This is a genomic window from Corynebacterium comes (genome assembly GCF_009734405.1).
GTDB classification, from domain to species: domain Bacteria; phylum Actinomycetota; class Actinomycetes; order Mycobacteriales; family Mycobacteriaceae; genus Corynebacterium; species Corynebacterium comes.
In genome coordinates this window covers 624,569-681,907 of sequence record NZ_CP046453.1, presented here as the reverse complement: position 1 = coordinate 681,907, position 57,339 = coordinate 624,569, and the positions used below count along the sequence as shown (strand labels likewise).

Sequence of the window (57,339 nt, the reverse complement as noted above, 5' to 3'; positions counted from 1 at the left end):
TGCTCTCGCCGACGGCCACCTCGGTGACGAGATCCTCCGGTGTGGTTTCGCGCAACGTGGTGTTCGGCACGTGCGCCACGATTGCCGCGTCCACCGCGTCAGTGACAGCCGCATCCACGCCCTGGGTGTGCACGCCGATGGTGGCCAGCTGGCCGCGGACCTGGTTGAGTACGTCAGCGGAGGAGACCTCCACCTGACCGGCGGGTTGCTCGACCGGAAGCTCCGCGGAGGATGCGTCCATCACCGGCACCGCGGGTACTGCCGGAGTCTCGGCTCCAGCGAAAGTGGGAACTGCCAGCATCACCGCACCCGTCACCATCGTCGCCGTCATGAATCTTCTAACGCGGGTATGCCTTCGCATGTGAGGTGGGGTCCCCTTCTGGTGATGCTCAATGAATTCCCCAATATCATGCCACGACACCCCCGGTGCGGCAGGTGCACCGGAGCGTCGTGTCCGAACGGTTACCGCTCTCCCAGGTTCGGGGTTCCCGGTGCCGACGGATGCGGGTTGCATCCCCCGGATTCAAGCGACCCCGGAAACGACGAAGCCCCCTGGATCCAGGGATCCAGGGGGCTGTCGGAATTGGTAGCGGGGGCAGGATTCGAACCTACGACCTCTGGGTTATGAGCCCAGCGAGCTACCGAGCTGCTCCACCCCGCGTCGGGTGACATTCACTTCACCACGTCAACACAAGATTGTTAACCTCGCCTTGACGACATGTGAAACTATAACCCAACCCAGCCGGGTAACCCAAATTTGCTGGTCAACGCATCAACGTCGGCAGTACCACCGCCCGGACGTGCCAATTCCCCGCCTGCCGCCAGTTGTCTACCTAGACTCGAGCCATGACCAAGCTCACACACGATCAGTCCGAAAGCACAGTGGACATCAAGCCCCGTTCCCGGGACGTCACAGACGGCCTCGAGAGCACCGCTGCCCGCGGCATGCTCCGGGCGGTGGGCATGGGCGACGAAGACTGGAACAAACCGCAGATCGGCGTCGCCTCCTCCTGGAACGAGATCACCCCCTGCAACCTCACACTGAAGAAACTCGCGGGCTTCGCCAAGGAGGGTGTGCATGCCGCCGGCGGCTACCCGCTGGAGTTCGGCACCATCTCGGTGTCCGACGGTATCTCCATGGGCCACGAGGGCATGCACTACTCCCTGGTTTCCCGCGAGGTCATCACCGACTCCGTGGAGACCGTCATGAGCGCCGAGCGCCTCGACGGCTCCGTCCTGCTGGCCGGCTGCGACAAATCCATCCCCGGCATGCTGATGGCCGCCGCCCGTCTGAATCTCTCGAGCGTGTTCCTCTACAACGGCTCCACGATGCCGGGCACCGCGCGTTTCGCCGACGGACGCGAGCAGGAGGTGACCCTCATCGACGCCTTCGAAGCCGTCGGCGCCTGCCGCGCGGGGAAGCTCTCGCAGGAGGAGGTCGACGTGATCGAACGCGCCATCTGCCCCGGCGAAGGCGCCTGCGGCGGCATGTACACGGCCAACACGATGGCGTCCGCCGCCGAGGCGATGGGCATGTCCCTGCCGGGGTCAGCCGCTCCCCCGGCGGTCCACCGCGACCGCACCATCCACGCCCGCCGGTCCGGCGAGGCTGTGGTCGAACTGCTGCGGCGCGGCATCCGTGCCTGTGACATCATCACCCGCGATTCGCTGCTCAACGCCGTCGCCGTGGTGATGGCGCTGGGCGGTTCCACCAACTCCGTCCTCCACCTGCTGGCCATCGCCCACGAGGCCGGGGTCGAGCTGGATCTCGACGACTTCAACAACGTCGCCGACAAGGTCCCGCACCTGGGCGATCTCAAGCCCTTCGGCAGGTATGTCATGGCCGATGTCTTCCGCATCGGCGGCATCCCCGTCGTCATGAAGGCGCTTCTCGACGCCGGCCTCATCAACGGCGACTGCCTGACCGTCACCGGCCGCACCGTCGCCGAGAACCTGGCGGAGGTGCGCACCCCCGACCCCGACGGAAAGATCCTGCGCGCGCTGGACAACCCCCTCCACGCCACCGGCGGGCTGAGCATTCTCCACGGCTCCCTCGCACCGGAGGGGGCGGTGGTCAAGACCGCCGGTTTCGACGCCGAGATCTTCGAGGGCACCGCCCGCGTCTTCAACCAGGAGAAGCCCGCGATGGACGCCGTCCTGGGCGGTGAGCTCAAGAAGGGGGACGTGGTGGTCATCCGCTACGAAGGACCCAAGGGCGGGCCGGGCATGCGGGAGATGCTGGCCATCACCGGGGCCATCAAGGGTGCCGGCATCGGCAAGGACGTCCTGCTGATCACCGACGGCCGCTTCTCCGGCGGCTCCACCGGACTGTGTATCGGGCACGTCGCCCCGGAGGCCGTCGACGGCGGACCGATCGCCTTCGTGCAGGACGGTGATCCGATCAGGGTGAACATCCCCGAGCGCACCATCGACGTCGACATTCCCGAAGACGAGCTGGCCCGCCGGAAGGCGGAGTGGCAGATCCCGGACAACCCGAGGCTGCACGGCGTGCTGGGCAAGTACGCCAAGCTCGTGCAGTCCGCTTCCCGCGGCGCCGTCACGTTCTGACCGCCAACGACGAAACCCCCCGGACCTCAAGGTCCGGGGGGTTTCGTGTGAATTGGTAGCGGGGGCAGGATTCGAACCTACGACCTCTGGGTTATGAGCCCAGCGAGCTACCGAGCTGCTCCACCCCGCGACGGGTGCCATTCACTTACACCTTGCAACATCCTCTGCTGCAGGTTTTGAACTATACCCAGAGCCGGGGGATTTCCGCAAATCCCCCGGCCAGGACGGTTATCTCTAGTTGCCCGAGGTGAGCGACTGGTAGTCCTGGACCGCGCGGTCCAGATCGTCGAGAGCCTTGCCGTACTCCTCGAAGGAGCCCTCGCGGGCTGTCTCGATGTTGCGCAGGGCCTCGTTGATGCGCTCGATGGCCTCACCCTCGGTGCCCGCAGCGGTGGCCGGCTGCCCCGGAGCATCCTGCCCCGTTGCCTCTTCCACGGTCTCGGGTTCCGCCGGGGCCTCCATCGGGACGCTGCCGGCGATGTCCTGGGCTGCCCGCGGGTCGATGCCGACCTGCGAGAGCGCCTCAGAAATCGTCGGCGCGTAGCCCACCCGACCCTTGTAGGACACCAGCACACGCAGGAGCTTCGGGAACGCCGACTCCTGGTTCTTGCGCTGCGAGTAGATCGGTTCGGCATAGAGGATCTCGCCGCCGCCCACCGGCAGGGTGAGCAGGTTGCCGTTGCGCAGCTCGTTGCTCCCCTCCCACAGGGTGCGGTCACGTGCCACCTGGTCGGAGGACATCAGGGCGTCCTGTGCCTGCTTCGGGCCCTGGGTCTGGGTGTTCGTGGGCAGGACACGGACAGTGATCTTGCCGTAGGTCTCCGGGTCAGAGCTCGCAGCCATGTGGGCGGAAAGGAACTGACGGTTCAGACCACGGTAAGGGGTGATCAGCTGGAAGCTGGACTCCTTGGTGTCCGGGTCGGCCGCCACGACGTAGTAAGGCGGCTGGTTGAGGGCGTCCCGGCCTTCAGCGGCGGTCGGGTCTTCGGAGACGGACCAGAAGGCGTCGTTGGTGAAGAACACGCCCGGGTCGGAGACGTGGTAGCGGGCGAGGAGCTCGCGCTGGACCTTGAACATGTCCTCCGGGTAGCGCAGGTGCTCGCGCAGCTCGTCGGAGATCTCACTCTCCGGATTGACGGTGTCGGGGAAGATCCCCTGCCACACCTTGAGCACCGGGTCTTCGGTGTCGAACTCGTAGAGCTCGACGGTGCCGTCATAGGCGTCGACGGTGGCCTTGACCGAGTTGCGGATGTAACCGACGTTGTCGGTGATCAGTCGCTGGCTGGTGCCGTCGGGGTTGAGGGCGTCAACGGTGGTTTCCGTGAGGGAGGTCTGCTCGGTGTAGGGCAGAGCGCTCAGGGTGGTGTAGCCGTCGACGATCCACTTGACACGGCCGTCGATGACCGCGGGGTAGGTCTTGGAGTCGGTGGTCAGCCAGGGGGCGACCTTCTCCACGCGGGAACGCGGGTCCCGCTCGAAGATGATCTTCGAATCACCGTGGACACGGTCGGAGAGGATGAGATTCATCTCCTGGTAACGCATGGCGAAGGCGGCCCGGTTGAGCATGTTGCCGACGTCGACGCCGCCGGAGCCGTCATAGGTGAAGAAGGAGTTGTCGGTGTCGTACTCGACGGGATCCGAGCCGTTGTCGCCGACGATGGCGTAGTCCGCACCGTCGGTGGCGCTGGCGATGACCGGGCCGTAGTAGATGCGCGGCTGGTCAACCTTGATGCCGAGTTCCTCGGCTTCCTCGGCGGCCTCGCGGGCGGCGTTGTTCTGCAGATCGGAGACCGTGAAGACCGGGAAGCCACCGCGGGTGGAACCGGCGTCACGGGCCGCTTCGTCGACGGTGTTGGCCTGTGCGGCGATGAAGCCGTTGCCGTGGGTGTACACGGTGTGGCGGTTGATCCAGTCGCGCTGGTTCTCACGCAGCGCGTTGGGGTCGAGCTCGCGGGCGGAGACGACGAAGTCACGCATCTGGCCATCCACCTGATAGCGGTCGACGGCGAGTGTCTCGGGGAATCCGTAGAAGTTGCGCAGCTGCTGCATCTGGGTGAACGTCGGGGCCAGGATCTCGGGGTCCAGCAGTCGGATGTTGGAGATGGTGGCCTCGTCGGCGGCGACGTCATCGTCGGAGGCTCCGCCGGCGCCCCAGTCTTCCAGATAGGTGACCTGATCGTCCGTCAGGCCGTAGGCGTGACGGGTGGCCTCGATGTTGCGGGAGATGTACTCCGATTCCTTCGCCACACGGTTCGGCTGGACGGAGAAACGCTCCATGAGCAGCGGCCAGGCCACGCCGATGACGAATGAGGACAGCAGCATGAGCACAACGGCCAGAGCCGGGATGCGCAGGTCCTTGAGCACGATGGCGGAGAAGAATGCCACCGCGACGAAGACCGCGATGATCATGAGGATCATCTTCGCCGGCAGTACCGCGTTGATGTCGGTGTAGCTGGCGCCGGTGAAGGTGTCCTGACTGGAGTACAGGAGGGTGTAGCGGTCGAGGAAGTAGGAGGCGACCTGGAGCAGCATCCACAGACCACCGGTGATGGCGAGCTGGACGCGGGCGCCCCGGGCGATGTGCCCCTTGACTCCCATCGCCTGGTTGCCGATGCGGATACTGCCCAGCAGGTAGTGGCCGATCAGCGCGATGATGAAGGCGATGACCAGCAGCATGGAGAATGAGTCCACGAGCAGGCGCAGCATCGGCAGGGTGAAGGCGTAGAAGCCGAGATCGTTACCGAACTGTGCGTCGGTCCGGCCGAAGGATTCGGCGTTGAGGAACATCATCACCGTGCGCCAGGTGCCCTGGCCGAGGAATCCGGCGAAGATGCCGATGATGACGGGAATGCCGATCAGAATACCGCGGACGGATTTGTCCAGCGCCTGACGGTACTGGTGTACCGGCGAGTTGAGGTCCATGTGTTCGAGGCTGTCCGGGCGATTTCGCCAGGTGAAGAAGCCTGCAAGCCATACGACGAAGCCCGCGACGAGCGCGAAGACGAAGAAGAGGGCGATACGGACGAACAGCACCTTGGTGAACACACCACGGAAGTCGACTTCACCGAACCAGAGCCAGTCGGTGTAGAAACCGACGGCGAGGGGCGTCAGGATGAACAGCGCGGCGATGAGGCCGATGATCCAGGTCAACAACCGAGGCGGCCGGTTGACGGATGGGGAGGGTTGCGAGAGGCCGGTGGCCAAGTCCTTCTCCTAAAGTATTTATGTGTAGTTTTGTGCCGGTGTACTGTCTTTAGCCTAGAGAAGATCACCCCCGCGTGACCAACGAAGGATTGATAGTGTCGCATTCCGAATCCAATACCCCCGCGCTCAACAAGGCCATGCTCGAGGCCGTTGAGTTCGTCCATTCCGAAGGATGGGATGCCCCTCCCACGCTCTTCGCGCTGGTACCGACACAGTTGGTCATCGATCAGCTCGCCGATCCTGACGAGGCCGCGCCCCTGACGCTGGTGGTCCAGGACCTTCCCAAGCACATCCTGCCGGGTTCGGATGAACTGGGCGACTACCTTTCCCGGCTGGCGTGGCCTGAAGAGATCGCGGGCGTCATTCTCGCCCAGGAGATCAATTTCCGGGAGTCCTCGCTCAACGACGCGCCCGCCCGCCCTGCCCGCCTGTTCTCCGGCGTCCTGCGAACCGAGGGCGTGGAACAGACGCTTCTGCAGCTGCGCCCGACAGATGAGGAGCTCGCGGAGGGCGGCCCGTTCGCGGAGGACAAGATCCAGCTGCGCGGCGGCCCGGAGGTGGCCCCCGGAGTGCTCCAGGCGCTGCGTTACGGACTCGAGCAGGACCCGGAAGACCTCGACTAGACTGACCGGAACCGTCACCTCCAAGGAGCCTGTACCCAAGTGCGACTTCCACGCCCTGCCCGCCTGACCGCCGCGTCGGCGGTGTTGCTCAGCGTCGGCCTGTCGGCGTGTTCCGCCGAGGATCAACCGGAGCCGACCGCGCCCCCGGAATCCACCCAGGCGACCTCCCCCACCGCGGCACCGACCTCCTCGGCCACGGTGACCACCGGCACCACGACGCCACGGACGTCGGCGACGAGCACGGTGACGTCGCCAAGCAGTGGGGGGCTGCCGGAGGACGTCGCCGAGGTCCGGGAGATCTTCAAATCCGTGGCGCCGATGTCGCTGTTCGAGGAGTTCGACACCTGCAATGCCAGCGGCCTCAACAATGCCTGGGAATGTTCCGGCCGGAAGGTCGGACAGTTCCAGTTCTTCGAGTCGATGTCGAAGGCCGCCTCGACGACCCAGTTGATCACCGAACTACGTAGCTCGCGGGTGGTGGAGGACACCGGCCGCAAGGTCGTGGGCTGGTCGACGCTGGGCACGACCGCAGTGATCACCGTCGTGGACAACGACAAGGGCCTGGTCATGCAGCAGATGGTCTCCTCGGACCGCGTCGATCCCGAGGAGCGGATCCACGAGCTGGGGCTGGCCGAACGTCCCGCCTCCGAAGAGCCGGAGGAGTCCGAGGAACCGACGGAGTCCGGGACCGCGGAAAACTAGGAGCAGGTCGCGACGTCGCGGCCGGCGCCGAAGTCCGCCATCGCGGTGATGGCCTCATCCAGGGTGTTCACCCTGGCGATGACCATGTCGCTGTCATCGTTGCCGCTGACCGCCTGGTCACAGTTCGCGGCCGGCGCCAGGAAGAGCTCCACGCCGTCGGCCGCGGCGGCCCGCACCTTGTGCCCGATACCGCCGATCGGCCCGACGGTCCCGTCCTCGGCGATGGTGCCGGTACCGGCGACCTTCCTGCCCGCGTTGAGCTCACCGTCGGAGAGCTTGTCGATCACCGCCAGGGAGAAGATCATGCCCGCGCTCGGACCGCCGATGTCCTGCAGATTGAAGTTCACGTCCACCCCGTCGGTGGGCTGCGACCCCATGAGGACACCCAGCATCGGGATCTTCTCGTCCTGGGGGTTGGCGCCCAGCTCGATGACCTCGCTCACCCGCTCGCCGCCCCGCCGCAGCTCGAGGGTGATCTGATCGCCCGGCTGCTTGGCGCGCACGAGCTCCTGAACCTGCCCGGGCTTGTCGACGTCGCTCCCGTCCACGCCCACGATCACATCCTCGGGTTCGATACGCCCGGTGGCCGCGGAATCCGGCAGGACGTCGACCACCGCGATCTCCACAGGTCGGCCGAGGTGGTTCATCGCGGCCACCGTCGCCGCCGCCTCCGAGGAGGTGAAGGCCTGTCGGTTGAGCTGCTCGATCTCCTCCGGGTTGAGGTTCGGCGGGAAGACCTGCTCGACGGGCACGAGCGTGTCATCGGTGGTCAGCCACCTCCCCAACGCCTGCGCGAGCGTCATGTTGGAGCGCACCGACACGGTGGTCATCCGCAACTCGCCGGCGGTGTCGTCGACGGAGGCGCCGTCGATCTCCACGACGGGGGTGCCTTCGACCTCGCCCAGGGTGTCGAACATCGGACCAGGCCCCTCCGCCGCATAAGGCACGGTCAGGGCGATGTCAGTGCCCGGAACATGGTCCATGGACACCAGGGCGGTGAGCGCCAGTACCGGCACGGCACCCCACGCGAGGGTCCGGGTTCGGCGGCTGGCACGGGTCGACGATGCATTCACGGAGATTCAGGGTACCTGTGTTCGCTGTCAGCGTTGGCCACGTCATGGCCTGAGGCGTGGCTCGCCGGTAGATTGGGACGCATGAATACAGGCGGATTCGGCTTCAATTTCGGACCAGGCGACGATGATGACGACGACAAGTCGCGTCGCGAACAGAATCCGTTCGGCCCGTTCGGCTTCGGCGGGGCGGACGGATCCGGCGGACTGGGCGACATGCTCAACCAGTTCGGCCAGATGCTCTCCGGGATGGGTTCCTCGATGAACACCCCCGAGGGCCAGGGTCCCGTCAACTACGCACTGGCAGAACGCATTGCCGGGCAGCAGATCGGACAGGTCTCCCCCGTCAGCGCCCAGGAGACCTCAGCGGTCCAGGAGGCGGTGCGACTGGCGGAACTGTGGCTGGATGAGAGCACCGAGCTGCCCACCGCCGGTGGCCGCGTCGTGGCCTGGAACCCGGAAGACTGGCTGGCCCAGACCCTGCCCATGTGGAAGCGACTGGTCACACCGGTCGCGGAGCACATGAACGAGGCACAGCTGGCCTCCCTCCCGGAGGAGGCCCGGGAGATGGTCGGGCCGATGCTGCAGATGATGAACCAGATGTCAGGCATGAACTTCGGCATGCAGCTGGGCAACGCCCTCGGCGACCTGGCGAAGCAGGCCCTGACCGGCTCCGATTTCGGACTGCCCGTCGCCCCGACCGACATCACCGCCCTGCTTCCCTCGAACATCACGGCCGCCGGCGGTGAACTGGAGGTCCCCGCCCAGGAGCTCATGGTCTACATCGCGGCCCGCGAGTCGGCCCGCCAGCGCCTCTACCATCATGTGCCGTGGCTGGTGGAGCGTCTGGTCTCCTCCGTCGAGGAGTATGCCGCGGGCCTGGTCATCGACACCTCCCACATCGAGGAGGCGACCCGCGAACTCAACCTCGAGTCCGGCGATCCGGCCGCCATCCAGGACGCGATGCAGCGCCTGCAGGGCATGGACCTCTCCCCACGCATCAGCTCCCGCAACGCACAGGCGGTGGCGCGCCTGGAGACCCTTCTGGCCCTCGTCGAGGGCTGGGTGGAGTACGTGGTCACCACGTCGATGTCTGAGCGCATCCCTTCGACCGGTGCGATGACCGAGGCGTGGCGGCGCCGCCGTGCCACCGGTGGTTCCGCCGAGCAGGCCTTCGCCAAGATCGTGGGCATCGAACTCGCCGCCCCGAAGGTCACCGAAGCCGTGGAGTTGTGGCGTCGCGTGGATGTCGCCGTCGGTCAGAAGCGCCGCGACGGCGTCTGGGAGCACCCCGACCTCCTGCCCTCCGCTGAGCATCTGGACAACTCCGCCGACTTCATCGACGGTCTTCTCGATGACGGCGAATCGGACGAGTTCGACCGCGAGTTCGCCAAGCTCGAGGAGATGCTGCGCGAGCAGGACGATGAGAAGGACACCGGCAACTAGCCGAAGCGCTGGTACGCCTCCAGGTAACCCTTGGCCCGCTCGGCCCGGGGCGCCCGGTCGGCGTACCCCCAGAAGTCCTGCCCGTGTCCGGGGATGAAGGTGTGGACCAGCTCGTGGAGGATCACGGCGTCGAGCACGTAGTCGGGGACGTGCCGGAGCCGGTCGGTGATACGGATGTCGCCGGTCGCGACAGAGCAGGAGCCCCAACGGGTGGTCTGGTTGCTCACCCAGCGGATGGAACCGATCACGGCGCGGGCGTCGAGAAGCTCCCTGTTCAGCTGCCCTGCCCGGGCCAGAAGCTGTTCGTCGGAGGTGCGCGTCGACGTGGTCTTCCGCCGGAGCTTCGCCACGATCTCGGCGACGGCCTTCTCCTCCTCCGCCACGGTCATCCGGGCGGGAATCCGCACCACGACCTTCTCACCCACGACGCGGGCCTGCACCGTGCGGTGACGACGGGGGGAACGGATGACCTCAATCTCGGACGGCATGACACGGCATTGTATCTGTGCTGAACTGACTGCAGGGGGGATGGCATCATGTTCGAGCTCGCGGCCGGTGCGCACGTGTTCCTGCGCGGCAGGGATGCCCTGCAGTTCGGTCTGGACGCCACACGCGCCGGCATCATCGAGACCACCCACGCAGCCATGCTCATGGCCACGCTCCTGTCGGCGCGTCGGCCCCGCGGGCGGCCGGAACTGCTCGCGGGCCTGGTTGCGGCGGGTCTCAGCCCCACGGCAGCAGCCAGCCTGCTCGATGACCTGATCGCCTACCGGATCCTCGTCCCCTGCGTCGACCGCTCGGTGATTCTGCTGGGCCGCGGGCAGCTGGCGCAGTCCATCACCGATATCCTGTCCGCCAAGGGCGTCACGGTCCGCTCCCCCATCCGCGGTGAATCCGAGTTCGCGTACCTCGCCGCCACCGAGGTCGACGTGCCGATCGTGGTGGTGGATCGTCTGGCGCATTCCCGGGCGATGGCGCCGATGCTCACCCGCTTCGCGAGGACGTGGGTGAGCTGTTCGGTCATCGATCACCGCGGGGTCATCGGCCCGCTGCGTATCGACGCACACGGCCCCTGCCCCCTCTGCGCCGACCTGCACCGCACCGATTCGGACGACTTCTGGCACCGCGTGGTCACGCAGCTGCCCGGCGGGCCCGCCCGCCCTGACGCTGCGGTGCTGGCCGCCACCGCAGCTCAGGCGTCGGTGGTCGTCGCGGAACTGGTGGGGTGCCCTCCCCCGCCGGGGTACGCGCCGCCGGGCTTCGGTCCCGGCGCGATCATCTCCGTGGACCCCTGGTCAGGGGTGCACCGGGAGACCATGACGGTTCACCCGCGGTGCCCGGTGTGCTTCACCTTCAACGGAACGTCGACAGCACCGCGAGCAGCTGAGCCCCATAACGCTCGACCTTGACGGGGCCGACGCCGGTGATGTCGAGCAGCTGCGTCCGGCTCTCAGGCAGTGCCTCTGCCAGCGCCATGAGGGTGGCGTCGGAGAAGACGATGTAGGCGGGTACGCCGGCCTCACGGGCCGCTTCGGCACGCCAGGAACGCAGGGTGTCGAAAACCTCTTCGTCCGCACCCGAGGGGCAGTCCTCGTGCCTGCCGATGACCTTCTCCGCGGGCGTGAGCAGTTCCCCGCCGCAGACCCGGCAGCGCTTCGGCCGGACGCTACGGGCAGGCACCTTCTCAACCTCCAGCTCGGGCACGATCCCGTCGAGGAAACGCGAACGGGTCCGCGACCTGCGGCCGCCCTCCTGCCGGGACAGGGCCCAGGAGAGGTGGAGGTGTTCGCGGGCGCGGGTGATGCCGACATAGAAGAGGCGCCGCTCCTCCTCGATCTGGTGGTTGCCCGCCTTGATGGCGTGCGAGATCGGCAGGGTGTTCTCCACGAGTCCGACGAGGAAGACCGCGTCCCATTCCAGGCCCTTGGCCGCGTGCAGGCTGGCCAGCGTCACGCCCTCCATGGTGGGCGGATGCTTCGAATCCGCACGCTGGCGCAGGGCCTGGAGCACTCCGGTGAGATCCAGGTCCGGGGTGGCACGCATGAGCTCCTCGACCAGGTCGACCAGCGCGACCAGGGACTGCCAGCGTTCACGCGCCTGCGCACCCTCCGGTTCCGTGGGGGTCAGACCGAAGGGAGCCAGCGCCGCGCGGGTGACCGCGACCGGGTCGTCGGGCAGGTCGGTGCGCTGGGCCACCCGGACCAGTTCGCTGATGGCCTGGCGGATCTCCGGGCGGGTGAAGAATCCCGCCCCACCGCGGACCTGGTAGATGATCCCCGCGTCGGCGAGCGCCTGTTCAAACGCCTGCGACTGCGCGTTGATGCGGTAGAGGACAGCGATCTCACTGGCGGGCACCCCACGGTTCAGCAGGGTGAGGATCTGCCCGGCGACCTCCCGTGCCTCCGTCGGTTCGTCATCGTAGGCGTTGAAGGTGGGCTGCGGCCCGGCCGGCCGCATGCCCTGCAGCTCCAGGCGGGTGCCGGCGACACGCCCGGTGGCCTGGCCGATGACGGTGTTGGCCAGGTCGGTGACCTGCGGGGTGGAGCGGTAGTCACGCTGCAGCTTCACCATGGTTGCGTTGTCGTAGGTCCGCGGGAAGTCGAGCAGGAAGTTCGGGGTCGCGCCGGTGAAGGAGTAGATGGTCTGGTTGGCGTCGCCGACGACCGTCAGGTCATCGCGGTCGCCCAGCCAGGCATCCAGTACCCGCTGCTGGAGCGGGGTGACGTCCTGGTACTCGTCGACGACGAAAGTACGGTACTGCTCGCGGAACTCGTCTGCGACGCCGGGGGCGTTCTCCAGGGCTGCGGCGACGTGGAGAAGCAGGTCATCGAAGTCGAGGAGCATGCCCTCCTCGGTGGTCTTGGCGGCCTCGTAGCGGCGGTACACTTCGGCGACCTTCTCGGCCGGCACCGGCGGGGTCCGGTCGGAGTTCTCGATGCGCGCCGGGTACTGGTCCGGGGTGATCAGGGTCGCCTTCGCCCATTCGATCTCACCGAGGAGGTCACGGACGTTCTCGGTGGTGGATTCCACGCCCACACTGCGTGCCGCCCGACCGACGAGCGGGAACTTGTTGTCCACCAGCCGCCACGGCAGGGAGCCCGCGACCTGCGGCCAGAAATACGACAGCTGTCGACGTGCCGCGGCGTGGAACGTCCGCGCCTGCACCCCGCCGACGCCCATCAGCCCCAGACGGTGACGCATCTCCCCGGCCGCGCGTGAGGTGAAGGTCACGGCGAGCACCCGGTTGGGACTGACGAAACCCTGGTCGATGAGGTGGGCGATCCGGTAGGTGATGGTGCGGGTCTTTCCCGTGCCGGCACCGGCCAGGATGCACACCGGGCCGCGGGGTGCGGTGGCTGCGACACGCTGGTCGTCATCAAGCTCATTCAGGTCGATCACCGGGCGTTCCTCCATTCCGTGATCATCGCATGCGCGATCGAGCCGGGGCGGGCCAGGGGTAGATCCCCCAGTTCAGCGCGGGAAACCCAGCGGATCTCCACGAGTTCCCCGTCGGTCTCCCCGACCGGATGCTCGTCCTCGGTCACGGCCGTGAACCCCACCATGAGGGCACCTGAGACGGCCCAGGGTTGGCTGCCCCAGTAGGTCACCCCGGAGATCCGGCGGGCGGTCTCCTCCCGGACCTCCCGGATGAAGGCCTCCTCGAGGTTCTCCCCCGGGTCGACGTAGCCGGCGATGAGCGAGAAATACCCGCCCCGCCTCGCGTTGCGGGCCAGCAGAATACGTTCCTCGCCGAGCAGTTCCACCAGGCCGATCACCGCCGGATCCACCCGCGGGAAGATGCGTCGGCCCTGCCCGCCCACGGCCACGACCCCGTCAGCCGTGAACGTCACCGGGGTGCCGTCGACGGGGTCGAAACTGACCATCCCGCGGTTGCGCAGCAGCGCCACCGCACGGGAGACCAGCCGGTCGCGGCCGAAGACGCGGGCGTCGACCAGTCGGCCGTCGACGGCCTCGGCGAGCGAGGCGACCGCCTCCCGGTCGACGCCCACGGCAGTGAGGTCCGCGGTGACGGTGACGGTGTGGACCGGGTCGGGATGAGGGGGCGTAGGGAAGAAGAGCGGCGCACCCGACGCGGAGACGGGAACCTCGCCGGCCGGGCCGATGGGCAGGAAACGCGTCACGGACGCTTCACGTCCTCCCCGGTGACACGGCGAATGTACAGCAGACGGTCACCGGGTTCGACGGTCTCTGCCTCGGGGCTGTCGATGCGGTAGAGCTCGCCGGAGCGGACCAGGCCGAGCGTGATGTCGGCGAGGTGACGGGGGTTGGCGCCCACCTCATCCTCGGAGATCGCGCGTTCGGCGACGGAGAAGCCTTCGTCGGGGCTGAGCAGGTCCTCCATCATCTCCACGACGGTGGGGGTGACGGTCGCCAGGCCCAGCAGCCGGCCCGCAGTCTCCGAGGAGATGACCACCGAATCGGCGCCGGACTGCTCCAGCAGGTGCTGGTTCTCGGATTCGCGGACGCTGGCGACGATCATCGCCGAGGGGGCGAGTTCGCGCACCGACAGGGTGACCAGCACCGCAGTGTCGTCCGAGCTCGGTGCGACCACCACCGCACGGGCGCGGGTGACGCCGGCGATCTTGAGCACAGCCGCCTTCGTGCCGGAGCCGGAGACGGTGACCAGGCCCTGATTCTCGGCGCGGGTGAGTACGGACTTGTCGGTGTCGACCACGACGATCTGGGTGGGCGACACGCCGTCGGCCAGCAGCGCCGAGACGGCGGAACGGCCCTTGGTGCCGTAGCCGATGACGATGGTGTGGTTGCGCACGGTCTTCCTCCAACGCTGGATCTGCAGGGTCTTACGTGAGTTCTCCGTGAGCACCGACAGCGTCGTGCCGACCAGGAGGATAACGAAGGCGATACGGATAGGCGTGATGATCACGATGTTGATCAGTCTCGCCGACTGCGTCACCGGGGTGATGTCGCCGTAGCCGGTCGTGGACAGGGACACCGCCGAGTAGTAGAAGGCGTCGATGAATGTCAGATGCTCGGTGTAGCCGTCCTTGTCCAGGTAGACGATGAACGCCACGGCGAAGAGCAGGAAGAACGCGTAGAGCACCCGCCGCCCGATGAGGGACCACGGGCTCGCCGCGATCGCCCCCGGGATGTTGATGATCCCGAGCAGCGCATGATCCGGCAGCTGACTCAGCTCAGTGTCCCCCCGGAACCGTTCCCGGATGCGGTTACGCATGCCTGGCTCCTTCCTGCTCGCCTGTTCCTGACCAAACTCTACTGCGTCCCTACTGCTTTTCGACGACCGCGTGCTCCAGCAATCCGACCAGTTCATCATGGCCGGGCAGGTCACGTGGCTCGAGGGTCTCGTTCCAGCCGACATAATGGAACGCGGCGCGCACCGGAGCATCCCCGTTGATGCGCCGCCACGCCTCGCGATACACCGCCAGCTGGATGATCGCCGCCCGCCGCTCCGGGCCGCCCGGCGGTCGGCCGGTCTTCCAGTCGACGATGAACCAGCCCTCCGGATTCTCCGGGTCACGGAACACCGCGTCCATCCGGCCACGCACCACGACGTCGCCGATCGAGACCTCGAAGGGCTGCTCCACGAACTCCGGTGTGCGTTCCGCCCACGGGCTGCTGAGGAAGACGTCCTTGAGGTGCGCCAGATCGCCGGCGTCGACGTCCTCCTCGTCGATACCGGGCAGCTGATCCTCGTCCAGCAGGGCGGTCGCCCCGAAACGGTCCTCCAGCCACTGGTGGAACGCGGTGCCCCGCTTGGCGAACTGGTTCGGTTTGAAAGGCACCGGCCGACGCTGACGGCGCGCGAACTGCACCGGATCCTGCCGCAACGCCACCAGGTCAGTCGCCGTGAGCTCGCCCGGCAGCTCCACCTCGACGACCGGCGCCAGCATCGCCTCGTGCTCCGCTATCAGCGCGTTGGTCTCCGCCTCCCAGAACTCGAAGGTCTCACCCGCCACCGCCGCGGGCAGCTCGGCCATCGCCGCACGCACCAGATCCGCGCCGGACTGTGCCTGCGGGTCGGGGTGCAGGGAGGGGAAGATCCCGGTCTCGGGTTCCCGCTCCCGCCCTTCGACGTCCGTCTGATCCACCTCCCACGCCACCACGCTTTCCGGGGCCAGCTCCTTCAGGGTTTCGTGGTGCTCATAAGGGCCGGGATACTGGCCGGACGGCGAGGCGGTGACGGTGAGGATCCGCTCCGAGCGGGTGACCGCCACATAGAACAGCCGGGCGTTCTCCTCCGCGAGTTCCTGCTTCTTCTCATCTTTGTACGCGGTGTAGGCCTTGGCGAAGTCCCGCCGATTCTCGGCATCGAGGGTGTCCACCTCCGCGTCCGGGATCCGCTCCGACCTGGTGAGGAAGGTCTCGGTGTTGCCCTTGTAGGTGGCCTTGTCCGCGTGCAGGACGCACACCATGTCCCACTCGAGGCCCTTGGCCTTGTGCACGGTGAGGATCTGCACGCGTTCGTCCTTGACGGTCGCTTCACCCGGAGAGAGGCCGTCCTCATGCTCGCGGGCCAGGTCGAAGTAGTCGAGCAGGCCGCGCAGGCTGTCGCCCGGATAGGAGGCGACGCTGTCGAGGAAGGTGTCCAGGTTCACCGCCCCGGTGGACCCGGGTCGGGAGAGCACCTCGGTACGGATGCCGAAGACATCGACGATGTCATTGAACAGATCCGGCAGCGACTTACTCAGGCTGTTCATGCGGAGGTGCCGCAGGCGCGACGAGAGGGACTCCAGACGGCGCACGCCCTCGGGGGAATAGCGGGAGCGTTCCCCGAGATCCGCCACCGCATCGGTGAGCCCCGCGACCTGCTCGGGCGGGTCCGCCACCAGTGCCGCCAGCTGGGCCCGCAGCCGGTCCTCGGGTTCCAGGGTCTCGTCGACGATCATCCTCGTCCTGTCCCCGCCGGTGAGGTTGCGGGCGCGGTCGCGGAGGGCGACGAGGTCGGCGAGGCCCAGCCCCACGGAGGGGCCGGCGAGGATGCGCAGGGCGGCCGGGGCGTTCTGCGGGCGGATGAGCATGGTGGCGATGGCCACCAGATCAGCGATCTCCGGCAGGGTGAGCAGCCCCCCGATTCCGAAGATTTCGTAGGGGATGCCACGGGTCTCGAGGGCGTGGGCGATGTCTGCGGTGTGCTTGTTCTTTCGTACGAGCACCGCACCAGTGAAGGTGGCTTTCTTCAGCGCTTTTTTCCGCGCCTCGGGATCCCTCACCGCCGAAGCGTCCTCCTTCGCCTGCTGCTTGGCGAGGAACTCCTCCGCCAGCCGATCGGCGACGAAGTCAATTTCGTCCTCCTTCGTTGCGAAGTAGCCGAGGGCGACGTCACCCACAGGTGCATCCGGACGCGGGACCAGAGATTCCACCTCCCGGCCGGTTCCGGTCCCCAGCAGCTTGTCTGAGACCGCGTTGGCCAGGCTGAGCACCTCCGGCGGGTTACGCCAGGACGTGGTCAGCTGCTTCTTCGGCGCAGCGGACGCTCCCGCAGGGAAGTCGTTGACGAACTCCCGGAGGTTCTCCGCCGTCGCTCCACGCCAGCCGTAGATCGCCTGCATCGGGTCGCCGACGGCCGTGACGGTCAGGTCCTCGTGGCCCCCACCGAAAAGGCTGGACAGCAGGACGCGCTGCGAATGGGAGGTGTCCTGGTATTCGTCGAGCATGATGACCTTGAAACGCCTCCGTTGCGACGCCCCCACCGACTCGTGGGTGGACGCCAGACGGGCAGCCACGGACATCTGCTCGTTGAAGGTGGTCACACCGAGCCGGGAGAGTTCCGCGCGGAGTTCATGGACCAGGGGGAAGTAGTCGATGCGCTCCTTCTGCGCCTTCAACCACTTCTGCTGGTCCTTGGTGAAGTAATCGGGTGGGTTCTTCTTGCCGTAGGGCGGCAGGGACTCCAGCTCGTTGATGAACGCGAGGGACTCCTCGATGACCGTCTGTTCGTCCGCGACCGCATTGCCCATTTCGGTGATGAGGCTGAGCAGTCTTTCCGTCACCGTGGCGACCTGCCCCGTAGCCGAATGGTGTCCCCGGTAGTCGGACACCACCCGGTGGGCGATGCCGTGGAGTTCCGCCGCCGTGATCATCCGACCGGTCGGTTCGACCGGTACGAGAAGGCCGTACTCGCGCACGAGTTGCGCCGCGTAGGCATCGTAGGTGGACACCGTGGGGGCGAGGTGGAGCAGATCATGGAGGAGTTCCCCGGTGGGATCCAGATCTCTGACTTTCGGGGTGCCTGCCAGCACCTGCAGACGACGTCGGATACGGGTACCCAACTCCTGCGCAGCCTTCCGGGTGAAGGTGAGACCGAGGATCTGGTCCGGGGTGACGTAGCGGTTGGCCACCATCCACACCACGCGGGCGGCCATCGTCTCGGTTTTGCCTGCACCAGCACCGGCCACCACCAGGAGAGGGCCCGGTGCTGCGCCGATGATCTCCGACTGCTGCGGGGTCGGCCGGTGATCCTGCCCGAGCCATGCAGAGAGAAGTTCCGGGGATACCTTCGGGGCGGGGATGTCAGGCATCAGTGGTCAGCTTTCCTTCGTTCTGGACCGGGCACAGTGCACGGATGGGGCAGTTGTCGCAGGTGTCATTCGCACGGGCGGTGAGAGTCGGACCGGTGAGCTCCGCCAGGAGCGGGGGGAGCTTCCCGGCGAACTCCGCAAGCTCCTCGGGGGACTTGGCGTCCTGCTCATACACGGGGTCGGCCCGGTCCACCGCAGGGTGGACCAGCTGGGCACCGGCGACCTCCATCGGGGTGACACCGGAGGGTGCATCCGCCACCGCCCCGTCGATGAGCACTCCCCGGCTCAACGCCAGCTGGTAGGCGGTGAGCTGGGCGTGCTCCCTGAGTTTCTTGGCTGTGGGTCCCGTAGACCCCGTCTTCAGGTCCACCACGAGGTGGCCGTCCGTGGTTTCGGCGAGAATATCCATCCGGCCGACAATTCGGACGTCATCGGTGACGGTGACGTCGAGCGGCACCTCGACCCCCACCACCATGGACCTCGACTTTCCGAACCATTCACGGGTCCGGTCCAACAGGTGCCCGAAATCTTCCCGGGCGGCGTCGATCCGCCACACCGGGTCATCCTGGATCTCGGCGAAAGCAGTCCTGGTGAGTTCCTCCGCACTGTCGGGGTCCACTCCCCTGCCGAGCGCCTCAAGGAAGTAGTGGGCGAGGTTGCCACGGGTGAGTGCCACGGGGGATTCCTCCTCGTCCCAGAGCTTGCCCAGGACCTCACGCAACGGGCACCTGAGCAGCCCCTCGATGCGGGAGGGCGACAGGGCGGCGACCGTCGGCAGGGGCTCCATGGTGGAGGGACTCGTGGTGGTCCACCACTCCTCCGGGTTCGCCCCCGGGACCCCCGCGTCGACCAGTCTGGCGAGCTGGCGGGCGGCCTGGCTGCGTTCGTCGGCACGGGCGTCCGGATCGGAGACCACCCGCCGCAGCTCCGCGAGCAGCGCCGGGACGGAGAGGAGACGGACACGCAGCTGTTCGTATTCGGCGGAGTCGTCGGCCGGGTCCGCGGAGAAACGCTGCGGCGTCAGGTCGTGGGCGTCGGCGAACTCGTCGACGAATCGGGAGGGTTCGGTGGGCACGTCCGCGTCCGGGCAGTACACGGCGGTGACCAGCAGGGTTCCGGTGGCGCGGGTGGTGGCGACGTGGAAGAGGCGGCGTTCCTCCTTCAGCCGGTCGGCGGTGTGGGAGACGATGGCGTCGGGGTCGACGCCGGAGTCGAGCAGCTCGACGAACTCCTCCTGGTCGAAGAGCGAGCCCGTCTCACCCAGCGACGGCCAGTCACCCTCCTGCGCGCCGGTGACGATGACGTGCCCCCACTGCGCACCGACGGCGCCGTGCGCGGTGAGGATGGTGACGGCCTCCGGGGTGGCGGTGCGTCGGTCCCGGACTCCGGTGGGCAGCTCCTGCTCGGTGATGTGGGTGATGAAGCCGCGGATGGAGCCGGTGGTGCGGCGTTCGGCGTAGTCGCCGGCGGCGTCGAAAAGCGACATCACGGCGTCGAGGTCCCGGTCAGCCTGGGAGCCGCTGGCCCCACCGCGCAGGGAGGCTGCGAGAAGATGGTCGGACAGGCCGGTGGCGGACCACACGGCCCACAGGATCTCCTCCACGCTGCCGGTCTTCATCGCCTCCCGGCCGGCCCCGAGGACGGCGCAGATGCGGGCGAGGATGGCTTTTTCACGTTCGGTGAGCAGGCCACCGAAGTCGGGCATCGTGGCACCCGGGAGCAGCAGCTCACGCAGGGTGTCGATGCCGCGTGTGCTCGGGTCGAAACGCCGCAGGCCGCGGATGAGGCGGCGCAACGTCACCGCATCGGCGCCGCCGACCGGACCGAGCAGCAGATCCTCGAGTTCGGAGGCGGTCAGCTCTGCGGTGAGTGCGCGGATGCCCAGCAGGATGTTCGACACGATGCGTTGTTCGGCGAGCACGACGTCCGTGGGACTGATGTGCACAGGGACACCGGCGGCCAGCAGCGCGCGGCGGACGGGTGCGACCTGGCCGGTGGAGCGCACCACGACGGCCATGTCGGACCAGGAGACGTCCTCCAGCAGGTGCGCGCGGCGCAGGCGGTCGGCGATGAGCGCGTTCTGCGTGGGGAAGGAATCCACGATGACCACCTCCCGCCCCGGGTTCCGGAAGCTCCCGGCCAGCGCGATCTCGTGGTCGACGGGCAGCCCGGTGAGGAACTTCGGCGAGGCGCCCCGGAACCGGAAGATCGACTGTTCCGGGTCACCGCCGACCACCACGAGCTCCGTGCCGGGGATGAGCCGGCGGATGAGCTCGGCGGAGGTCGGGTCGAGGTGCTGTGCGTCATCGACGATGAGCGTGTGCCAGCGGGAGGCTAGTGGCTTCTCCAGGGCCGCGGCAACCAGCTCGGAGGCCGAGTAGCTGGTGTAGCTGGAGGCGGCCGACAGCGCCATGGTCTGTTCGTATTCACGCAGGAAGCCTCCGGCTGCCGTCCAGATCGGACGGTTGCAGCTCTGACCGATGTCCTCCAGGCCCTCCGGGGACAGTCCACGTTCGGCGGCGCGGAGGAGAAAGTCACGCAACTGTCGGGCGAAACCCACGAAGGTCAGCGCCGGGCGGTGCTCGCTCGGCCAGGTGCCACGGCCCTCCTCGGCGTGGCCGGTGAGCAGCTCGCGGATGACCGCGTCCTGCTCGGCGCCGGTGATCAGGCGTACCGGCTCATCGGAGGCGTCGCGGAGAAGGGCGAAGGCCAGGGAGTGGACGGATCGCACGAGCGGGGCTTCGGAGGCGAAGTCGGTGCCGGCGAGTCGGTCCGTGAGTTCCCGGCGGATGATCGCGCCGGTCTCCTTGGATGAGGCCACGACGAGTATCCCGGTGGGATCCTCGCCGGCGTTGATGCGTGCCAGGACGGTGTCGATGAGCAGGCTGGTCACGCCTGACCCGGCCGGACCGGTCACCCGCCAGGTCCCTGATGCGGGGAGGTCCATGTTCCAGGTGCGCTCGGGCAGGTCCTTGACCCGGGTGGTGAGCCTTACGACGGGAATCGGGGGCAGAGAGGTCATGCCCTAGATTGTGTCAGTAAGCCTGGACACGAGCAGATCCTCCACCCTCCGGATGTGGGCACGGGCGTTCGACGACGAGCGGGGATGCAGATCGTTGACGTGCCGACGGTAGCTGACGGCCCGCAGCAGCAGCTGGTCGATGTCGGGTAGATGGCGGAACCGGTCGACGACACCGTCGTCCACCGCCCCGGCGATGAGTCCGTCCACGATGACGAGGGCCGCCGTGTAACCGTGCGGGCGGGGCACGGGGAACGGCACCAGTTCCGTCACTGCGGGGGCCTGCGTGCCGTGGTAGATGGTGCAGGCCAGAAGATCTGCGTGACCAACCTGCAGAGGACCGGTGATGGGCCGGTACTCGGGGGCGGTCTCCTCCCACGCCCGCTGATCGGCGAGCACGAAAGGATCCGCCTGCTCCGGTTCCGGCGGGGCAGGCTGGGTGGCCAACGCATCGGCCAGACGCAGGGCGACCAGGACCGTCTCATCCACCCGGCGCGACAGCTCGCCGTCGATCCAGGTGGACGCCTTCCACCCGGCGACCACGAACCGGCCGTCGGTCGAGCGGACCGGCCGGGCCAGTCGCACACCGTCGATCTGGAGTGTGGCGCGGACCTTCGGGGACCACCCGGTGGCCACGCCACTGGCACGGGAGTACACGACCGGGCCGATCCGCCAGCCGTTGTCCCAGGCGTGACCCGCCGGTTCGGGCAGACCCGATTCGCCCTGGAAGGCGCTGACGACGTGGGCGGGGACGGTCTCCTGGATCATGGCTGCCTTCTCGGCCGTCTCCGGCTAGAGCACGGCCGGTCGCGGATACGGCCAGGGGTTGTACTGGCAGGTGACGTTCTCATCGGGGTAGACCTCCTCCGGGCTGAAGGAGTACAGCTCCGCGTTGTTGAGTGACAGGGTCTGCTGCATCATGATCGGCGCGAGCTCGCCGTCAGCGCCGCATGCCTCGTGCCCGGCGAAACCGAGGCCGTGGCCGACCTCGTGGTTGACCAGGTACTGGCGGTAGGAGCCGAGGTCCCCGTTGAAGGGGGCGGCACCACGCACCCAGCGGGATTCGTTGATGATGACCCGGCTCTCATCACCGATGCGGATGTGGCAGCTGGTTTCCAGTTCGAGGTCCCGGCCGCCGCACACCTCACGGGTGGTGCCCACGCTGGTGAGCTGGATGCGCATCTGCGGGTTGTCTCCGGGGCCGACGTGCTCGAAACGGAACGCGCGGTCATTGACCCAGCTCTTGGGGTTGGACAGGGTGGCGTCGACCATCGCCGCCAGGGCGTCGTCGCCGCCGGAACCGGAGGTGTCGACTCCGTCCTCGACCTCCACGACGAAACGCACCACCGTCTCCGCCCCTTCACCGGCAGCCATGCCCGGGGTGCCGACCACACGGTAGGTCCCCGCGCCCTGTTCGGCGTAGGGGCCGCCCGGCGGCAGCTGGTTGTGCGGCAGCTGCTGATCGGGAGCGTCCGCCGGGTCAGGGCCCGGACGAACGCCACCGTCCCGGTCACTGCCGTGATCCGTCGACTGGGCGGTGGAGTTCACGCTTCCGGGATCCTGCGCGCCCTGTTCACCGGGTGAGCCGAATACGTCGACGAGCACCCAGATGGTGATGACGACAAGCACCGGGATGGCGTAGGCACGCCACCCCAGTTCGCGGGTGTAACGGACCAGTGCGGTCTCGCGGGAACCAGGACTCATGGAGACTTTCGGAAACGTGGTGGGACGTGACTGTCAGGCGCCGGCGAAACCGACGAAACGCTGGGTGGTGGTGCCGAGCTCCACGTAGGCGATCTGTCGGGCGCGGACGAGGTAGCGAACACCCTTGTCGTTGGTCAGCTGCAGGGTTGCGGCGTCGTTGTTCAGGGCCTCGGCGACCTGCTGTGCCACCTCCTCCTGGCTGGTGTCGGTGGTGATGACGAGCTCACGCGGGGAATCTGCGAATCCGATCTTGATATCCATGGACCCCATCATAGACAGGTGCCGATAGTATCTAGGGTGTGTCTGCACATACCCCGTCCAAGCCGGCCTCCCCCACCTTCGCTGAACTGGGCGTGGCCGAGGAGATCTGTGAGGCGCTCGCTGCCCAGGGCATCACCCGGACCTTCGCCATCCAGGAGCTGACGCTCCCCCTCGCACTCGACGGCATTGACCTGATCGGTCAGGCCCGCACCGGCATGGGCAAGACCCTCGGATTCGGCGTGCCCCTCCTCGACCGCGTCTTCGATGCCGCGGACGTCGAGGAACTCGACGGCACACCACGCGCCCTCGTGGTCGTCCCCACCCGTGAACTCGCGGTGCAGGTCGGCGAGGATCTCGCCCGCGCCGCCGGCAGGCTGCCGCTCCGGTTGACCACCATCTACGGCGGTCGACCCTACGAGGAGCAGATTGAGGCACTGGAGGCGGGCGTCGACGTCGTCGTGGGTACCCCGGGGCGCGTCATCGACCTCCACCAGCGCGGCGACCTGCGGCTGGACCGTGTGGCGATCCTCGTGCTCGACGAGGCCGATGAAATGCTCGACCTGGGCTTCCTGCCCGACATCGAGAAGCTTCTCACCGCCCTGGAGCACAAGCACCAGACGATGCTCTTCTCCGCGACGATGCCGGGGCCCATCATCACGCTCGCCCGCAGCTTCCTGCAGCAGCCGGTGCACATCCGCGCCGAGGAAGTGGGCGCTTCCCACACCCACGCCACCACCAACCAGGTCGTGTTCCAGGCCCACAGGATGGACAAGGCCGCCATCACCGCCCGGATTCTCCAGGCGCAGGGCAGGGGCAGGACGATCATCTTCGCCCGCACCAAACGCACCGCGGCCGATGTGGCCACTGAGCTGGCGGGGCGGGGTTTCTCTGTGGGTTCGGTCCACGGCGACATGGGCCAGCCCGCCCGCGAGAAGTCCCTGGCGGCGTTCCGCGACGGCACGATCGACATCCTCGTGGCCACCGACGTGGCTGCCCGCGGCATCGACATCGACGATGTCACGCACGTGATCAACTACCAGACCCCCGACGATCCGATGACCTACGTCCACCGCATCGGCCGTACGGGCCGCGCCGGCCACTCCGGCACCGCCGTCACCCTCGTGGGTTATGACGAGCTGTCGAAATGGAAGATGATCAACGAGGAACTCGGACTGGACACCCCGGAACCGCCGCAGTGGTTCTCCACCTCGCCCGAATTCTTCAGCGCCCTCTCCATCCCCGAGGGGGCCCAGGACTCGGTGGCTAAACCGCGCCGGGTCTTCGGTGGTCCCGCCGCCGCCGTCCACAGCCGTTCCCCGCGCCCACCCCGCGGGAAATCACGCCGCTGATGGCCCGCCCCCTGCGCAGAACCCGCGGTGACCTGATCACGACCGGCACCATCGCGGCCGTCTCCCTCGCCGCAGTCGCGGGCGTGTGGCTCACGGCCCCGATCCGGAGCTCAGAGCTCACCCCCGCCGCCGAAGAGTTCGTTGCGGCCCCTGCCCTCGACACCGTCCCCGACTCACTCAGCCCCGCCTGGTCGCTTTCCGACGCCCCGCTGCCCGGCGTTCACCGCCCCGTCATCGTCGACGGGCTCGTGATCACCTACGCCGACCGCACCGTCACCGCCTCCGATCCGGCGGGCAATCCGGTGTGGACCTACCGGCGCGATCTCGAGCTGTGCTCCCTTGGTGGGGCGTGGGGGCGTGTGGTGACCACGTGGCAGGCGGCGAACGGCTGCGGCGACGTCGTCGCGCTGGACGCCGACTCGGGCAGGTACAACGCCACACGAAGCGCGATCTCCCCTGAGCAGGTCGTGGCGGTGGCGTCCAATGACCGGATCGGCACCGTCGGCGCTGAGCGACTCGAGCTGTGGCGCTCCGACATGGTCCGCACCGTCGAGTACGGCGAGGTCGAGGGCAGGCAGGAACCCGGTCTGCAGCCGCACCCGGACTGCCGCATCACCTCGGCGCTCACCCGCACCGAACACCTGGCGGTCACGGAGGTGTGCCCGGACGGGCAGGGCACCTGGCTTCGTTTCCAGAAGGTCACGCCCGAGGAGTCCCGGTCCCCGGAGATCATCGCGGACGTGGAGCTGAAGGACCAGGACGCCCGTCTGATGGCGGTCGGCCAGTTCGCGGCAGCCGTGTACGACGGCGGCGAGCTCATCTCATATCTGGCTGACGGCCAGGAGGCGGAGCGGCGCACCGTCCCGGAGATCCCACGTGGCGACGAGGCCTTCCCCTTTGCCCCTGTCACCGCGGATCTGCCGCACCACATGACGTTCTTCGACGGCGAGCGCCTGTATCTCCTCGCCCCCCATGACCTCGCTGTGCGGCAGGTTCTAGAGAACGCCACCGGGACAGGCGTGGCCGTCGGCCAGCGTCTGCTCATGCCCACCGCCGATGGCATTGCCGTGGTCAACTGGGACACGGGCGAAACGGAAAAAACCATCCCGGTCGACCGCGGGGGGTACGACGGGATGGTGACGCTGGGCGTGGTGGGCGGGACCGTCGTCGAGAAGCGGGGCGACCAGACCGTCGGCCTGACTCAGGTGCGGTAGACCGTCTCCGCCCATTCGAAGGAGTTCCGGTTGAAAAGGAACGCCAGCGCAACGACCGCGGAAATCGCAGTGACCACACCCAGCGGCCATGCGCCGCCGGTGAACATGAAGTAGGCGACGCCCAGCAGGATGATCTCTAGGAGCACGACGGGGCCACGCCCCCACTTGTGTCCACGGATCATCGACACCGCACCGACGGTCACGGTACCGAAGATGATCGCCATGAATACTGCGGTTCCGGTGCCCACCCAGGCGATGTTCGCACTGTCGGACACCAGGGACCGCTCTTCGGCGCCGGTGATGTCGCGGAAGACGAGGAAGCCGGCGAAGGCGAAGGCGATCACAGACTGCGCGATGGCGATGATGCCGGCCCACCGGATCTGGGCGGGCGGCTGAGGGCGGGGATTCACGTCGGTCACGGCTCATGAGTCTATACGGGGTGAACTGCTGTTAACCCGGGTCCTGTTCGGGGCAGGGATCGGGTACCGGGAAATTTGACGTTCCACGCGGCCCCGTGCATCAGGCATAATGCCGATTTGCGCAGGTCACAGACTTTGATGAAAAGGTCCCAAACAGTGACACGCGCCACTTTACAAGCTTAACACTGCATACAATTCTGTGAGTTCTCCCACAATTTAGCGTTTACCTCTAGCGCACTCCGTGTTCACGTGTCATTATCTTCAAGTAGCAAAACGACCGGCACGTAAAGCGGTCCTTAACCCTGAACCACTGGAGGGTTAACGTCACATGAACCGAGGTTAGGGCCGCACAAGGCCCCGACCCAGCACCGTGACGCATGCAGCTTGTCCGGACAGCCACAAATGTTGGCTTCATCTGGTGTGTTTTCATCGACCTCGTTTCATTTCATTCATTTAAGGAGAATTACCCATGTCTGATTGGCGCCACGAAGCAATCTGCCGCGACGAAGACCCGGAGCTCTTCTTCCCCGTGGGCAACTCCGGCCCCGCACTGACCCAGATCGCCAAGGCCAAGATCGTCTGCAACCGCTGCCCCGTCACCTCCCAGTGCCTCAAGTGGGCCCTCGAAACCGGCCAGGACGCCGGCGTCTGGGGCGGCATGTCCGAGGATGAGCGCCGCGCACTCAAGCGCCGCAACTCCCGCGGTCGCGGCCGCACCCGCGTCGCGGTCTGATTCCGAGAACCGGACCTCAATTTTTCGCGGTCGGACACGAGCGCTACAGTTGACGGAAGTCTACAACCACCTCACCCAAGGAGAATCACATGAGCAAGCGTGGTAGCAAGCGCCGTGCCCGTCGCAAGAAGAGCGCCAATCACGGTAAGCGCCCGAACTCCTAAGTCAGGGACGTAGAGCGACAAAGAAACCGCCCACCGAGCAGAAGCTCGGTGGGCGGTTTCTTCGTCGTCATCAGCCCTGGAAGCGGGTCACCCTGATCTGCATGGTGATGCGCTGGCGCAGAGACGCGGGCGCGGCGGCCTGCGCTGTACAGCAACGCTGCAGGATCTCCCGGATCTCCTGCTCGGACTGGAGGCGCCCGTAGCACTCTGGACACCTGGCGATGGAGTCGATCAGGGCACGTGCCTCCTGCGGGGTGGTGCCGGGATCGAGGAGGGTGCAGAGCTGGGCCTGAATGTCCTCGCAGCTGAAGTCGCAGGTTTCCTTCACTTCTTGCTCTCTTCCCGGGTCGTGATGTCCATGTCGGGGTGGTTGAGTCCGATCCCCTGTTCATGTGCCACTTCCTTCAACAGTTGCCGCAGCTGTTTTCTTCCCCTGTGCAGACGGCTCATGACCGTACCGATGGGCGTGCCCATGATCTCGGCGATCTCCTTGTATGCCAGATCCTCGACGTCGGCGTAGTAGACGACCATGCGGTAGTCCTCGGCCAACTGGTTCATGGCGTCGGCGATCTTGCCGTCCGGCATGTTCTTCAGTGCCGCCACCTCGGCGGACTCCAGGCCCGTGGAGTCGTGCGAGCTGCTGGTGTACAGCTGGTAGTCGCTGATCTCCTCGGTCGGAGACTGCGTGGGCTGACGTTGCCGCTTCCGGTAGACGTTGATGTAGGTGTTCGTCATGATCCGGTACAGCCAGGCCTTGAGATTGGTCCCCGGCCGGTAGGAGGCGAAGGCCTTGAAGGCTTTGAGGTAGGTTTCCTGCACGAGGTCCTCGGCATCGGCCGGGTTGCGGGTCATGCGCAGGGCACCACCGTAGAGCTGGTCGAGCAGGGGCAGGGCCTCTTCCTCGAAGCGGGCGGCGAGCTCAATCTCTGACATCGGCACCTTTCCTTGTGGTCCGGTTCAGTTCCGGTCCATTGTAGATGAGTGAGCAGACGCCCTTCCGCCCCGACCAGTGCCGTGCGCGTGCTTCTTGACGCCGCCGTCCCCCATCAGCTCCACCGTTTCGATCCCGGTAGGGAGAATTTCGGCCGACACGCCGCCGATGCGATTGACGCTCCGGCGGAACTGATCCTGAAGACACTGGTAGTGGACACCGGGGCCGGGCTGGCGGTGTGCTGCGTGCCGGTGCCGAACCGGCTGTCGTTGAAGAAGGCGGCCGCGGCGCTCGGTGTGCGCTCGGTGACAATGGCTGAACCGGCCAAGGCACGACGCTCCACCGGCTACGTCCCCGGAGGCATCTCCCCGTTGGGGCAGAAGACGGGGTTGCCGACGGTGATTGACGCGGACGTCCAGAAGCAGCCCGTGGTGTACGTCTCCGGCGGACGACGGGGGCTGGACATCGCCCTGTCTCCCCTGGATCTGGCGAGGCTGACGTCGGCTCAGTTCTCCGAGATCAGCTCGGGGTAGTCGTTGCGGACGTTGCCGACGGCGCGGTCCACCGGACGCACGGACAACTGCTCCACGTAATGGACGGGCGTGGGGTGGAGAAGCTCGACGGCCTGCCCAGGTGTGCCGGTCGTCCACTGTTCGATCTCGTCGTCGCTGAGGAAACGCGGCAACCGGTCGTGCAGCCACGCCAGGGGCCCGGTGGAATCCGTGGTGACGATCGTGGCGGACAGCCGGTCGAGCCCCGTCGCCCAGAGCGCGGCGGCCCACATGATCCGCCCCTCCCCCAGGCTGACGAAGTGCGGCACCTTCCCCTCGCCGGCGTCGTGCCATTCGTAGTAGCCGTCCATGGGGATCAGGCCACGCTGATGCTTGAAGGCGTCGCGGAAGCTCGGTTTGGTCGCCACCGTTTCACCCCGGGCGTTGAACAGGGGCGGGCCGGAGTCGTCTTTCTTCCAGTGCGGCAGCAGACCCCACCTGGCGGGGTCGACGCGGGCCACGGGGGTGTCCAGACGCACCAGGGGCACGATCTGCGTCGGCGCGATGTTGTACCGGGGTCCGGGCGTGCCCTCCGGCGCATGCACCTCGGCGACCCCGGGAAGGGCTCCGACGTGGGCGAGGAGGGACTCGTCGGTGGTGAAGAGAACGAAACGACCGCACATAGGATCTATTATGGACGACATGACCGCCCTCTGGCCCGCGCCCACTGCTCACGGACCCATCCGGTGGACCCAGCACATCCCCGGCTCCAAGTCGATAACCAACCGTGCCTACATCCTCGCGGCTCTCGCCGACTACCCGTCGGTGATCGAGAACGCGCTGCATTCCCGCGACACCGACCTCATGGCCGATGCGCTGCGTGCCCTCGGCGTGGGAGTCCGGGACACCAGCGGCACCGTCCACATCGAACCCGGCCCACTGCACGGTGGGGAAGTCAAGTGCGGCCTGGCCGGCACCGTGATGCGTTTCGTCCCGCCCGTCGCTGCACTGGCGAGCGGCACCGTCGTCTTCGACGGCGACCCGCAGGCCCGTGCCCGCCCGATGAACACCATCCTCGATGCGCTGCGCGGCCTCGGCGTGAACGTCACGGGCAACACCCTTCCCTTCACCGTCGAAGGAAACGGCGCCCCCGAAGGCGGCGCCGTGGAGATCGACGCCTCCGGTTCCTCCCAGTTCGTCTCCGGTCTGCTGCTGGCGGCACCCCGCTTCGCCGAGGGCATCACCGTCCGCCACACCGGCAGGAAGCTGCCCAGCCTCCCGCACATCGAGATGACCGTCGCCATGCTCCGACTCGCCGGAGTGCGTGTCGACGTCGGCGATAACACCTGGCGCGTCCACCCCGGCCCCATCCAGGGCCGCACCTGGAGCATCGAGCCCGACCTCTCCAACGCCACCCCCTTCCTCGCGGCCGCCGCCGTGACCGGAGGAACTGTGCGCATCCCCCACTGGCCGCTGGCCACCACCCAGCCCGGTGACGTCATCCGCGACATCCTCGAGCGCATGGGCTGCGAGGTCGAGCTCATCGCCGCCGACTCCGGCCCCTCCCATGACCTGCAGGTCACCGGCCCCGCGGACGGCCGACTGCAGGGCATCCACCTGGACATGTCCGACATCGGCGAGCTCACCCCCACCGTCGCTGCCCTGGCGGCGCTGGCCTCGACCCCGTCCGAGCTCGTCGGCATCGCCCACCTGCGCGGCCACGAGACCGATCGTCTCGCCGCGCTGAACACGGAGATCAACAAGCTGGGCGGACGGTGCGAGGAGCTTCACGACGGCCTCCGTATCACCCCCGCCGAACTCCACGGCGGCGTCTGGCACTCCTACGCCGACCACCGCATGGCCACCGCCGGCGCCATCATCGGCCTGATCGTCCCGGGCGTCAAGGTCGAGGACGTCCAGACCACCGCCAAAACCCTTCCCGGCTTCGAAACGATGTGGGAGGACATGGTCCATGGGTGATGCGCGTGGCTAGTCGACAGTGGGACGAATCCGACATCCGCGTTCGACCCAACCGCCGGGGCACCCGTCCGCGCACCAAGGACCGCCCGGCGCACGACGACGCCGAGTTCGGCATGGTCGTGACCAAGGACCGCGGCCGTTGGGGCGTGGTGCTCGACGGGCGCGAGGACGCGATAATCGCGATGCGTGCCCGCGAGATGGGCCGCACCGCCGTCGAAGTCGGCGACCGCGTCGGCCTGGTCGGTGACACCTCCGGAGGGGAGGGCACCCTGGCGCGCATCGTGAAGCTCGAGGAACGCACCTCGGTGCTCCGGCGCACCGCCGACGACACCGACCCCTACGAGCGCATCGTCGTCGCCAACGCCGACCAGCTGCTCATCGTCACCGCCGTCGCCGATCCCCCACCGCGGTCAGGCTTCGTCGAACGAGCCCTGATCGCCGCGTTCGTGGGCAACGTCCACCCCATCCTGTGTCTGACCAAGTCTGACCTCACGGACCCCGCCCCCTTCGCGGCGGAGTTCGCGGATCTGGACGTCACCGTCGTCTACGCCGGGATCGATGACCCCCTCGAGGAGCTCAGCGAACTGATCGCAGGCAAGGTGACCGCTCTGGTCGGCCACTCCGGTGTGGGCAAGTCCACCCTGGTCAACCGCCTGGTTCCCGACGCGTTCCGCGAAACCGGCGTGGTCTCCGGCGTGGGCAAGGGACGCCACACCTCCACCCAGTCCGTTGCGCTCCGACTGCCCGAGGGGGGCTGGATCGTCGACACACCCGGCATCAGGTCCTTCGGTCTCGCGCACGTCGACGCCGATACCGTCGTCGGCGTCTTCCATGACCTGGCCGTCGCCGTGGAGAAATGCCCTCGCGGCTGCACCCACCTCGGCCCCCCGGCCGATCCGGAGTGCGCTCTCGATGACCTCGAACCGGACACCGCCTCGGCACGACGTCGTGATGCGGTACGCAAGCTGCTCGAGGCACTCGGCTCCAACAACGAGTGGGAGATGTAGGGGGCGTCCGGCAGGCCGGGCCGGGCCGGGCCGGGCACCTGCTCCGACAAACCTCCGGTAGCCATGTCGGGGGTTCCACCCGAGTCAGCTCAGCCTGGCTGAAGCCCGTCATCGATGTCTTCTCCGGGAAATACTGATGCAACAACCGGTTGGTATTCCCGGTTTTTCCCCGTGGCCACGGTGAGTGGGGACCAGCGAAATACACCTTCAAGCCGGTACCCGCAGTCACCTCTTTTTGGCCGGCCAACTCCATTCCCGGGTCGCACATCCACGAACCTTCACCGATCAGTGGTGTGCCACCGGCAGATGCAGGCGGGGCGGGCCATCGACCACCGGGATGCGGGTGATCCTCAGATCAGAGCCCACGTGAATCAGCTCACCCGACGGGATCATCTGCCAGGCCCCGGAGTCATCGAGCGCTTCGCTGGCGATCACCACCGAAGGATGCACACCAAGCTCCGAGGAGCTGATCCGCATCCCGTGGCTACTGCGATGCTCGACCGGCCCCGGCAGGCTCCTTTTGTCAAGAACAAACAGGTCGTGGGTCTCAGGCCACCGCACCGCCCACACTTCATGCGCTGAGGTGATGATCAGATTCACCGCAGAGACCGGCACATTCCCGGCCAACCAGGACAAGGCCCGACTCACCCCCTCTACAAGATCCCCACCGGCCAGTTCCGTTTCCCTGGTGATCAGCGCGAAGACATGCTCGGAGTCCGTCTCACCGCGCACTCGACGAAGATCAGAGCCGAGATGCTCCCGCAGCAGAGACAAGTCACCGACGCTCCCGTTGTGGGCACACAATCGACCGCCCATCTCAAACGGGTGGGTGTTGACCATCGCAACAGGCGCGCCGGTGCCATAACGCAGGTGGGCCAGGAAAGTACTGCTGTAGCGTTCCTTCGCCTCACAGGCAAAGGCAGTGTCCCGGTAGGCCGCGATCGGGGCCTTCTCCACCCGGGGCCGCCCGTCTTCATCAAAGGTCCCCAGACCCGTGCCGTCCGGGTTGCGGTAGGACTGGAGGAGGATGCTGTCTGGGGCATCGAGCAGCCAGAACGACGCGCGGATGCGCTGTTGCCCGGCGGTCAAGCCGAAAAGTCGGCACATGACGCCTCACTTCCTGTGCTTCAGGAACGGACTGCTGACTTCTGAAGTGTCCCACTTCCACCGACTGCACGGAAGAACGTGTTGGAACCAGTCACCCGATTCTGCAGGCTCTTCACGTTCCGGAGTGCGTGGCTCACTGCAGGCCGGGTTTCGGTGTGACAGAACATGTAGGGGCCCTGGCGGCCCACAAAGTGAGAGTTACGACGCTCCCGCTGACCGAAGCGGGACCCTGCTGTGTAGCCGGAGTTACAGCCCCGTGGCTGTTCCCGTGACCGTGGATGATAACTGCCCAGACTGCGCCGCCTCGTTGACCTGTGCTGATGACCTGGATGCGCTCACAGGACGTGAATAGCCGAAAACCCCGCCGCCCGCAGGAGGAGCGGACAACGGGGCGTGGATAAGCGGCAGATCAGACTGCCTTCTGCGGCTCCGTCGCGGCAACCTTGCCGCGCCATTCCGGGGTGCGGCCGGTGAAGTTGAGCATGGCCTCCTTGACAGAGGGGCGCAGCTTGGCCAACAGTCCCAGGCCGGTACGCAGGCCGGCACGCTGACCGGACTCGTTCTCGCCCACCCAGAGCTTCGACTCAACCTCCGGGTACTTGGTGAAGGCCGCGTTCGAGCGGACCTCAGGAGCGTTGTCGCGGTCGGCCGCCAGGTACTTGTTGGGCACGGACAGCTTCAGCAGGGTGCGCTGCACCTTGATCAGCTGGGCCGGGAAGGAGTCGGTGTTGTACGGCAGATCGAACTCATCGCAGATCACCCTGACGCGCTTGCTGATCTCCCTGAGACGGTTCGAGGGCATGTCCGGGTAGAGGTGGTGCTCAATCTGGTTGTTGAGGTTGCCGGACAGGATCGTGAGGATCCTGCCGCCCCGGAAGTTGGCGGAACCCAGCATCTGGCGGAGGTACCACTCGTCGTGGGTCTCGTTCTTCCACTGCTCCTTGGTGAAGGTCTCCGCCTCATCCGGGAAGTGGCCGCAGAAGATCACCGCGTACGCCCAGACTGAACGGACGAAGTTGGCGGTTGCGTTGGCGGAGACGGTGTGGCGGAAGTTCGGGCCTGACAGCGCCGGGAACAGGATGTAGTCGCGCAGCATCTGGGTGCCCGCCTTGCGCGTGGTCTCCCAGAACTTCGGCGCGGTCTCCTTCCACGTGGCCTTGCCTGCGGCGACCTTGCCCAGCTCGACGTCGTAATAGCCCACAGCCCACTGGAACAGCGTCGCCAGGGCGAGGTTGATCACCGGCTGGAAGCTGTGCATCGCGGCCCACTTGCGGTCGCGGGTGACGCGCAGGACGCCGTACCCGACGTCGGTGTCCATGCCCAGGATGTTGGTGTACTTGTGGTGCGCGAAGTTGTGGGTGTGCATCCACTGGGAGGAGGGGCAGACGTTGTCCCATTCCCAGGTGGTGGAGTGGATCTCCGGGTCGTTCATCCAGTCCCACTGGCCGTGCATGACGTTGTGGCCGATCTCGAGGTTCTCGAGGATCTTGGACAGGGACAGCAGCGCCACTCCCGCGAACCAGAACGGCTTCCTGCCCGAGAAGAGCAGGGCGCCGCGGCCGGCGATCTCGATGTAGCGCTGGGTGCGGATCAGGCCCTTGATGTAGCGGACGTCCTTTTCGCCGAGGTCTGCCTCGAACTCCTCTTTGATGGCGTCGAGACGACGGCCGATCTCACGGATGTCCTCGTCGGTCAGGTGGGAGTATGCCTTGATGTTGTCGATGGCCATGTGCGCCTCCTAGGCGTCGATCGTGATGTCGCCGGCGGCGACGCCGACACAGGTACGGATGCGGGAGCCGGGCTCCTTGGTGTCGCCGGTGCGCAGGTCGTGCACGTGGCCGTCCACAAGCTCCCGGACGCAGGTCTGGCAGATGCCCATGCGGCAGCCGAAGGGCATCTGCACGCCGGCGGCCTCGCCTGCCTCGAGGATGGTGGTCGCACCGTCAGCGGTGGTCTGGATGCCGCGGCGGGCGAAAGTGATGGTGCCGCCCTTGGCGTCAGAGACACGGTCGAGGGTGAATCGCTCGACGCGGATCTCGATGTCATTGTCGCTGGCCCAGGTTTCGAGCTCGTCGAGCATGGTGGCCGGGCCGCAGGCGTAGACGACGCGCTCACGGTAGTCGGGGACGAGCTTCTCCAGCACCGCCGGAGTGACGCGACCGTCTTCAGAGGTGACCTGGATATGGGCGTCAAAATCTTCGAGTACGTCCTCGAAGATCAGGTCCGAGCGGTTGCGCACGGAGTGGACGACCTTGATGTCCGTCACCTGACGGCGATCGACGAGCGTACGGAGCATGGCGACCACCGGGGTGACTCCGGAGCCGGCCGTGACGAAGAGGATCTTCTCCGGCACCGGGTCGGTCAGGTGGAAGTCGCCGGCGGGTGCGGCCAGACGCACGTTGATGCCGGGCTTGGCCGTGCCGACGAGGTGGTTGGACAGCCGGCCCTTCTCCACCGCGCGGATGGTGATGGCGAACAGTCCGTCGCGGACGTCGGGGGCGTTGGTCAGGGAGTAGCTTCGCCAGGTGTAGCGGCCGTCAACCCGCAGGCCGATGCCGATGTACTGGCCGGCCCGGAAGTTCACCGGAACCCCCCAGCCGGGGCGGATGACCAGGTGGATGGTGTCGTCCGGGAAGCGTTCGACGCTCTCGATCTTGCCCCGCAGTTCGCGTTTGGACCACAGGGGGTTGGCCAGGACTGTGTAGTCGTCGGGCATCAGCGGCGTGGTGAAACGTCGCAGAACGCTGCGGAAGCGTGCGAGCCCGTCGGGTGATTCGGTCATCGGCCCCTCCTCAGAAGGAATTGCATTGTTTACGAGCGCGTAGCTTACGTGAACGTAACCACTGTGTCCATCACCACGCCGGAACTTGCTCAGAGGAGCTCGACGAGGAACGGCAACTCGGTCGGATCATAGAAGGCCATGAAGTTGTCCTGCGCATTTCCCACGGTCAGTTCTGCGTCCTCATCACCGAGATCGGAGGCGTCGATGGCGGCGATCGCCGCCCTGGTGGCCTCCTCCGCTTCCTCGACGTCGATGTGGATGGCGGCGATGTCCGCCAGGGAAATCTCGGCGGGCGACAGCGCGACGACGGATTCGCCGTTGTCCGGCGCGAGCGTCACCACAGAATCATCGAGGTCGACGGAGACGACGACCCGTCGGTACGGGAAGGCCTCCTCGTCACCGATGGCCAGCAGTCGGAGGGAGGCCTCAGCGGCGTCGAGGTATGCGGCGTAGCCGATCTCCTCCTCGTCACCGGAAGTGTAGAACTCCACCAGCGCGGGCGTGGCGGCAAAGCCCCACCCGGAGCGTGCGGGCATCTTCCCGGTCTCGTTCAGCCCGGTCAGCATGGCGAAGGTCGCCGGCAGGTAGATGCGCACCTAGAACTCGCCCTCGATGTCGAAGATCGCACAGATCTCAATGACCGCCCGGTCGAAGACCTGGTACAGCACTCCGACCAGACCGGCCTCGACGGCACCCCGGACGTTGAGAATCGAGTCGTCGACAAGCACACAGTCCCCGACCGGCAGATCAATCGCCTCGGCCGCCGCGGCGAAGGCCGCCGGCTCCGGCTTCTCTGCACCGATCTCACCCGACAGCAGCACCGCATCCACGATGCCCCGGTACTCCCACTCCCGGATCATTTCCGCGCCCGGGCCGCCCGGGTTATTCGAGAGGATGGCGGTGGCGACACCGTTGGCCTTTGCGGCGGCGAAGAGGTCCTTCCACCGGCGCTGGTCCTCCTCCGGGCCGTCCAGCACTCCGACAAAGTCGACGATCAGTCCACGCACTCGATACTCCCTCACATGTTTTTTCGCTGTCTGCGTGCCACAATGATACCCAGCCCACCCCGCGTCTGCCCCGAGTGTCCTCCCTGGAGCAGCCATGTTGTCCCCCGTACCCGGCCTGACACACCTGAAGGTCCTCACCTCGGCACCTCTGCCTTGCCACGTCACCCCTCCCCCACCCCCGCCTTTTCCCGACGGGTCGGAGCGCCGCGCGGAAGCGCTGGTGAGGATCGCCCTGGAGACCGCCTTCGGCATGCGGCCGGTCCCCCAGCTGAAACCCGCGCAGTTCGCCACACCGGTGCGCCTGCACGTCGCCGCAAGGCAACGGCAGGGGGTGCGTGGCCCGGTCCGGGTGGACACCCTCCATCTGCGTGCCGACGGCGAGATCTTCGGTACCGCCGTCTCCGGCGGCCGGGCGCACGCGTTCACCGCCCGGGTGGCCGAGCGGCGGCTGGTCAGCTTCCGCGTCCTCTGAGGGATCAGGCCTCGGAGGTCTGCGGCTCCGGCTGCGGCGCGAACTGCTTGCGCAGCATGAACAGCTGGCGGACGGTCTCCTCCTTGATGGCGTCATTCATGGCGTTGAACATGTCGCCGCCCTCCTTCTGGTACTCGACCAGCGGATCACGCTGCGCCATGGCACGCAGACCAATGCCCTCCTTGAGGTAGTCCATCTCATAGAGGTGCTCGCGCCACTTGGTGTCGATCACCGGCAGGATCACCATGCGCTCGATGTTGCGCATCTGCGCCTCTCCACCGATGGCGGAGACGTTCTCCTCGAGCTTGTCGTACTCGCGGTTGGCGTCCGCGGTGAGCGCCTCGCGGAGCTGCTCGGCGGTGAGCTCGCCCGGGGCGCCGTACTCCGAGCCGTCGACAAGCTCCTGCCACGTGAAGGTCGGGCCGTAAAGCGACCCGAGGGCGTGCCACAGGCTGCCCAGATCCCAGTCCTCGACGTAACCGGCGGCGGTGGCGCCGTCGACGTACGCGGAGATGGTCTCGTCGATCATGTTGCGGATGTACTGCCGGATGTCCTTCGCCTCGAGGATCTCGCGGCGCTCGGAGTAGATCACCTTGCGCTGCTCGTTGAGCACCTCGTCGTACTTCAGGACGTTCTTGCGCATCTCGAAGTTCTGGTTCTCCACCTGGGCCTGTGCCCCCCTGATGGAGTTGGTGACCATCTTCGCCTCGATGGGCACGTCGTCCGGAACGTTCAGGCGGTTCATCATGTTCTCCATGGACTGGCCCACGAAACGGACCATGAGTTCATCGCGCATGGAGAGGTAGAAACGGGTCGTGCCCGGGTCACCCTGACGACCCGAACGGCCGCGCAGCTGGTTGTCGATGCGGCGCGATTCGTGCCGCTCGGTGCCCAGAACGTAGAGGCCACCAGCCGCACGGGCCTGGTCGCCCAGCTCGGTGGCACGCTTCCTCGCCTTCGGCAGGGCCTCGTCCCACGCCGCCTGGTAGGCCTCCTCGTCATCGAAGGGATCCAGGCCGCGCTCGCGCAGCCGGATGTCGAGCATGACCTCCGGGTTACCGCCGAGCACGATGTCCGTACCACGGCCGGCCATGTTGGTGGACACGGTCACAGCTCCCGGCAGACCTGCCTGGGCGATGATCTCACCCTCCTCCTCGTGGTGCTTGGCGTTGAGGACCTTGTGGGGGATGCCCCGACGCTGCAGCAGCTGCGACAGGTACTCGGAACGCTCCACCGAGGTGGTGCCCACCAGAACAGGCTGCCCCTTCTCCACCCGCTCGGCGATGTCGTCGGCGACGGCCGCGAACTTCGCCTCCTGCGTCTTGTACACGCGGTCGACGAGGTCCTCACGCTGGTTCGGACGGTTCGTCGGAATCGGGACGACGTCGAGCTTGTAGATCTGGTGGAGCTCGGCGGCCTCGGTCTCCGCGGTACCGGTCATACCCGCCAGCTTCTCGTAGAGGCGGAAGTAGTTCTGCAGGGTGACGGTGGCCAGGGTCTGGTTCTCATTCTGGATCTCCACACCCTCCTTCGCCTCGATCGCCTGGTGCATGCCCTCGTTGTAGCGTCGACCACTCAGCACACGGCCGGTGAAGGTGTCGACGATCAGGACCTCACCGTTGCGCACGATGTAGTCGTTGTCGCGGGTGAACAGCTCCTTCGCCTTCAGGGAGTTGTTGAGGTAGCTGACCAACGAGGAATTCTCCGGGGCGTAGAGGTTGCCGATGCCCAGCTGATCCTCGACATAGGCCACACCATCCTCGAGCACGCCGACGGTCCGCTTCCGCTGGTCCACCTCGTAGTGGATGCCCTCCTTCAGTCGGGGGGCGAGCTGGGCGAAGACGTTGTAGAACTGCGAGGAACCGTCAACCGCACCCGAGATGATCAGCGGGGTACGTGCCTCATCGATGAGGATCGAGTCCACCTCATCCACGATGGCGTAGTGGTGACCACGCTGAACCAGCTCATCGAGGGAACGGGCCATGTTGTCACGCAGGTAATCAAAGCCGAGTTCGTTGTTGGTGCCGTAGGTGATGTCGGCCCGGTACACCTCACCGCGCTGCTCCTGCGGCATATCCGAGAGGATTACGCCCACGGACAGACCCAGGAAACGGTGGATGCGTCCCATCATCTCGGCGTCACGCTTGGCCAGGTAGTCGTTGACCGTGACGATGTGCACGCCCTTACCCTCCAGGGCGTTGAGATAGGCGGGCAGCACGGAGGTCAGGGTCTTACCCTCACCGGTCTTCATCTCCGCGACGTTGCCGAAGTGAAGGGCGGCGGCACCCATCACCTGGACGAGGTAGTGCTTCTGCCCGAGGACGCGCCAGGACGCCTCCCGGGCAGTGGCGAAGGCGTCGAGCAGGAGGTCGTTGAGGGATTCGCCGTCAGCGAGTCGGGCCTTGAACTCGTCGGTCTTGGCCTTGAGCTCATCATCACTCAGCGCGGAGTACTCGTCCTCGAGGGCGAGAACATCCTGCGCTATCTTGTTGAGTCGCTTGACGGTGCGCCCTTCACCGACGCGAAGCAGCTTGGACAGTCCAAACACGTGCAGTCGTCCTTTTGGTCGAATGGAAACTAGTTTCTTCCGCGCCATTGTACGCAACAACGACGACACCGCCGTTCCCGGCAGCACCTCAGGTGCTGGGAAACGGCGGTGGTGTGAATCTGCCGGGCGATTCCTACTTCTCTTCGTCGGCGAGGGCGATCAGACCGTAGTCGAAAGCGTGGCGACGGTACACCACGGACGGACGGCTGGTCTCCTCATCGATGAACAGGTAGAAGTCGTGGCCGACGAGCTCCATCTCCGACAGGGCGTCATCGACGCTCATCGGGATGGCTGCGTGCTCCTTGGTACGGACGACCTGGCCCGGGACGACATCCTTGACGGAGTCGGCGTAGGGATCGACGTCGTACTGGTTCGCCGCCTCACGGGCCTTCTCTGCCTCGGCGGCGATCTCTGCGGCGACGACGCCGGCACCCTGGGGGGCACGGTGACCCGAGCGGGAGATCGAACGACGTGCCTTCACCTTGCGCAGGGAACGCTCCATCTTTGCCAGAGCGGTCTCCAGCGCGGCGTAGAAGCTGTCCTCCTTGGCCTCGGCGCGGGCCAGGTGCCCCTTGCCGGTGGCCGTGATCTGGATTCGGTCAGACTCCGACTCCCGGCGGGGGTTCGGCTCGTGCTGGAGTTCAACGTGGAAGAACGTGAGGGTCGGATCCAGTCGCTCAATCTTGGCGAGTTTCGCGTTGACGCGCTCGGCGAAGTGCTCCGGCACCTCGACATTCCGGCCCGTAATGGTGACCTGTGCCTCGGGGCTCAGGACATCGGTGTTCTCAGCAGGTGATGTCATCTGCTTCCTCCCTACAATTGGTGGGACAACTCAAATCAACTTCCATGTTACATCTGGTCATAACCGGGCGGTGATCAACCCTGCCATTCAGGCGTGGCAAATCACCAGCGCACCGACCACATCGCAGCCCGCGGCGAAGAGTGCCTCCGCACTCGCGGCGAGCGTGGATCCCGTGGTCGCCACATCGTCGACCAGGAGCACCGGACCCGCCGGTCTGCGACGCAGCTCCAGGGCCCCCGAGAGGTTCCTCCGACGGTCCCCCACGCCGAGCCCGACCTGGTCCACGACCCGTCGACCGTGCCTCAGTGCGACGCTCACCGGCAGCCCCGTCGCCACACACACGTCGCTCACCGGGTCCCCGCCGCGGATGCGTGCCGACGTCGCTCTCGTCGGCGCGGGGACGAGCACGGGGGCGTCGACAAGCTCCCCTCGCGCCTGCAGGTGTGCGACGGAGGCCACCAGCACCGGACCCAGCAGGCGGCGAACCTCCAGGTGGCGATGCTCCTTCATCGAGAGGATGATCCGGCGGCGGGTGCCCGCGTACGGGCCGAGCGACCACACGGGTACGTGCGGGTCGATACGCGTGTGGATACGCTGCGGCGGGATGCGCAGTGCCTGCCTGCACCGGGGGCACAGATGGTCTCCCGGGGAGCCACACCCTGCACAGCGACGCGGCAGCAGCAGGTCCATCAGGATCAGTTGGCCACCACAGGGGCGGAACGCACACCCTGCAGGCCGGAAACCTCACGCCAGAAGACGTTGTCCCCGCCGGTGGTCGGCAGCTGGAGGACGGCGTTCGCGTCGGTGAGGTAGATCATCGACGGAGTCGCCGCGACCGCGACGACCGGCGCCGTGATGTTGCCGGACGGAAGTGAGGTGGCGGCGAAGCCGTCCTGCTCGACGCGCCAGATCGGGGTTTCCGGGCTGGAGGTGCCGACGATGAGCGATCCGTCCGGTTGCCAGTCCAGGGACAGCGCCGTACCGCCCAGCTGCGGGGCCAGCTCACGGACGTTGACGATTCGTTTGTCTGCGGGCCCCACCCGGTTCACCACGCCCACGTGAACGCGACCGTTGATGATCATGGCGACCCTCGCCCCGGACCGGGACAGCCGGAGAACCGAGATGTCGCCGTCCAACCCCTCGAGTTCGGAGGAATCGACCTCCGACCGGGTGAACTCCCCGCTCGGCCCGGAGTACACCACCCGGACGACGGTGTCCCCGTCGACGACGACCCACTGATTCTGCGGGTCGACCTCAAAGGTGGGGCGCGATATCGTCTCGGCACGCAGGGCCTCATTCAGGCCGTCCTCAATGGTGCCCGCCAGGAGCACCGAGCTGTCCTGCCCGCTGCCCTCCTTCCGCACCGCGGCCACCGACCCGGTCGACGTGATGTCGACCGACTCGATGTCACGGAGGTTGCCCAGCTGTCCCTCCACCGGGGACACCTGGTTGGCGGTCACCCGGGTGACCACCCCGTCGGTGAGCGCGTAGAGCGGCGCAGTCGTGGACGTGTTGGCCAAAGGGTTGAACTCGGCGAAGTCATCGGTGGTGAGCTGTTCATAGGTCGGCGACAGGGGCGCTCCGTCCGCGATCACCGCATAGGGCTCGGGCACGTTGGCCACAGCCAGGGTCCAGACGAGCTGCGCCGCGAAAAGCCGGCGTGCCTCGATGTCCACCCCGGAGAAACCGGTGAAATGATAGGCCCCGTCGACCACGCCGGCGAAGGTGGCCTCCGGCGGCAGGATGTCATTCACCGCGGGCGCCAGTGTCGGGGACGGACCCTCCATCATGAGGGTGATCAGGGCGGTGTCCAGTGACTGCTGGCCGGAGTAGATCCACCGACGGTCACTGATCAGGACGTTCCCGGTGGGGCCCACGAAGAAGATGCGCTGCGGCTGGAACTGGTTGCGCAGCTCGGTGCGTTCCAGGACCACTCCCGGAGGCAGCGAGGAAATACGCCACTGACCGTTCTCCCGCACCATCTCAACGGTGGCCTCGTAGAGTCCGTTCTCCGGTTCGTAGGACCCCCCTGTGGCGATCCGACCGACGACGGCACCGCTCACGTTGAATGAGCGCTGCTCTGACGTGGGGCCGGGCTGGGTGATCAGGTCGATGCGGTTGACCACGAGGACGGACTCGCTCGGGTTCCACCGACCGGCCGCCTCCGGGGAGAGAAACGATCGGGCCGCCTGGTAGTCCTGCACCGGGTGCGCGGAGGCGGTGTAGAAGTCACGCAGGAGCAGATCGGGTTCCTGACCCGGCTGGGGACCCAGATCAGTCTGCTCGACCACCTGCGGCTCGAAGGAACGCAGCGCCTGCGGTTCGGTGTTGGTGGGCAGGGTCGTACACGCGGTGAGCAGACCGGTGACAGCCAGAACCGCGGTGAGGGTGCGTGCGCGTCTCATGCTGTGGGAGCCTCCAGGTCCAGAGGGCTTTCGGTGTACGTCTTCTGCGGCTCACGCGGAAGAACCACCCGGAACTGAGAACCTACCCCGATGTTGCCCGCTGCGTCGAGGTGCCCACCGTGCAGTACAACATCCTCCCGGGCGATCGCCAGGCCCAGCCCCGTGCCGCCGGAGTGGCGGCGGCGGGAGGCGTCCGCGCGCCAGAAACGGTTGAACACCAGTTCCTCCTGGCCGGGTTTGAGCCCCACGCCGTGGTCGGTGACGGTGATGGCCACGGCCTCGTCGTTGGCCGCCAGCACCACGTCGACGGGGTTGCCCTCCGAGTGGTCGATGGCGTTGGCGAGGAGGTTGCGCAGCACACGTTCGATGCGTCGGGAGTCGCCGGTGATGAGCACGGGTTCATCGGGGGTGTGGAAACGAACCTCGACGCCGAGCTTCTTCGCCAGATGCTCGGTCTGTTCCCAGGCCGCGATGATGCAGGAACGGACGTCGATACGCGCCTCGGAAAGGTCGGCGACGCCGGCGTCGTGACGCGAGATCTCCAGCAGATCCGTCAGCAGCTCCTCAAAGCGGTCCAGCTCGCGGATCATCAGCTCAGAGGCGCGACGGGTGTGGGGTTCCAGACTGTCCGGGTCCGAGGCGATGAGATCGGCGGCCATGCGGACCGTGGTCAGTGGCGTGCGCAGCTCATGGGACACGTCGGAGGTGAACTGCCGCTGGAGGTCGCCGTACTCCTCGAGCTGCTGGATCTGGCTGGACAGCTTCTCCGCCATGTCATTGAAACTGATGGCCAGTCGTGCCATCTCGTCCTCGCCGTCGACGGCCATGCGCTCGCGCAGGTGACCGGCGGCCAGTCGCTGGGCGATTCTCGACGCCGAGCGGACCGGCGCCGTCACCTGCTGTGTGGCCAACCAGGCGATGCCGACCAGAAGCACGACCACCACCACTCCCGCGGCCGAGAGCAGGCCGCGCAGCAGCGCCAGGGTCGACTCATCCGACTCCATGGACATCACCAGGTACACCTGCAGATCCGGGATGTCCGTGTCCGTGGGCGTGCCGATGACCAGCGCGTTGTACGAGGTACCGTCCGTTCGGCTGACGTTCGCGAACTGGTAGGAGACCTGGTCCTCGGAGACGAAACGCCGCAGCTTCTCCGGGATGCGGTACCCCTCGGGGGCGGAGAGCACCGACTCATCCGGGCCCGCCACGACGATGACCGGCTCATACACCGCGGAGACGTCCGACTGGGAGGTGCGCTGCGTGAGCGAGGCCCGTGCGGAATTGATGCGCACCTGCATGGTCGAGGTCGCCGAGGTGGCGTCGATCTGCTGCTCCACCGTCACGCGGGCGCGGTCGATCTCCGAGTTGGCGATGTCCAGCTTCGTGTCGACCAGACGCGAGGTCACCACGGAGATCAGGGCCATCCCGAGGATGAACATGACGACCGCCGAGGCAAGGAAGATCGACCCGATGACCCGCACCTGCAGCGAGGTCCGCCACGTCTCGCTGATGCGGTCAACAACCCGGTGGAAATAGGCGACCAGCTTCTGGACTATGAGCTACTCCCCCAAGCCCGTCTTGTAGCCAACGCCACGAACGGTGAGCACGATCTGCGGGTTCTCCGGATCCTTCTCGATCTTGGCGCGCAGCCGCTGCACGTGCACGTTGACCAGTCGGGTGTCGGAGGCGTGGCGGTAACCCCACACGTGCTCCAGCAGCTCCTCACGGGTGTGCACCTGCCGCGGCTTGCGCGCCATCTCCAGGAGCAGGTCAAATTCGAGCGGGGTGAGCGAGATCTCCTCGTTGCCCCGCTTGACGGTGTGCTCCGGGACATCGATGCTCAGGTCGCCCACCTCAATGATCTCGCTCGGCGCGGCCTCGGTGCGGCGCAGACGCGCCCGGATGCGGGCGATCAGCTCCTTCGGCTTGAAGGGCTTGGTGATGTAGTCGTCCGCACCCGATTCCAGGCCCAGCACCACATCCACAGTGTCGGTCTTGGCGGTGAGCATGATGATGGGCACGGAGGACTCCTGACGGATGGCCCGACAGATGTCCACGCCGTTCATGCCCGGGAGCATGAGGTCCAGGAGGATCAGGTCCGGCTGATGCTCACGGAACGCAGGCACGGCTTCCATGCCGTCCATGACGGCGTACGGGTCGAACCCCTCAGTCTCAAGGACGAGGGTCAGCATGTCGGAGATCGACGGATCGTCGTCGACCACGAGAATCTTTGGCGCCATGGAAAAATCACGTTCCTTCGGTGATCATCTGATTTCTTGCAGGATATCGGCAGGATCGGTGGTTACGAGCCAGCGACCCGCCCAGCCGCGCCCAGCGAGCCTCAGATATGCATCATATGTCCGCTGTTGCAGGTCGGTGTCACGTTCGTAACGATCTCTCTCCCGGCCCGTGTCCTGCTCTGCCCGCGAGATCGCCCGTTGCGACGCCGTCGCCGGCTCCGTCGCCAGCAGCACCTGCAGGTCCGGGACGGGCAGACCCAGCCTGCCGAACTCCAGATCATGGACCCAGTCCATGACGGCGTCGTCACGCAGACGGGCCGCCGAGTACGCCGCATTGGAGGCGACGTAGCGGTCGAGCAGGATGACCTTCTCCGAGTTCACGTACGACATGAGCTGCTCACGCGCGCCGTGGCGGTCCAGGGCGAACAGCGTGGCCATGGCGTACGCGGAATCCGTGAGGTCGCCCATCCGGCCATGCAGCGCCTCCGCGACGAGCTGAGCGGGAAGGGAGGTGTCGTAGCGCGGGAAGGCGAGAACGTCGACGGGGGCGTCGACATGCTCGCGAATGGCGCTGACCAGGGTGTTCTTCCCCGCGCCGTCAATGCCTTCAATTGCGATGATCATCAGTATCGGTAGTGCTCCGGTTTGTAGGGACCTGCGACGTCCACGCCAATGTATTCGGCCTGTTGTTTGCTCAGCTCAGTGACCCGACCGCCGAGCGCCTCCACGTGGATGCGCGCGACCTTCTCGTCGAGGATCTTCGGCAGGCGGTGGACCTCGTTGGAATACTCCTCGTTCCGGGTGAACAGCTCGATCTGAGCGATCGTCTGGTCCGCGAAGGAGGTGGACATGACGAAGGAAGGATGGCCGGTGGCGTTGCCCAGGTTGAGCAGTCGCCCCTCCGACAGCACGATGATCGCGCGGCCGTTGGGCAGGTGGAATTCATCGACCTGCGGCTTGATCGTCGTGCGTCCGACGTCCTCGCGGTGGAGAAGGGAGGCCATGTCGATCTCGTTGTCGAAGTGGCCGATGTTGCCGAGCACCGCGTGATCCTTCATGGCCAGCATGTGGTCCCAGGTGATGATGTCCCTGTTCCCGGTCGCCGTGATCACGATGTCGGCCTCTTCGATCGCCTCCTCCACGGTGACGACCGGAAAGCCCGCCATCAGCGCCTGCAGCGCGTTGATCGGATCCGCCTCGGTGACCTTCACGCGTGCGCCCTGGCCCGCCATCGCTTCGGCGCAGCCCTTGCCCACGTCGCCGTAACCGCAGATCAGGATGTTCTTCCCACCCAGGAGGATGTCGGTCGCACGGTTGATGCCGTCGATGACGCTGTGCCGGGTGCCGTACCTGTTGTCGAACTTGGACTTCGTGACCGCATCGTTGACGTTCATGGCGGGGAAAGGCAGCATCCCCTGCTCGGCGAAGTGGTACAGCCGGTGGACGCCGGTGGTGGTCTCCTCCGTGACGCCCCGGATGTTCGCCCCCACGCGGGTCCACCTCCCGGCATCGGCCGCCGACGCCGCGCGCAACATACGCAGGAACGCGGTGTACTCGTCGGAGTCGGTCACCTGCGGATCCGGCACGGCGCCGGCTTTCTCGAACTCCATGCCCTTGAGCACGGTCATCGTCGCATCACCCCCGTCATCCAGGATCATGTTCGGCTCCCGGTCCCCCCAGGAGAAGATGCGGTCGATGCACCACCAGTACTCCTCGAGTGTCTCACCCTTCCAGGCGAACACCGGCACGCCCTGTGGATCCTCCGGCGTCCCCTCCCTGCCCACGACGACCGCGGCGGCCGCCTCATCCTGGGTGGAGAAGATGTTGCACGAGGCCCACCGGACCTCCGCCCCCAGAGCGGTGAGGGTCTCAATGAGCACGGCCGTCTGCACCGTCATATGGATCGAGCCCGCGATCCGGGCGCCGGCCAGCGGCCGCTCCTGGCCGTATTCCTCCCGCAGTGCCATCAGACCGGGCATCTCGTACTCCGCCAGACGGATCTGATGGCGGCCGACCTCGGCCAGAGACAGGTCGGCGACCTGGAAGTCAGATACCTGCGGCATGGTGTGTGAAAACTCCTTGTGGTGCAGAAGCGGGTCTTCCCTCACCCTAGCCCTGTTGCTCTCCTCTACGAGAGCGCTTCGGTGAAGGCATCGACGTCATCGTCCTCCTGCACCGACTCCAGCACCTCGGTCGCAGCCTCGTTGAGAACCTCATCACCGGAGCCGATCAGCTCCCGGATGAAGGGGTACGAATCCGCCACGTCACCCGCCGAGAACGGCGCGCCTGCCCAGATGGCGGCGATGGTGGCCGCCGCCAATCCGTTCAGTCGCTCCGTCTCGGACACCTTGGGCTGTTTCAGCACCAGAAGGCAGGCGTCACGGACCGCCTCGATGATGTCGTCGTGGTCAAGATCATTGAGTTCGTCGAGGAAATCGATGTTGTCGTCCTCGCCGAAGATGGATACGTCCCAGGTGGTCATTGCTTCCAGGTCCTCTCTGTGTGCCGACGCGTGGCCCTTTCAGCCCCGCAAACCAAGCCGTCTGCATGTAGTCTCTGCTATGTTGTTACCGAGTTGTTATAAGGATGTCCAGGGAAGGGACAAAGAACGAGGTGAAAGCCGAAAACCGTCGCGTGTACCTGTTTATCGTCGTAGGGCTGGTCGCCGCCGCCGTTATCGGGTACGGGGTCTGGCGTGCAGGCACGCCCTCAACCCCTTCCGCCTCTGATACTGCCACGACGACCACCGAGGTATCCACAATTTCGGAGTCAGCACGCCGCACCGGGGCCCTACCCGCCCCCGGGAACCCCGCCGACTCGCCCGAGCATGACACCCAACCCTCATCTTCTCCGGTTCTTGATGATCCCTACCTCGCACCCCACGCCGTCGTGCAGACGTCCCCCACCGGCCTCCGCCCGACCGTGGTCTACCGTCCCGAGAACATCATGCCCACGACCATCTCCGGCGAACCCACCGAACTGATCTCGGCGCAGGGAGCTGAGCCGGCCGGCACCAGCCCGACAACGGACGTGCCGACAACGGATGTGCCCGCCTCCGCGGTGGTCTCCGCGACCCCACCGACCCCCGACGCCGAGGTCACCCCGCCACAATCCACCCAGACCCCCACCCCGGCGGAGCCGACCGAGCCGACAATCCCGACCACCGCGGCGAGCGAACCCACCGCGCCCACCGCGCCCGCCGGCACCACGCAGCAGGCAGTTCCCACCGTGACGGCCGAGGCCGCCCCTCCCGCCGAGGCCGAGCAGCCGGCGGTACGCGAAGAAACCGCCACCGTCACCGCCCCCGAGGTGGAGCAGGCAGCAGTGCCCCCGCAGCGGCCCGGCTGGTGGCCCCTGGGTGCCTGGTTCCCCTTCGGTTCCTAGCCCTGCGGTCAACGGAACCCGGCGCCCCACAGAGGCGTCAGGCGCGGGCGATGAACAGTTCGCCCGCAGACGTGGACGTCGCCACGCAGGCAGGGGAGGATGCGGGGATCCACACCGCTTCACCTGGCTTGAGCTCGAGCTCGCCCAGCGAAATGCTGCCGGAGGTGCACAGCGCGATGGAGGGTCCGTCGTGTTCCACCGTCAACTCGTCACCTTCGGCCACGCAGCCGTGAAGAAGCCGGAATTCACTGGCCGGGACGATGTACTCGCCGCCGACGGGAGTGACCACCGGGTCACAGACCGAGCGGAAGTCGAGGATCCGGACAAGTTCGGGCACGTCGACGTACTTCGAGGTCAGACCGCCACGCAGGACGTTGTCGGAGTTGGCCATGACCTCGACACCCAGCCCACTCACGTACGCATGGAGGTGCCCTGCGTCGAGGTAGAGGGCCTCACCCGGTGAGAGATGGAGGTGGTTGAGCAACAGGGCACCCAGGACGCCGATGTCCCCGGGGTAGCGCTCCTGCAGCTCGAGCACGGTCGCCAGCACGTCGGAGATCCAGTCTCCGCGCTCAAGCAGGGTGCGGGCGGAGGAGACGATCCCGTCGATGAGTCGCCTACGCGCGGCAGACGGAATGGTGATCCACGTTGTGAACAGGCCACGGAGACTGTCGGCCTCGGAAGCCGGATCCAGGATGGTCAGGTACCGGTCGAGTTCGGCGCAGGCCAGCACCGCGAACAACTCGAGGGTCTGATGGAGCGGACGGAAGCCGGCCATCGCATGGAAGTCCGTGAGCGCCACGACGAGTTCCGGCTTGTGCCGGGGGTCACGGTAGTTGCGGTTGCCGGCGTTGAGCGGGATGCCCAGGCGGTTCTCCCGCTCGAAACCCTCGAGTGCCTGATCCGCGGACGGATGTGCCTGCAGAGACAGGGGCTCTGCGGCGGCGAGGATCTTCAGCAGGAAGGGCAGGTTGTCACCGTACTGCTCATATACGCGCGTACCGAGCGCTGCGACAGGGTCCTCGGCGATGATGTCGGTGAGCGCGCGGTCCTGGATGGTCGAGGATCCGACCGGATGGGCTCCGAACCACAGCTCCGCCTCGGGACGGTCGGAGGGTGAGGGAAGTCCACGCAGCTCCGGGATGAGGGTGCGGGACCCCCAGGGGTAGCTCCGGAGCGTGCCGGTCAGCTTCTGCATCTAGTTAGTCCTCCGATGGTGCTTCGGGCAGGTCGTACGCGGTAGCCGCGAGGCCTCGGGTAATGAGTTTCAGTGCGGCGGCCAACGGGCCTGTGCCCGGGGTGTCGCAATTGGCGGCGAGGGCATTGGGCAGCGCGGCGGCCACCTCGGGCTCCTCGGCCCAGACAACAACCTTCAAGGCTAGCAAATCGACCGGGCCGTCAAGAAGCGGATCGTGGAAGATGTTGTGCTCCGGCTCCGGAGGAGGCAGCTCGAGCTCGTCGAAAGCCGCGACCCCGGAAGGCAGGCCCCGCAGGGACCAGACGACCGACATGAGCTCTGCCACGGCGAATCCCGGTCGGCCACGTCCGGTGTGGACCACGCGTGCAAGGTCGACGTATTCCCGCAGCTGTCGACCGGGGTTGACCACGGAATCACGCTCGGGGGAAAGCTGCTCCAACTCCTCGTCGACGCAGTCGGCGGTGTCCCGGAGCCGCTGGGAGACCAGGTCAGGGTCCTCCTCCAACAGATCCAGAACGGTGCTCAGAGCTGCGATGGACCGGGCGGGGGATGCGCCGTAGACGGTGGGCAACGGGGGGATGATGATGGTGTCGTCGGGCGCGTCCTCCAGTATCGGTCCGCGCGGCGGGCCGACGAGGATGGTGGTCGCTCCCCGACGTTCTGCGCTGATCAGGCCCTGCGAGGTGTCCGGGTCGTCTGCACGATCACCCAGGACGATCACCACGTCCAGGGCGCCGACGTAGCTGGGCAGCGAGTCGGTGATCACCAGGGGGGCCCGCAGGGGGGAGCGCATGCGCGAGACGAACCGTGCGGAGGCGTCAGCCACCTGGTCGGTCGCGATGACCACGATGCTCCGTGGCTGCAGCCCGTAGACCCCCTGGAGCTCGGGAATGGCCCCCGCAACGGCGCGGATCTGGGCGCCTTCGTGGGCGACGTCATAGAACTTCACCGTCTCCCGTTTATAGGTGGAGCCGTCAAGGTAGGCGTCGAGAGAGCTGTTGTCCATGCGCTCAAGGATAACTCTCCGACCCTGTGGTCAGGCTGTGTGCGCCGCCGGAGGTTATGTCCGGAGTCTTTTACCTGCTTGCCCTCGGCTACCCGGGAATGAATGGAACGGGTTTCAGGAGCGGATGACGGCCAGGATCTCCTCGACCAGGGCATCGACCTCGGCGCGGGTGGCGGCCTCGACGTTCAGACGGAGCAGCGGTTCGGTGTTGGAGGCACGCACGTTGAACCACCCGTCGGTGTCCTTGAGCTCCACGGTGACGCCGTCGAGGCGGTCGACGGACTCGATGCGGTCGGCGAAGGCGTCGAGAACCGCTCGGGTGCTGGCGCCCTGGTCCGCCACGGTCGAGTTGATCTCGCCGGAGGCCTCGTACCGCTCGTACTCCGCCATCATGCGGCTGAGAGGCTGGTCCCCGGAGCCGAGCGCCGCGAGCACGTGCATGGCGGCGAGGATGCCGGAATCAGCGTTGAAGAACTCGGTGAAGTAGTAGTGCGCGGAGTGCTCGCCGCCGAAGACCGCACCCGTCTCCGCCATCGTCGACTTGATGAAGGAGTGGCCCACCCGCGTACAGACCGCCGTGCCACCCTCCTCGGCGATGATCTCCGGCACCGACTTCGAGGTGATGAGGTTGTGGATGATCGTCGCCCCCTCATGCTTCTGCAGGTAGCGTTTGGCCACGATCGCGCAGATCGCCGAGGGGCTCACCGGGTCACCGTTCTCGTCGATGACGAAACAGCGGTCCGCGTCGCCGTCGAAGGCCAGACCGATGTCCGCACGCTGCTCGACGGTGAATTTCTGCAGGTCCACGAGGTTCTTCGGGTCCAGCGGGTTTGCCTCGTGGTTCGGGAACGTGCCGTCCAGTTCGAAGTAGAGCGGGCGGATGTCGAGGGGCAGGCCCCGGAACACCTCGGGAACCGTGTGTCCACCCATACCGTTGGCGGCGTCGACGGCGACGACCAGGGGGCGGATGCCACTGAGATCCACGAGATCGCGCAGATAGGTACCGTAATCGGCGAGAACATCACGCTCGGAGACCGTGCCCTGCGCGTCCCCGTAAGCGGGGACGCCGTCGACGAGCATGTCGATGATCCGCGCGAGCCCCGTGTCCTGGCTGACCGGCCGTGCGCCCGCCCGGCACAGCTTGATGCCGTTGTACTGGGCCGGGTTGTGTGAGGCGGTGAACATCGCGCCGGCGCACTCCAGGGTGCCTGCGGCGAAGTACAGCTGATCCGTGGACGTCAGACCCAGCATGATCACGTCGAGGCCCTGCGATGTCACGCCCTCCGCGAAGGCGACCGCCAGTTCCGGAGAGGAGGGGCGCATGTCGTGGCCGATGGCGACGGTGGTCTCCCCCTCTTCCCTCAGCAGGTGGCCGAAGGCGGCGCCGGTGTCCCGGATGAACTCGGGAGTGATCTGCTCACCGACGACTCCTCGGACGTCGTAGGCCTTGATCACGGAGGACACGTCGTGGCGGGTACGCAGGGATGACATGGATGGTCGGGTCGCTTTCTACTCGGGGACCCGGAGGATGAGGGCCGGGCGCTAAGCAGAGGATAGTACCCCGGAACCCTGAAGGTCTCCTGGACGGCGACTGGAGCTACTCCTGCGGAACGTCGCCGTCGCTGTCGACGAGACGCAGATGCGCCCGGCGTCGCTGCCGCTCCTCGTTCATCCGCTTCGCCTGGTGGACCGGATGAAGGGAGGTCTCCGGGTCCGCCGGGTCCACCGCGTCAAGCGCGGGGCCGTCGGACTCCACGAGCCCACTGGTGACCCGCCCCGCTTCGCGGACCGCCTCAGCGAGCGCGGTGAGGTCCTCGTCGTCATCGATGTCGATGTGGTTGACGCGGAGCATCTCCCAGCCCAGTGGTGCGGTGATCTTCTCCGCATGGTGGTCACACAGGTCCCAGCTGTGCGGCTCCGCGGCAGGCGCCAGCGGGCCCACCACAGCTGTGGACTCCGCGTAGGCGTACGTCATGGTGGCGACGGCAGGCTTGCCGCAGCCCGGTCGGGAACATCGTCGAAACTGGCTCACAGGGAGCAAGTCTAAACCCTCCCTTGAGATTCCGGTAGCTCCGCGCGCCACCCGCAGTCTCCGCGGGGCCCGTCTTATGATCAGTGACATGCACACCAGGACCTTCCGCGACCGGCATGGCAGGGGTCTGCGCGGCCCTCTCCTGCCCATGGATGCACCCCGTTTCCGCACTCGCGCGGAGTCCTTCGACGTAGCCGTGCTGGAGGCCTACGCCCCGATCCAGCACACCTACCCCGAACAACTGGCGAACCTGGACATCGCGGTGGACACCGTGCCGAGGATGCGTCTACGCGCCGACATGACCGTTCTCCCCGACGAAATCGTCGCCGACGGCCCGGTACCACTCGGGCGCCTCATCCCTGCGGGCGTCGATCCGCAGGGCCAGCCCACCCGCGCCCGGCTGGTGCTGTTCCGCATGCCCATCGAGCAACGCACGGTGAACAACCGGGAGCGGGAGGACCTGCTGGCCACGATCCTCACCGCACTCGTCGCCCAGTTCCTGAATGTGGATCCGGGGGACATCAACCCCGGGTTCCAGTGGTGAGCACAAGCCTCCTGGAATCCAAAAAACGGCCCTGACTACAGGGCCGTGGGAATGTCTGCTCAGCCGATCTGCTTCTTCAGTCGACGTCGCTCACGGTCGGAGAGACCGCCCCAGATACCGAAACGTTCATCGTGCTCGAGAGCGTATTCAAGACAGTCATCGCGGACCGGGCAGGCCATGCAGATGCGTTTGGCCTCACGGGTGGAACCGCCTTTTTCCGGGAAAAAGGCTTCCGGGTCCGTCTGGGCACAGAGCGCCTGGTCCTGCCACTCCTGTTCGACAGCACCGAAAAACTCGTCGAGGCTCATTTCTACCGCCGCTCCGGTGATGCTGCTCATTCCCCTACGAAGAACGACGCCGTCAGTCATGTTTTCCACGGTGTCCCCTTCTTCGCTCGGTTGTTACTCAATAGTTGCCGTGTGGCATTTATAACACTGCTGCGATTACACACCGCTCACTAAATGTCGTCAACCGATACTAACGGGAATTTTCCGGGAGTTTCCATTTCCGCAGGCCACTAATCACACCAGTCACAGCAGTAACAATCCGAAATCCTCGGGGGTGAAGGTTGGGGGCACTACATGTCGTGGAAGGCAAAATTCCTGGCAACAACTCCCAGGTTCACCGGCGTGTCGTCACGCATCAGAGGAAAAGCGCACTCCATTGTCCGGGATGACCACACCGGGCCAGACACGCAGTCCGCCCTGAAGCTCACAACGCGCACCGATCTGGGCGCCCTCACCGATGACGCAGTCAGTGATCCGGGCGTTCGCCCCGATCCTGGCCCCCGACGCGATGATCGAATTACGGATGACTGCACCCGGCTCGATGGTCACACCGTCGAAGACGACGGAGTCATCGAGTCGGCAGCCTGCCCCGATCTCCGACCCCCGGCCCACCCACGTGCCGCCGACCAGGATGGTACCCGCGGCGACGCCGGCGGAGGCGTCGATGAGCGCCTCTCCCGTGCGACCCTCCAGCAGCGGCGAGTGCGCGATGCCACGCACGAGGTCCGAGGAGCCGCGCACGAAGTCGTCGGGGCGCCCCATGTCCCGCCAGTAGGCGTTGTCGACGTGGCCGTACACACGGCGCTCCTGCTTGAGCAGCGCGGGAAAGGTTTCGCGTTCGACGGAGACGGCGCGGTCGACGGGGATCTCCTCGATGAGCTCACGTTTGAACACGTAGCAGCCGGCATTGATCTGGTCCGTCGGCGGATCCTCGGTCTTCTCCAGGAACTCCAGCACCCGCCCTTCCCCGTCCGTGGGCACGCAACCGAAGGCCCGCGGGTCCGCGACCCGGACCAGATGCATGGTCAGTTCGGCCTCCTTCTCAACGTGGGTCTCCAGGATCGCGCGCAGGTCGGTGCCGCCGAGGACGTCGCCGTTGAAGACCATGACGGTGTCGTGGCGCAGCCGGTCATAGACGTTGCGGATGCCGCCGCCGGTGCCCAGGGCCTCCTCCTCGACGACGTACTCGATCTCCAGGCCCATCTCGGAGCCGTCGCCGAAATACTCCTCGAAGACCTCCGCCTTATAAGAGGTGCCCAGAACGACGTGGGTGATGCCGGCCGCCTTGATTCGGGCCAGCAGGTGCTGGAGGAAGGGGTAGCCGGCGGTGGGCAGCATCGGCTTGGGGGTGTTCACCGTCAGGGGGCGCAGCCGGGTGCCGCGACCTCCGACGAGGATGACGGCGTCGGTACGCGAAGGATCGGCCTTGAGGTCGGTCACGGTCAGGAGTCCTTTCGGTTGCTGGTGCTGGTCCGGGCGACGGCCACCGCACTGCGGACCTCAAGTCCCGCGCGGATGGCCGATCGTAGCGGCGCCTGCCACCAGTGCGGCAGTCGGTCCGCCTGGAAACGGTAGGCGGATTCGTGATGGGCGGGCAGCATGGTGTCGGAGTGCTTGCCCGCGACGTGCCCCCGCGCGTGGGTGATCGTCGCGGCCGGACAGAAGACGTTGACGTACCCGGCGCGCGCGAAGCGGTCGCCGAGGTCAACATCCTCCATGTACATGAAGTACCGCTCGTCGAAACCGCCCACCGCGTCGAACGCGTCCCAGCGCACGAGCAGGCACGAACCGGAGAGCCACCCGGCGGTGCGCTCGGTGTCCATGTCCGCGTCATCGCGGTAGGCGCGCGTCCACGGGTTGCCCGGCCAGACCTGGCCGAGGACGGCATGTCCGATGCCGCTGCCCAGGGTCGGCACCGCACGGGCGCTCGGGTAGATCGAGCCGTCCTCCTCGATGATCTTCGGGCCCACCGCCGCGGCATCCGGCCAGCGGCGTGCACAGGCGATCAACTCATCAATCGTCCCCTCGCCGAACACGACGTCCGGGTTGCTCAGGAGCAGGAATTCCGGATCGATCATCCCGGCGTCGCGCAGCGGCTGCAGGTGGCGCGCACCCGCGTTCATGCCCGTGCCGTAGCCGAGGTTGCCGCCGGTGGGCAGGAACTCCACGTTGTCGCTTCTCGACGCCGCCTCTTCCGGCACCCCGTCCACCGAACCGTTGTCGGCGAGAACGACGTGGACCCCCCGGACTGTCGCCGCGGGCAGGCTGTCGAGGAAGGCCGCCAGATGGCGGCCCGGGGAATAGGTCACCGTGATCACGGCGACCGGTGGCGTCTGGGAGTTGGTCACAATGTGGAAAGCATAGTGGGATCATTTGTTCGCGGTCCGGTCCGCCACTCCGATGGCCTAGACTAAGTGCCCGTGAGTGACAAGTACCGCCGCGTGCGCGACATCCAGGCAGCTCCGCCCGCAGGCCCCTCGATTCGACAGGCCGGGCCGACCCCGGTCAAGGCGATCGTCGCGGTGCTCTCCGTCATGGTCCTGCTGATCTCGGGCCTGGGGTATTTCTCCGTCGGCCGTCTGGGCAGCGACGTCGCCTCCGCCGGCAACCTCGCCCTCGGCGGTGGGCAGGGCATGAAGGGGCGCGCCTCCGACGGCGCCACCGACATCCTGCTGGTCGGCTCCGATTCCCGCGCCGACGCCCAGGGCAACCCCCTCTCCGAAGAAGAACTCCAACGCCTGCGCGCCGGAGTGGATGACGGTGAGGAGAACACCGACACCATCATGGTCATCCGCGTGCCCAACGACGGCTCTTCCGCCACGGCCGTGTCCATCCCGCGTGACAGCTACATCCGTGACAGCGAGTTCGGGAACATGAAGATCAACGGCGTCTTCGCCGCACACAAGGTGGCCAAGCGTGAGGAGCTCACCGAGGACGGCGTCGAGAACGACAAACGCATCGAGACCGAGGCCACCGATGCCGGCCGCCAGGGCCTGATCGGCGCGGTCTCCGATCTCACCGGCGTGGAGGTCGACCACTACGCCGAGGTCGGACTGTTCGGCTTCGTTCTGCTGACCGACGCCGTCGGCGGCGTCGACGTGTGCCTCAACAACGATATCCAGGATGAGTTCTCCGGTGCGGACTTCCATGCCGGTGTGCAGACCCTCGACGGCGCCCAGGCACTGGCTTTCGTCCGCCAGCGCCACGGCCTGCCGCGGGGCGACCTCGACCGTATCGTCCGCCAGCAGGCCTTCATGGCCTCGCTGGTGAGCAAGACCCTGGCCGCCGGCACGCTGACCAACCCGTCGAAGCTCTCCGACATGGGCACCGCCGTGGAGCGTTCCGTGGTCATCGACGACCAGTGGGACATCATGTCCTTCGCCACCCAGCTGGCCAACCTCGCGGGCGGTAACGTCGTGTTCAACACCATTCCGGTCACCTCCATCGACGGCGTCGGCGACTTCGGTGAATCCATCGTCACCGTCGACGTCCCCACCGTGCACGCGTACATGGATGAGCTGCTGGGAGAGGAAGAGGCACCGACTTCAGAGGATGAGGCTCCTGCGGAGGCCGCCGAGCCGCTGCCGGGAGTGGACATCAACGTCCTCAATGCCGGGGCGACCACCGGCCTCGCCGGCGACGTCGGCGGCTGGCTCACCGAAGAGGGCTACCGGGTCACCGAGGTCACCAACGCCCTGGCGGGCGTCTACTACCAGAGCCAGGTCGTGGCCGCAGATGCTTCCGATCGCCGCGCACTGGCCCTGGCTGAGGCGTTGGGGGGTATCCCGGTCACCGCGAACGCCGGCCTGGATTCCGACACCTTCATCGTGGTCACCCACGACGACTGGAGCGGCCCGCTCGGTGACGCCGCCCTCGGGCCGGCCTCCTCCCCCAGCGCACCGTCCCCCGAGGACGCGGTGGGCACCCCGGGCGCCGACTTCGGCGAGGCTGAGGTCGCACCGAAAATTGACGCCGGTGGCGACGGGCCGCGGTGTGTGAACTAGCGGCGCCGCCCTACTCCCCCGTGTACGCGATCGCGTCGATTTCCACGGTTGCCCCGTAGGGCAGGCGGGATGCCTCGAGGAAGGTACGCGCCGGGCGGGCGCGGGAGAAGTGCCGGG

The 57,339-nt window shown here is 66.6% G+C and carries 54 protein-coding genes, 2 tRNA genes and 1 pseudogene (2 of these 57 only partly in view); 16 read left to right on the top strand and 41 right to left on the bottom strand.

The genetic code is table 11. The annotated features are described in order from the left end of the window. Together CETAM_RS03350 and CETAM_RS03345 are read right to left on the bottom strand one after the other, a co-directional pair. Positions 1-331, bottom strand: the start of a protein-coding gene (locus tag CETAM_RS03350; protein WP_231587561.1) for a S1 family peptidase. 839 nt of this gene lie to the left of the window's left edge; only the first 331 of its 1,170 coding nucleotides appear in the window; the start codon lies at positions 329-331; the stop codon falls past the left edge of the window. Positions 332-584: 253 nt separating this feature from the next. Beyond that, a tRNA-Met gene (locus CETAM_RS03345) sits at positions 585-661 on the bottom strand. A gap of 185 nt (positions 662-846) precedes the next feature. On the opposite strand from CETAM_RS03345, the gene ilvD reads away from it, so the two are divergent. Continuing rightward, positions 847-2,568: a dihydroxy-acid dehydratase gene (gene ilvD / locus CETAM_RS03340; protein WP_156227080.1), complete on the top strand. Its 1,722-nt coding sequence runs from the start codon at positions 847-849 to the stop codon at positions 2,566-2,568. A 53-nt stretch (positions 2,569-2,621) separates the two neighbouring features. Here ilvD and CETAM_RS03335 read toward each other — a convergent pair. Next, positions 2,622-2,698: transfer RNA gene (locus tag CETAM_RS03335), tRNA-Met, on the bottom strand. 104 nt (positions 2,699-2,802) lie between these two features. Continuing rightward, positions 2,803-5,772, bottom strand: coding sequence for a UPF0182 family protein (locus CETAM_RS03330; RefSeq protein ID WP_156227079.1), 2,970 nt, complete (start codon positions 5,770-5,772; stop codon positions 2,803-2,805). A gap of 137 nt (positions 5,773-5,909) precedes the next feature. Here CETAM_RS03330 and CETAM_RS03325 point away from each other — a divergent pair, with 137 nt between their 5' ends. Continuing rightward, positions 5,910-6,395: a PPA1309 family protein gene (locus tag CETAM_RS03325; RefSeq protein WP_156229348.1), complete on the top strand. Its 486-nt coding sequence runs from the start codon at positions 5,910-5,912 to the stop codon at positions 6,393-6,395. A 39-nt stretch (positions 6,396-6,434) separates the two neighbouring features. Beyond that, on the top strand, positions 6,435-7,097 hold the full coding sequence (locus CETAM_RS03320) for a hypothetical protein (RefSeq protein ID WP_156227078.1): 663 nt from the start codon (positions 6,435-6,437) through the stop codon (positions 7,095-7,097). Here the strand turns inward: CETAM_RS03320 and CETAM_RS03315 are convergent. Further along, positions 7,094-8,170 carry a YlbL family protein gene (locus tag CETAM_RS03315; RefSeq protein ID WP_231587560.1) on the bottom strand — a complete coding sequence of 359 codons (1,077 nt, stop codon included), beginning with the start codon at positions 8,168-8,170 and terminating at the stop codon, positions 7,094-7,096. The two genes, CETAM_RS03320 and CETAM_RS03315, sit on opposite strands and share 4 nt — an antisense overlap. An 81-nt stretch (positions 8,171-8,251) precedes the next feature. Between CETAM_RS03315 and CETAM_RS03310 the strand changes: the two genes are divergently transcribed. After that, positions 8,252-9,613, top strand: a complete 1,362-nt coding sequence (locus CETAM_RS03310) for a zinc-dependent metalloprotease (protein WP_156227077.1) — start codon at positions 8,252-8,254, stop codon at positions 9,611-9,613. On the opposite strand, the gene CETAM_RS03305 is transcribed toward CETAM_RS03310, so the two are convergent. Next, a complete protein-coding gene (locus CETAM_RS03305) occupies positions 9,610-10,101 on the bottom strand; it encodes a M48 family metallopeptidase (RefSeq protein WP_156227076.1) in 492 nt (163 codons plus the stop codon). The two genes, CETAM_RS03310 and CETAM_RS03305, sit on opposite strands and share 4 nt — an antisense overlap. 48 nt (positions 10,102-10,149) lie before the next feature. Between CETAM_RS03305 and CETAM_RS03300 the strand changes: the two genes are divergently transcribed. Further along, positions 10,150-11,022: a hypothetical protein gene (locus CETAM_RS03300; protein ID WP_156227075.1), complete on the top strand. Its 873-nt coding sequence runs from the start codon at positions 10,150-10,152 to the stop codon at positions 11,020-11,022. On the opposite strand, the gene CETAM_RS03295 is transcribed toward CETAM_RS03300, so the two are convergent. Genes CETAM_RS03295 through CETAM_RS03260 form a run of 8 tightly spaced genes read right to left on the bottom strand, consistent with a single transcriptional unit; the run spans position 10,967 to position 23,116 of the window. Then, the gene (locus tag CETAM_RS03295; RefSeq protein WP_156227074.1) at positions 10,967-13,012 is read right to left on the bottom strand and encodes an ATP-dependent DNA helicase UvrD2; all 2,046 of its coding nucleotides are present in this window, start codon (positions 13,010-13,012) and stop codon (positions 10,967-10,969) included. The genes CETAM_RS03300 and CETAM_RS03295 overlap by 56 nt on opposite strands. Beyond that, a complete protein-coding gene (locus CETAM_RS03290) occupies positions 13,009-13,755 on the bottom strand; it encodes an NAD(+) diphosphatase (RefSeq protein WP_156227073.1) in 747 nt (248 codons plus the stop codon). Before CETAM_RS03290 ends, CETAM_RS03295 begins: the two co-directional genes overlap by 4 nt. Further along, positions 13,752-14,828: a potassium channel family protein gene (locus CETAM_RS03285; RefSeq protein ID WP_156227072.1), complete on the bottom strand. Its 1,077-nt coding sequence runs from the start codon at positions 14,826-14,828 to the stop codon at positions 13,752-13,754. The genes CETAM_RS03290 and CETAM_RS03285 overlap by 4 nt, the downstream gene beginning before the upstream one ends. 49 nt (positions 14,829-14,877) lie before the next feature. Then, the gene (locus tag CETAM_RS03280) at positions 14,878-18,132 is read right to left on the bottom strand and encodes an ATP-dependent helicase (protein WP_156227071.1); all 3,255 of its coding nucleotides are present in this window, start codon (positions 18,130-18,132) and stop codon (positions 14,878-14,880) included. Then, positions 18,125-21,154, bottom strand: a complete 3,030-nt coding sequence (locus CETAM_RS03275; RefSeq protein WP_156227070.1) for an ATP-dependent helicase — start codon at positions 21,152-21,154, stop codon at positions 18,125-18,127. Before CETAM_RS03275 ends, CETAM_RS03280 begins: the two co-directional genes overlap by 8 nt. A 3-nt stretch (positions 21,155-21,157) precedes the next feature. Beyond that, complete coding sequence (locus CETAM_RS03270) at positions 21,158-21,916, bottom strand: TIGR02569 family protein (RefSeq protein ID WP_197085825.1); 759 nt, start codon at positions 21,914-21,916, stop codon at positions 21,158-21,160. Between the two features lie 27 nt (positions 21,917-21,943). Then, positions 21,944-22,855, bottom strand: coding sequence for a DUF3152 domain-containing protein (locus tag CETAM_RS03265; protein WP_156227068.1), 912 nt, complete (start codon positions 22,853-22,855; stop codon positions 21,944-21,946). Between the two features lie 33 nt (positions 22,856-22,888). Next, entirely contained in the window at positions 22,889-23,116 is a 228-nt protein-coding gene (locus CETAM_RS03260; RefSeq protein WP_156227067.1) for a DUF3107 domain-containing protein, read from the bottom strand. 38 nt (positions 23,117-23,154) lie between these two features. On the opposite strand from CETAM_RS03260, the gene CETAM_RS03255 reads away from it, so the two are divergent. Together CETAM_RS03255 and CETAM_RS03250 are read left to right on the top strand one after the other, a co-directional pair. Then, a complete protein-coding gene (locus CETAM_RS03255) occupies positions 23,155-24,465 on the top strand; it encodes a DEAD/DEAH box helicase (RefSeq protein ID WP_156227066.1) in 1,311 nt (436 codons plus the stop codon). Further along, on the top strand, positions 24,465-25,679 hold the full coding sequence (locus CETAM_RS03250) for an Rv3212 family protein (protein WP_156227065.1): 1,215 nt from the start codon (positions 24,465-24,467) through the stop codon (positions 25,677-25,679). Before CETAM_RS03255 ends, CETAM_RS03250 begins: the two co-directional genes overlap by 1 nt. Here CETAM_RS03250 and CETAM_RS03245 read toward each other — a convergent pair. Next, entirely contained in the window at positions 25,667-26,098 is a 432-nt protein-coding gene (locus tag CETAM_RS03245; protein ID WP_156227064.1) for a hypothetical protein, read from the bottom strand. The genes CETAM_RS03250 and CETAM_RS03245 overlap by 13 nt on opposite strands. Before the next feature lie 469 nt (positions 26,099-26,567). On the opposite strand from CETAM_RS03245, the gene CETAM_RS03240 reads away from it, so the two are divergent. Together CETAM_RS03240 and CETAM_RS14010 are read left to right on the top strand one after the other, a co-directional pair. After that, entirely contained in the window at positions 26,568-26,831 is a 264-nt protein-coding gene (locus CETAM_RS03240; RefSeq protein WP_042620870.1) for a WhiB family transcriptional regulator, read from the top strand. An 89-nt stretch (positions 26,832-26,920) separates the two neighbouring features. Next, a complete protein-coding gene (locus CETAM_RS14010; protein ID WP_373277303.1) occupies positions 26,921-26,995 on the top strand; it encodes a 50S ribosomal protein bL37 in 75 nt (24 codons plus the stop codon). A gap of 70 nt (positions 26,996-27,065) precedes the next feature. Here the strand turns inward: CETAM_RS14010 and CETAM_RS03235 are convergent, their stop codons facing one another. Next, positions 27,066-27,323, bottom strand: a complete 258-nt coding sequence (locus CETAM_RS03235; RefSeq protein ID WP_156227063.1) for an anti-sigma factor — start codon at positions 27,321-27,323, stop codon at positions 27,066-27,068. After that, the gene (locus CETAM_RS03230) at positions 27,320-27,928 is read right to left on the bottom strand and encodes a sigma-70 family RNA polymerase sigma factor (protein ID WP_156227062.1); all 609 of its coding nucleotides are present in this window, start codon (positions 27,926-27,928) and stop codon (positions 27,320-27,322) included. The genes CETAM_RS03235 and CETAM_RS03230 overlap by 4 nt, the downstream gene beginning before the upstream one ends. Before the next feature lie 48 nt (positions 27,929-27,976). Between CETAM_RS03230 and ybaK the strand changes: the two genes are divergently transcribed. Beyond that, positions 27,977-28,459 (top strand): Cys-tRNA(Pro) deacylase, encoded by a 483-nt coding sequence (gene ybaK, locus CETAM_RS03225; protein WP_156227061.1) that lies wholly within the window; start codon positions 27,977-27,979, stop codon positions 28,457-28,459. Here ybaK and CETAM_RS03220 read toward each other — a convergent pair. Continuing rightward, positions 28,432-29,100, bottom strand: coding sequence for an SOS response-associated peptidase (locus CETAM_RS03220; protein ID WP_156227060.1), 669 nt, complete (start codon positions 29,098-29,100; stop codon positions 28,432-28,434). The two genes, ybaK and CETAM_RS03220, sit on opposite strands and share 28 nt — an antisense overlap. 19 nt (positions 29,101-29,119) lie before the next feature. On the opposite strand from CETAM_RS03220, the gene aroA reads away from it, so the two are divergent. Beyond that, on the top strand, positions 29,120-30,397 hold the full coding sequence (gene aroA / locus CETAM_RS03215; protein ID WP_156229346.1) for a 3-phosphoshikimate 1-carboxyvinyltransferase: 1,278 nt from the start codon (positions 29,120-29,122) through the stop codon (positions 30,395-30,397). Then, the gene (rsgA, locus tag CETAM_RS03210) at positions 30,397-31,404 is read left to right on the top strand and encodes a ribosome small subunit-dependent GTPase A (protein ID WP_156229345.1); all 1,008 of its coding nucleotides are present in this window, start codon (positions 30,397-30,399) and stop codon (positions 31,402-31,404) included. Before aroA ends, rsgA begins: the two co-directional genes overlap by 1 nt. Positions 31,405-31,480: 76 nt before the next feature. On the opposite strand, the pseudogene CETAM_RS14035 reads toward rsgA, so the two are convergent. The 6 genes and pseudogenes from CETAM_RS14035 to CETAM_RS03185 form a co-directional block, all read right to left on the bottom strand. Further along, a pseudogene (locus CETAM_RS14035) lies at positions 31,481-31,669 on the bottom strand (IS30 family transposase); the annotation flags it as partial. A 20-nt stretch (positions 31,670-31,689) separates the two neighbouring features. After that, positions 31,690-32,511, bottom strand: a complete 822-nt coding sequence (locus CETAM_RS03205; protein ID WP_156227059.1) for a class II glutamine amidotransferase — start codon at positions 32,509-32,511, stop codon at positions 31,690-31,692. 409 nt (positions 32,512-32,920) lie between these two features. Further along, entirely contained in the window at positions 32,921-34,240 is a 1,320-nt protein-coding gene (locus CETAM_RS03200; protein ID WP_156227058.1) for a fatty acid desaturase family protein, read from the bottom strand. A gap of 9 nt (positions 34,241-34,249) precedes the next feature. After that, a complete protein-coding gene (locus tag CETAM_RS03195) occupies positions 34,250-35,293 on the bottom strand; it encodes a ferredoxin reductase (protein ID WP_156227057.1) in 1,044 nt (347 codons plus the stop codon). Positions 35,294-35,382: 89 nt separating this feature from the next. Next, complete coding sequence (locus tag CETAM_RS03190; RefSeq protein WP_156227056.1) at positions 35,383-35,889, bottom strand: DUF6912 family protein; 507 nt, start codon at positions 35,887-35,889, stop codon at positions 35,383-35,385. Further along, complete coding sequence (locus CETAM_RS03185; RefSeq protein WP_156227055.1) at positions 35,890-36,300, bottom strand: HAD-IA family hydrolase; 411 nt, start codon at positions 36,298-36,300, stop codon at positions 35,890-35,892. Between the two features lie 220 nt (positions 36,301-36,520). On the opposite strand from CETAM_RS03185, the gene CETAM_RS03180 reads away from it, so the two are divergent. Next, positions 36,521-36,772 (top strand): hypothetical protein, encoded by a 252-nt coding sequence (locus tag CETAM_RS03180; RefSeq protein WP_156227054.1) that lies wholly within the window; start codon positions 36,521-36,523, stop codon positions 36,770-36,772. A gap of 4 nt (positions 36,773-36,776) precedes the next feature. On the opposite strand, the gene secA is transcribed toward CETAM_RS03180, so the two are convergent. The 9 genes from secA to CETAM_RS03135 form a co-directional block, all read right to left on the bottom strand. Then, complete coding sequence (gene secA / locus CETAM_RS03175) at positions 36,777-39,320, bottom strand: preprotein translocase subunit SecA (protein WP_156227053.1); 2,544 nt, start codon at positions 39,318-39,320, stop codon at positions 36,777-36,779. A 133-nt stretch (positions 39,321-39,453) separates the two neighbouring features. After that, positions 39,454-40,122, bottom strand: coding sequence for a ribosome hibernation-promoting factor, HPF/YfiA family (hpf, locus tag CETAM_RS03170; RefSeq protein WP_156227052.1), 669 nt, complete (start codon positions 40,120-40,122; stop codon positions 39,454-39,456). An 87-nt stretch (positions 40,123-40,209) separates the two neighbouring features. After that, positions 40,210-40,812 (bottom strand): ComF family protein, encoded by a 603-nt coding sequence (locus CETAM_RS03165; protein WP_156227051.1) that lies wholly within the window; start codon positions 40,810-40,812, stop codon positions 40,210-40,212. Positions 40,813-40,817: 5 nt separating this feature from the next. Next, positions 40,818-42,527, bottom strand: coding sequence for an MtrAB system accessory lipoprotein LpqB (lpqB, locus tag CETAM_RS03160; protein ID WP_156227050.1), 1,710 nt, complete (start codon positions 42,525-42,527; stop codon positions 40,818-40,820). Next, positions 42,524-43,966, bottom strand: coding sequence for an MtrAB system histidine kinase MtrB (gene mtrB, locus CETAM_RS03155; protein ID WP_197085824.1), 1,443 nt, complete (start codon positions 43,964-43,966; stop codon positions 42,524-42,526). The genes lpqB and mtrB overlap by 4 nt, the downstream gene beginning before the upstream one ends. Positions 43,967-44,086: 120 nt before the next feature. Beyond that, a complete protein-coding gene (mtrA, locus tag CETAM_RS03150; RefSeq protein ID WP_156227048.1) occupies positions 44,087-44,767 on the bottom strand; it encodes an MtrAB system response regulator MtrA in 681 nt (226 codons plus the stop codon). 24 nt (positions 44,768-44,791) lie between these two features. Beyond that, on the bottom strand, positions 44,792-45,391 hold the full coding sequence (locus CETAM_RS03145; RefSeq protein WP_156227047.1) for a dTMP kinase: 600 nt from the start codon (positions 45,389-45,391) through the stop codon (positions 44,792-44,794). Then, positions 45,391-46,830, bottom strand: coding sequence for an adenosylhomocysteinase (gene ahcY / locus CETAM_RS03140; RefSeq protein ID WP_156227046.1), 1,440 nt, complete (start codon positions 46,828-46,830; stop codon positions 45,391-45,393). The genes CETAM_RS03145 and ahcY overlap by 1 nt, the downstream gene beginning before the upstream one ends. 65 nt (positions 46,831-46,895) lie before the next feature. Next, entirely contained in the window at positions 46,896-47,249 is a 354-nt protein-coding gene (locus CETAM_RS03135) for a DUF4259 domain-containing protein (RefSeq protein ID WP_156227045.1), read from the bottom strand. 407 nt (positions 47,250-47,656) lie between these two features. Here CETAM_RS03135 and CETAM_RS03130 point away from each other — a divergent pair, with 407 nt between their 5' ends. Then, the gene (locus CETAM_RS03130) at positions 47,657-48,151 is read left to right on the top strand and encodes a hypothetical protein (RefSeq protein WP_156227044.1); all 495 of its coding nucleotides are present in this window, start codon (positions 47,657-47,659) and stop codon (positions 48,149-48,151) included. A 37-nt stretch (positions 48,152-48,188) separates the two neighbouring features. Here CETAM_RS03130 and manA read toward each other — a convergent pair whose 3' ends face one another. From manA to CETAM_RS03110, 4 genes are all read right to left on the bottom strand, one after another. Beyond that, the gene (gene manA, locus CETAM_RS03125; protein ID WP_156227043.1) at positions 48,189-49,349 is read right to left on the bottom strand and encodes a mannose-6-phosphate isomerase, class I; all 1,161 of its coding nucleotides are present in this window, start codon (positions 49,347-49,349) and stop codon (positions 48,189-48,191) included. Positions 49,350-49,353: 4 nt separating this feature from the next. Beyond that, positions 49,354-50,355, bottom strand: coding sequence for a MurR/RpiR family transcriptional regulator (locus tag CETAM_RS03120; protein ID WP_156227042.1), 1,002 nt, complete (start codon positions 50,353-50,355; stop codon positions 49,354-49,356). 114 nt (positions 50,356-50,469) lie between these two features. Then, a complete protein-coding gene (locus CETAM_RS03115) occupies positions 50,470-51,837 on the bottom strand; it encodes a phosphomannomutase/phosphoglucomutase (protein WP_156229344.1) in 1,368 nt (455 codons plus the stop codon). Positions 51,838-51,952: 115 nt separating this feature from the next. Continuing rightward, on the bottom strand, positions 51,953-52,387 hold the full coding sequence (locus CETAM_RS03110; protein WP_156227041.1) for a DUF3499 domain-containing protein: 435 nt from the start codon (positions 52,385-52,387) through the stop codon (positions 51,953-51,955). An 88-nt stretch (positions 52,388-52,475) separates the two neighbouring features. Between CETAM_RS03110 and CETAM_RS03105 the strand changes: the two genes are divergently transcribed. Beyond that, positions 52,476-52,931: a metallopeptidase family protein gene (locus CETAM_RS03105; protein ID WP_156227040.1), complete on the top strand. Its 456-nt coding sequence runs from the start codon at positions 52,476-52,478 to the stop codon at positions 52,929-52,931. A 59-nt stretch (positions 52,932-52,990) separates the two neighbouring features. On the opposite strand, the gene CETAM_RS03100 is transcribed toward CETAM_RS03105, so the two are convergent. The 3 genes from CETAM_RS03100 to CETAM_RS03090 form a co-directional block, all read right to left on the bottom strand. Next, positions 52,991-53,299 carry a WhiB family transcriptional regulator gene (locus CETAM_RS03100; protein WP_407923950.1) on the bottom strand — a complete coding sequence of 103 codons (309 nt, stop codon included), beginning with the start codon at positions 53,297-53,299 and terminating at the stop codon, positions 52,991-52,993. Positions 53,300-53,566: 267 nt separating this feature from the next. Then, on the bottom strand, positions 53,567-54,664 hold the full coding sequence (manB, locus tag CETAM_RS03095) for a mannose-1-phosphate guanylyltransferase (RefSeq protein WP_156227039.1): 1,098 nt from the start codon (positions 54,662-54,664) through the stop codon (positions 53,567-53,569). Further along, complete coding sequence (locus tag CETAM_RS03090; protein ID WP_407923949.1) at positions 54,661-55,566, bottom strand: glycosyltransferase family 2 protein; 906 nt, start codon at positions 55,564-55,566, stop codon at positions 54,661-54,663. The genes manB and CETAM_RS03090 overlap by 4 nt, the downstream gene beginning before the upstream one ends. A gap of 72 nt (positions 55,567-55,638) precedes the next feature. On the opposite strand from CETAM_RS03090, the gene CETAM_RS03085 reads away from it, so the two are divergent. Beyond that, positions 55,639-57,222 (top strand): LCP family protein, encoded by a 1,584-nt coding sequence (locus tag CETAM_RS03085; RefSeq protein WP_156227037.1) that lies wholly within the window; start codon positions 55,639-55,641, stop codon positions 57,220-57,222. 10 nt (positions 57,223-57,232) lie between these two features. Here the strand turns inward: CETAM_RS03085 and CETAM_RS03080 are convergent, their stop codons facing one another. Further along, on the bottom strand, positions 57,233-57,339 hold the 3' portion of the coding sequence (locus CETAM_RS03080; RefSeq protein ID WP_156227036.1) for a RidA family protein. The gene runs 247 nt beyond the window's last position; the window shows 107 of its 354 coding nt (coding positions 248-354); its start codon lies beyond the right edge, outside the window; the stop codon is at positions 57,233-57,235.

What these genes read in the sequence shown, in the direction of transcription:
- CETAM_RS03265 (WP_156227068.1), bottom strand. Translation starts at nt 22,855, where the DNA reads ATGAGTCCTGGTTCCCGCGAGACCGCACTGGTCCGTTACACCCGCGAA.
- CETAM_RS03120 (WP_156227042.1), bottom strand. Translation starts at nt 50,355, where the DNA reads ATGGACAACAGCTCTCTCGACGCCTACCTTGACGGCTCCACCTATAAA.
- CETAM_RS03275 (WP_156227070.1), bottom strand. Translation starts at nt 21,154, where the DNA reads ATGACCTCTCTGCCCCCGATTCCCGTCGTAAGGCTCACCACCCGGGTC.
- CETAM_RS03285 (WP_156227072.1), bottom strand. Translation starts at nt 14,828, where the DNA reads ATGCGTAACCGCATCCGGGAACGGTTCCGGGGGGACACTGAGCTGAGT.
- rsgA (WP_156229345.1), top strand. Translation starts at nt 30,397, where the DNA reads ATGCGCGTGGCTAGTCGACAGTGGGACGAATCCGACATCCGCGTTCGA.
- aroA (WP_156229346.1), top strand. Translation starts at nt 29,120, where the DNA reads ATGACCGCCCTCTGGCCCGCGCCCACTGCTCACGGACCCATCCGGTGG.
- CETAM_RS03250 (WP_156227065.1), top strand. Translation starts at nt 24,465, where the DNA reads ATGGCCCGCCCCCTGCGCAGAACCCGCGGTGACCTGATCACGACCGGC.
- CETAM_RS03145 (WP_156227047.1), bottom strand. Translation starts at nt 45,391, where the DNA reads ATGATCATCGCAATTGAAGGCATTGACGGCGCGGGGAAGAACACCCTG.
- CETAM_RS03230 (WP_156227062.1), bottom strand. Translation starts at nt 27,928, where the DNA reads ATGTCAGAGATTGAGCTCGCCGCCCGCTTCGAGGAAGAGGCCCTGCCC.
- ilvD (WP_156227080.1), top strand. Translation starts at nt 847, where the DNA reads ATGACCAAGCTCACACACGATCAGTCCGAAAGCACAGTGGACATCAAG.
- CETAM_RS03325 (WP_156229348.1), top strand. Translation starts at nt 5,910, where the DNA reads ATGCTCGAGGCCGTTGAGTTCGTCCATTCCGAAGGATGGGATGCCCCT.
- CETAM_RS03105 (WP_156227040.1), top strand. Translation starts at nt 52,476, where the DNA reads ATGCACACCAGGACCTTCCGCGACCGGCATGGCAGGGGTCTGCGCGGC.
- CETAM_RS03280 (WP_156227071.1), bottom strand. Translation starts at nt 18,132, where the DNA reads ATGCCTGACATCCCCGCCCCGAAGGTATCCCCGGAACTTCTCTCTGCA.
- mtrB (WP_197085824.1), bottom strand. Translation starts at nt 43,966, where the DNA reads ATGTTCATCCTCGGGATGGCCCTGATCTCCGTGGTGACCTCGCGTCTG.
- manA (WP_156227043.1), bottom strand. Translation starts at nt 49,349, where the DNA reads ATGCAGAAGCTGACCGGCACGCTCCGGAGCTACCCCTGGGGGTCCCGC.
- mtrA (WP_156227048.1), bottom strand. Translation starts at nt 44,767, where the DNA reads ATGGCGCCAAAGATTCTCGTGGTCGACGACGATCCGTCGATCTCCGAC.
- CETAM_RS03165 (WP_156227051.1), bottom strand. Translation starts at nt 40,812, where the DNA reads ATGGACCTGCTGCTGCCGCGTCGCTGTGCAGGGTGTGGCTCCCCGGGA.
- CETAM_RS03200 (WP_156227058.1), bottom strand. Translation starts at nt 34,240, where the DNA reads ATGGCCATCGACAACATCAAGGCATACTCCCACCTGACCGACGAGGAC.
- lpqB (WP_156227050.1), bottom strand. Translation starts at nt 42,527, where the DNA reads ATGAGACGCGCACGCACCCTCACCGCGGTTCTGGCTGTCACCGGTCTG.
- CETAM_RS03300 (WP_156227075.1), top strand. Translation starts at nt 10,150, where the DNA reads ATGTTCGAGCTCGCGGCCGGTGCGCACGTGTTCCTGCGCGGCAGGGAT.
- CETAM_RS03220 (WP_156227060.1), bottom strand. Translation starts at nt 29,100, where the DNA reads ATGTGCGGTCGTTTCGTTCTCTTCACCACCGACGAGTCCCTCCTCGCC.
- CETAM_RS03310 (WP_156227077.1), top strand. Translation starts at nt 8,252, where the DNA reads ATGAATACAGGCGGATTCGGCTTCAATTTCGGACCAGGCGACGATGAT.
- CETAM_RS03100 (WP_407923950.1), bottom strand. Translation starts at nt 53,299, where the DNA reads ATGACTGACGGCGTCGTTCTTCGTAGGGGAATGAGCAGCATCACCGGA.
- CETAM_RS03205 (WP_156227059.1), bottom strand. Translation starts at nt 32,511, where the DNA reads ATGTGCCGACTTTTCGGCTTGACCGCCGGGCAACAGCGCATCCGCGCG.
- ahcY (WP_156227046.1), bottom strand. Translation starts at nt 46,830, where the DNA reads ATGCCGCAGGTATCTGACTTCCAGGTCGCCGACCTGTCTCTGGCCGAG.
- CETAM_RS03305 (WP_156227076.1), bottom strand. Translation starts at nt 10,101, where the DNA reads ATGCCGTCCGAGATTGAGGTCATCCGTTCCCCCCGTCGTCACCGCACG.
- hpf (WP_156227052.1), bottom strand. Translation starts at nt 40,122, where the DNA reads ATGACATCACCTGCTGAGAACACCGATGTCCTGAGCCCCGAGGCACAG.
- CETAM_RS03260 (WP_156227067.1), bottom strand. Translation starts at nt 23,116, where the DNA reads ATGGATATCAAGATCGGATTCGCAGATTCCCCGCGTGAGCTCGTCATC.
- CETAM_RS03135 (WP_156227045.1), bottom strand. Translation starts at nt 47,249, where the DNA reads ATGACCACCTGGGACGTATCCATCTTCGGCGAGGACGACAACATCGAT.
- CETAM_RS03195 (WP_156227057.1), bottom strand. Translation starts at nt 35,293, where the DNA reads ATGACCGAATCACCCGACGGGCTCGCACGCTTCCGCAGCGTTCTGCGA.
- CETAM_RS03240 (WP_042620870.1), top strand. Translation starts at nt 26,568, where the DNA reads ATGTCTGATTGGCGCCACGAAGCAATCTGCCGCGACGAAGACCCGGAG.